51 protein-coding genes (2 of these 51 only partly in view) are annotated in these 56,923 nt (G+C 62.1%); 24 read left to right on the plus strand and 27 right to left on the minus strand.

What is annotated here, in order from left to right:
* The 10 genes from FHK92_RS24680 to FHK92_RS24725 form a co-directional block, all read left to right on the plus strand.
* Positions 1 to 332, plus strand: the 3' end of a protein-coding gene (locus FHK92_RS24680) for a TIM barrel protein (RefSeq protein ID WP_181290421.1). It extends 490 nt beyond the left edge of the window; 332 of the gene's 822 nt are visible here — the last part of the coding sequence; the start codon falls outside the window, past its left edge; it ends in the stop codon at positions 330 to 332.
* A 149-nt stretch (positions 333 to 481) separates the two neighbouring features.
* A complete protein-coding gene (gene iolD / locus FHK92_RS24685) occupies positions 482 to 2,413 on the plus strand; it encodes a 3D-(3,5/4)-trihydroxycyclohexane-1,2-dione acylhydrolase (decyclizing) (protein WP_181290422.1) in 1,932 nt (643 codons plus the stop codon).
* Between the two features lie 31 nt (positions 2,414 to 2,444).
* The gene (locus FHK92_RS24690) at positions 2,445 to 3,455 is read left to right on the plus strand and encodes a Gfo/Idh/MocA family protein (RefSeq protein WP_181290423.1); all 1,011 of its coding nucleotides are present in this window, start codon (positions 2,445 to 2,447) and stop codon (positions 3,453 to 3,455) included.
* A gap of 155 nt (positions 3,456 to 3,610) precedes the next feature.
* Positions 3,611 to 4,663, plus strand: coding sequence for a Gfo/Idh/MocA family protein (locus FHK92_RS24695; RefSeq protein WP_181290424.1), 1,053 nt, complete (start codon positions 3,611 to 3,613; stop codon positions 4,661 to 4,663).
* A 142-nt stretch (positions 4,664 to 4,805) separates the two neighbouring features.
* On the plus strand, positions 4,806 to 4,958 hold the full coding sequence (locus FHK92_RS24700) for a hypothetical protein (protein ID WP_181290425.1): 153 nt from the start codon (positions 4,806 to 4,808) through the stop codon (positions 4,956 to 4,958).
* Positions 4,959 to 5,011: 53 nt separating this feature from the next.
* Entirely contained in the window at positions 5,012 to 5,935 is a 924-nt protein-coding gene (locus tag FHK92_RS24705) for a sugar ABC transporter substrate-binding protein (protein ID WP_181290426.1), read from the plus strand.
* 73 nt (positions 5,936 to 6,008) lie between these two features.
* The gene (locus tag FHK92_RS24710) at positions 6,009 to 7,562 is read left to right on the plus strand and encodes a sugar ABC transporter ATP-binding protein (RefSeq protein ID WP_181290427.1); all 1,554 of its coding nucleotides are present in this window, start codon (positions 6,009 to 6,011) and stop codon (positions 7,560 to 7,562) included.
* Between the two features lie 150 nt (positions 7,563 to 7,712).
* The gene (locus tag FHK92_RS24715; RefSeq protein ID WP_123415655.1) at positions 7,713 to 8,735 is read left to right on the plus strand and encodes an ABC transporter permease; all 1,023 of its coding nucleotides are present in this window, start codon (positions 7,713 to 7,715) and stop codon (positions 8,733 to 8,735) included.
* Between the two features lie 325 nt (positions 8,736 to 9,060).
* Positions 9,061 to 9,465 (plus strand): TraR/DksA family transcriptional regulator, encoded by a 405-nt coding sequence (locus FHK92_RS24720; protein WP_030141286.1) that lies wholly within the window; start codon positions 9,061 to 9,063, stop codon positions 9,463 to 9,465.
* A gap of 172 nt (positions 9,466 to 9,637) precedes the next feature.
* Positions 9,638 to 11,245 carry a methyl-accepting chemotaxis protein gene (locus FHK92_RS24725; protein WP_258232738.1) on the plus strand — a complete coding sequence of 536 codons (1,608 nt, stop codon included), beginning with the start codon at positions 9,638 to 9,640 and terminating at the stop codon, positions 11,243 to 11,245.
* A gap of 207 nt (positions 11,246 to 11,452) precedes the next feature.
* Here FHK92_RS24725 and FHK92_RS24730 read toward each other — a convergent pair whose 3' ends face one another.
* The 3 genes from FHK92_RS24730 to FHK92_RS28220 form a co-directional block, all read right to left on the minus strand.
* Positions 11,453 to 11,689, minus strand: coding sequence for a DUF2789 family protein (locus FHK92_RS24730; protein WP_181290428.1), 237 nt, complete (start codon positions 11,687 to 11,689; stop codon positions 11,453 to 11,455).
* A 90-nt stretch (positions 11,690 to 11,779) separates the two neighbouring features.
* Complete coding sequence (locus tag FHK92_RS24735) at positions 11,780 to 12,010, minus strand: hypothetical protein (RefSeq protein ID WP_181290429.1); 231 nt, start codon at positions 12,008 to 12,010, stop codon at positions 11,780 to 11,782.
* A 122-nt stretch (positions 12,011 to 12,132) separates the two neighbouring features.
* Complete coding sequence (locus FHK92_RS28220; RefSeq protein ID WP_375154630.1) at positions 12,133 to 12,369, minus strand: hypothetical protein; 237 nt, start codon at positions 12,367 to 12,369, stop codon at positions 12,133 to 12,135.
* A gap of 409 nt (positions 12,370 to 12,778) precedes the next feature.
* Between FHK92_RS28220 and FHK92_RS24740 the strand changes: the two genes are divergently transcribed.
* The 3 genes from FHK92_RS24740 to FHK92_RS24750 all read left to right on the plus strand — a co-directional run bounded on the left by FHK92_RS24740 (position 12,779) and on the right by FHK92_RS24750 (position 15,005).
* Complete coding sequence (locus FHK92_RS24740; RefSeq protein ID WP_181290534.1) at positions 12,779 to 13,228, plus strand: hypothetical protein; 450 nt, start codon at positions 12,779 to 12,781, stop codon at positions 13,226 to 13,228.
* A 189-nt stretch (positions 13,229 to 13,417) separates the two neighbouring features.
* On the plus strand, positions 13,418 to 14,428 hold the full coding sequence (locus FHK92_RS24745; protein ID WP_181290430.1) for an ABC transporter substrate-binding protein: 1,011 nt from the start codon (positions 13,418 to 13,420) through the stop codon (positions 14,426 to 14,428).
* Between the two features lie 139 nt (positions 14,429 to 14,567).
* A complete protein-coding gene (locus FHK92_RS24750) occupies positions 14,568 to 15,005 on the plus strand; it encodes a DUF3995 domain-containing protein (protein WP_030141291.1) in 438 nt (145 codons plus the stop codon).
* A 180-nt stretch (positions 15,006 to 15,185) separates the two neighbouring features.
* Here FHK92_RS24750 and FHK92_RS24755 read toward each other — a convergent pair whose 3' ends face one another.
* From FHK92_RS24755 to FHK92_RS24785, 7 genes are all read right to left on the minus strand, one after another.
* Positions 15,186 to 15,548 (minus strand): Na+/H+ antiporter subunit G, encoded by a 363-nt coding sequence (locus FHK92_RS24755; RefSeq protein WP_181290431.1) that lies wholly within the window; start codon positions 15,546 to 15,548, stop codon positions 15,186 to 15,188.
* Positions 15,545 to 15,823: a K+/H+ antiporter subunit F gene (locus tag FHK92_RS24760; RefSeq protein WP_030141293.1), complete on the minus strand. Its 279-nt coding sequence runs from the start codon at positions 15,821 to 15,823 to the stop codon at positions 15,545 to 15,547. The genes FHK92_RS24755 and FHK92_RS24760 overlap by 4 nt, the downstream gene beginning before the upstream one ends.
* A complete protein-coding gene (locus tag FHK92_RS24765; protein ID WP_181290432.1) occupies positions 15,820 to 16,308 on the minus strand; it encodes a Na+/H+ antiporter subunit E in 489 nt (162 codons plus the stop codon). The genes FHK92_RS24760 and FHK92_RS24765 overlap by 4 nt, the downstream gene beginning before the upstream one ends.
* The gene (locus FHK92_RS24770) at positions 16,305 to 17,990 is read right to left on the minus strand and encodes a monovalent cation/H+ antiporter subunit D (protein WP_181290433.1); all 1,686 of its coding nucleotides are present in this window, start codon (positions 17,988 to 17,990) and stop codon (positions 16,305 to 16,307) included. Before FHK92_RS24770 ends, FHK92_RS24765 begins: the two co-directional genes overlap by 4 nt.
* A complete protein-coding gene (locus FHK92_RS24775) occupies positions 17,987 to 18,331 on the minus strand; it encodes a Na+/H+ antiporter subunit C (protein ID WP_030141296.1) in 345 nt (114 codons plus the stop codon). The genes FHK92_RS24770 and FHK92_RS24775 overlap by 4 nt, the downstream gene beginning before the upstream one ends.
* The gene (locus tag FHK92_RS24780; RefSeq protein ID WP_181290434.1) at positions 18,331 to 21,255 is read right to left on the minus strand and encodes a monovalent cation/H+ antiporter subunit A; all 2,925 of its coding nucleotides are present in this window, start codon (positions 21,253 to 21,255) and stop codon (positions 18,331 to 18,333) included. Before FHK92_RS24780 ends, FHK92_RS24775 begins: the two co-directional genes overlap by 1 nt.
* Before the next feature lie 330 nt (positions 21,256 to 21,585).
* Positions 21,586 to 22,608: a DMT family transporter gene (locus tag FHK92_RS24785; RefSeq protein ID WP_181290435.1), complete on the minus strand. Its 1,023-nt coding sequence runs from the start codon at positions 22,606 to 22,608 to the stop codon at positions 21,586 to 21,588.
* On the opposite strand from FHK92_RS24785, the gene FHK92_RS24790 reads away from it, so the two are divergent.
* Both FHK92_RS24790 and FHK92_RS24795 read left to right on the plus strand, forming a co-directional pair.
* Positions 22,603 to 23,166: a helix-turn-helix domain-containing protein gene (locus tag FHK92_RS24790; RefSeq protein ID WP_181290436.1), complete on the plus strand. Its 564-nt coding sequence runs from the start codon at positions 22,603 to 22,605 to the stop codon at positions 23,164 to 23,166. The two genes, FHK92_RS24785 and FHK92_RS24790, sit on opposite strands and share 6 nt — an antisense overlap.
* 151 nt (positions 23,167 to 23,317) lie before the next feature.
* The gene (locus FHK92_RS24795; RefSeq protein WP_181290437.1) at positions 23,318 to 24,748 is read left to right on the plus strand and encodes an FAD/NAD(P)-binding protein; all 1,431 of its coding nucleotides are present in this window, start codon (positions 23,318 to 23,320) and stop codon (positions 24,746 to 24,748) included.
* A 153-nt stretch (positions 24,749 to 24,901) separates the two neighbouring features.
* Here FHK92_RS24795 and FHK92_RS24800 read toward each other — a convergent pair whose 3' ends face one another.
* The 3 genes from FHK92_RS24800 to FHK92_RS24810 form a co-directional block, all read right to left on the minus strand.
* Positions 24,902 to 26,011, minus strand: coding sequence for a Gfo/Idh/MocA family protein (locus FHK92_RS24800; RefSeq protein ID WP_181290438.1), 1,110 nt, complete (start codon positions 26,009 to 26,011; stop codon positions 24,902 to 24,904).
* A gap of 210 nt (positions 26,012 to 26,221) precedes the next feature.
* Positions 26,222 to 26,989, minus strand: coding sequence for an SDR family oxidoreductase (locus FHK92_RS24805; RefSeq protein ID WP_181290439.1), 768 nt, complete (start codon positions 26,987 to 26,989; stop codon positions 26,222 to 26,224).
* 24 nt (positions 26,990 to 27,013) lie between these two features.
* The gene (locus FHK92_RS24810) at positions 27,014 to 28,081 is read right to left on the minus strand and encodes a phosphotransferase family protein (protein WP_181290440.1); all 1,068 of its coding nucleotides are present in this window, start codon (positions 28,079 to 28,081) and stop codon (positions 27,014 to 27,016) included.
* Between the two features lie 197 nt (positions 28,082 to 28,278).
* Between FHK92_RS24810 and FHK92_RS24815 the strand changes: the two genes are divergently transcribed.
* On the plus strand, positions 28,279 to 28,674 hold the full coding sequence (locus tag FHK92_RS24815) for a DUF4280 domain-containing protein (protein WP_109755997.1): 396 nt from the start codon (positions 28,279 to 28,281) through the stop codon (positions 28,672 to 28,674).
* A 147-nt stretch (positions 28,675 to 28,821) separates the two neighbouring features.
* On the opposite strand, the gene FHK92_RS24820 is transcribed toward FHK92_RS24815, so the two are convergent.
* From FHK92_RS24820 to tssB, 10 genes are all read right to left on the minus strand, one after another.
* Complete coding sequence (locus FHK92_RS24820) at positions 28,822 to 29,364, minus strand: toxin-antitoxin system YwqK family antitoxin (protein ID WP_181290441.1); 543 nt, start codon at positions 29,362 to 29,364, stop codon at positions 28,822 to 28,824.
* Between the two features lie 12 nt (positions 29,365 to 29,376).
* Positions 29,377 to 31,386: a type VI secretion system tip protein TssI/VgrG gene (gene tssI, locus FHK92_RS24825; protein ID WP_181290442.1), complete on the minus strand. Its 2,010-nt coding sequence runs from the start codon at positions 31,384 to 31,386 to the stop codon at positions 29,377 to 29,379.
* Between the two features lie 11 nt (positions 31,387 to 31,397).
* Complete coding sequence (locus FHK92_RS24830) at positions 31,398 to 31,964, minus strand: hypothetical protein (RefSeq protein WP_181290443.1); 567 nt, start codon at positions 31,962 to 31,964, stop codon at positions 31,398 to 31,400.
* Positions 31,965 to 32,038: 74 nt separating this feature from the next.
* A complete protein-coding gene (gene tssH / locus FHK92_RS24835) occupies positions 32,039 to 34,582 on the minus strand; it encodes a type VI secretion system ATPase TssH (RefSeq protein ID WP_181290444.1) in 2,544 nt (847 codons plus the stop codon).
* 1 nt (position 34,583) lies between these two features.
* On the minus strand, positions 34,584 to 35,609 hold the full coding sequence (gene tssG, locus FHK92_RS24840) for a type VI secretion system baseplate subunit TssG (RefSeq protein WP_181290445.1): 1,026 nt from the start codon (positions 35,607 to 35,609) through the stop codon (positions 34,584 to 34,586).
* Entirely contained in the window at positions 35,573 to 37,363 is a 1,791-nt protein-coding gene (gene tssF, locus FHK92_RS24845) for a type VI secretion system baseplate subunit TssF (protein WP_181290446.1), read from the minus strand. The genes tssG and tssF overlap by 37 nt, the downstream gene beginning before the upstream one ends.
* A complete protein-coding gene (tssE, locus tag FHK92_RS24850) occupies positions 37,347 to 37,790 on the minus strand; it encodes a type VI secretion system baseplate subunit TssE (protein WP_181290447.1) in 444 nt (147 codons plus the stop codon). Before tssE ends, tssF begins: the two co-directional genes overlap by 17 nt.
* A gap of 12 nt (positions 37,791 to 37,802) precedes the next feature.
* On the minus strand, positions 37,803 to 38,300 hold the full coding sequence (locus FHK92_RS24855; protein ID WP_181290448.1) for an Hcp family type VI secretion system effector: 498 nt from the start codon (positions 38,298 to 38,300) through the stop codon (positions 37,803 to 37,805).
* A gap of 235 nt (positions 38,301 to 38,535) precedes the next feature.
* Positions 38,536 to 40,017: a type VI secretion system contractile sheath large subunit gene (gene tssC, locus FHK92_RS24860; RefSeq protein ID WP_181290449.1), complete on the minus strand. Its 1,482-nt coding sequence runs from the start codon at positions 40,015 to 40,017 to the stop codon at positions 38,536 to 38,538.
* Positions 40,018 to 40,047: 30 nt separating this feature from the next.
* Positions 40,048 to 40,608, minus strand: coding sequence for a type VI secretion system contractile sheath small subunit (tssB, locus tag FHK92_RS24865; RefSeq protein ID WP_181290450.1), 561 nt, complete (start codon positions 40,606 to 40,608; stop codon positions 40,048 to 40,050).
* 224 nt (positions 40,609 to 40,832) lie between these two features.
* Here tssB and FHK92_RS24870 point away from each other — a divergent pair, with 224 nt between their 5' ends.
* From FHK92_RS24870 to tssA, 5 genes are read left to right on the plus strand one after another with little or no spacing between them, the layout of a single operon-like run.
* Positions 40,833 to 41,291: a type VI secretion protein gene (locus tag FHK92_RS24870; protein ID WP_181290451.1), complete on the plus strand. Its 459-nt coding sequence runs from the start codon at positions 40,833 to 40,835 to the stop codon at positions 41,289 to 41,291.
* 50 nt (positions 41,292 to 41,341) lie between these two features.
* Positions 41,342 to 42,673 (plus strand): type VI secretion system baseplate subunit TssK, encoded by a 1,332-nt coding sequence (gene tssK, locus FHK92_RS24875; protein WP_181290452.1) that lies wholly within the window; start codon positions 41,342 to 41,344, stop codon positions 42,671 to 42,673.
* Between the two features lie 18 nt (positions 42,674 to 42,691).
* Complete coding sequence (locus FHK92_RS24880; RefSeq protein WP_181290453.1) at positions 42,692 to 43,453, plus strand: DotU family type IV/VI secretion system protein; 762 nt, start codon at positions 42,692 to 42,694, stop codon at positions 43,451 to 43,453.
* Positions 43,450 to 47,274, plus strand: a complete 3,825-nt coding sequence (locus FHK92_RS24885; protein WP_181290454.1) for a type VI secretion system protein — start codon at positions 43,450 to 43,452, stop codon at positions 47,272 to 47,274. The genes FHK92_RS24880 and FHK92_RS24885 overlap by 4 nt, the downstream gene beginning before the upstream one ends.
* Entirely contained in the window at positions 47,271 to 48,353 is a 1,083-nt protein-coding gene (gene tssA, locus FHK92_RS24890; protein ID WP_181290455.1) for a type VI secretion system protein TssA, read from the plus strand. Before FHK92_RS24885 ends, tssA begins: the two co-directional genes overlap by 4 nt.
* Here tssA and FHK92_RS24895 read toward each other — a convergent pair.
* Entirely contained in the window at positions 48,350 to 49,303 is a 954-nt protein-coding gene (locus FHK92_RS24895; RefSeq protein WP_181290456.1) for a 2-hydroxyacid dehydrogenase, read from the minus strand. The two genes, tssA and FHK92_RS24895, sit on opposite strands and share 4 nt — an antisense overlap.
* A 408-nt stretch (positions 49,304 to 49,711) precedes the next feature.
* Here FHK92_RS24895 and FHK92_RS24900 point away from each other — a divergent pair, with 408 nt between their 5' ends.
* A complete protein-coding gene (locus FHK92_RS24900) occupies positions 49,712 to 50,992 on the plus strand; it encodes a serine/threonine transporter (RefSeq protein WP_181290457.1) in 1,281 nt (426 codons plus the stop codon).
* A 290-nt stretch (positions 50,993 to 51,282) separates the two neighbouring features.
* Here FHK92_RS24900 and acnB read toward each other — a convergent pair whose 3' ends face one another.
* Positions 51,283 to 53,892: a bifunctional aconitate hydratase 2/2-methylisocitrate dehydratase gene (gene acnB / locus FHK92_RS24905; RefSeq protein ID WP_181290535.1), complete on the minus strand. Its 2,610-nt coding sequence runs from the start codon at positions 53,890 to 53,892 to the stop codon at positions 51,283 to 51,285.
* Positions 53,893 to 54,298: 406 nt separating this feature from the next.
* On the opposite strand from acnB, the gene FHK92_RS24910 reads away from it, so the two are divergent.
* Positions 54,299 to 54,769 carry a DUF1289 domain-containing protein gene (locus tag FHK92_RS24910; RefSeq protein ID WP_181290458.1) on the plus strand — a complete coding sequence of 157 codons (471 nt, stop codon included), beginning with the start codon at positions 54,299 to 54,301 and terminating at the stop codon, positions 54,767 to 54,769.
* 207 nt (positions 54,770 to 54,976) lie between these two features.
* On the opposite strand, the gene FHK92_RS24915 is transcribed toward FHK92_RS24910, so the two are convergent.
* Complete coding sequence (locus FHK92_RS24915) at positions 54,977 to 55,840, minus strand: universal stress protein (RefSeq protein ID WP_181290459.1); 864 nt, start codon at positions 55,838 to 55,840, stop codon at positions 54,977 to 54,979.
* Between the two features lie 158 nt (positions 55,841 to 55,998).
* On the opposite strand from FHK92_RS24915, the gene FHK92_RS24920 reads away from it, so the two are divergent.
* Positions 55,999 to 56,604, plus strand: a complete 606-nt coding sequence (locus FHK92_RS24920) for a tRNA-(ms[2]io[6]A)-hydroxylase (RefSeq protein ID WP_181290460.1) — start codon at positions 55,999 to 56,001, stop codon at positions 56,602 to 56,604.
* Positions 56,605 to 56,745: 141 nt separating this feature from the next.
* On the opposite strand, the gene FHK92_RS24925 is transcribed toward FHK92_RS24920, so the two are convergent.
* Positions 56,746 to 56,923, minus strand: partial view of a GFA family protein gene (locus tag FHK92_RS24925; RefSeq protein WP_181290461.1) — the 3' end only. The gene runs 311 nt beyond the window's last position; only the last 178 of its 489 coding nucleotides appear in the window; the start codon falls outside the window, past its right edge — the gene reads right to left on this strand; its stop codon occupies positions 56,746 to 56,748.

Consider the following 56,923-nt stretch of genomic DNA (forward strand, 5'->3'; position numbering starts at 1 on the left):
TCGGCGGGCTGGATGTGTTCCGCCTGGTGCACGACACCTTCCACCATCATCTGGCCGGCGAGCAGGAATTCTTCCCGGAGCTGACTGGGCTGGTGCACATTTCCGGGGTCGAGGATGCCCAGGCGCCGTTGGCGACGATTCGGGACGGTCATCGGGTGCTGGTGGGCGAGGGCGATATTCTCGGCAATGCCGCGCAGATTGAAGCGCTGGTGAATGGAGGTTATGACGGTTACCTGTCCTTCGAACCCTTTGCCGAGAGCGTTCATGAACTGGCCGATATCCGCCAGGCGTTGGGGGCGAGCATGAACCATCTGCAAAGCTCACAGGCCTGACACGATTTCCTGAACGATGGAGAACCCTTGTGGGAGCGAGCTTGCTCGCGATAGCGGTGTGTCAGGCAACGATATATTGATTGGGCCGCCGCCATCGCGAGCAAGCTCGCTCCCACACTTGACCGAGTTGCGTTTGAAAAGGTGCAAGCATGACCACAACACGACTGACCATGGCCCAGGCCCTGGTGAAATTCCTCGATAATCAATACGTCGAGGTCGATGGCGTCCAGAGCAAATTCGTCGCCGGGGTGTTTACCATTTTTGGTCACGGTAACGTGCTGGGCCTGGGCCAGGCGCTGGAGCAGGACTGCGGCGACCTGGTGGTCCATCAGGGCCGCAACGAGCAGGGCATGGCCCATGCCGCCATCGGGTTTGCCAAGCAACATTTGCGGCGCAAGATCTACGCCTGTACTTCGTCGGTCGGTCCCGGCGCGGCGAACATGTTGACCGCTGCCGCCACCGCGACGGCCAATCGCATCCCGCTGCTGCTGTTACCGGGGGATGTCTACGCCAGTCGCCAGCCGGACCCGGTGCTGCAACAGATCGAACAATTCCATGACCTGAGCATCAGCACCAACGATGCGTTCAAGGCCGTGAGCAAGTACTGGGATCGCATCAACCGCCCCGAGCAATTGATGACCGCCGCGATCCATGCCATGCGCGTGCTGACCGACCCGGCCGAAACCGGCGCGGTGACCCTGGCGCTGCCCCAGGACGTGCAGGCCGAGGCCTACGATTACCCGGATTACTTCCTGCAAAAACGCGTGCACCGCATCGACCGTCGTCCGGCGACCGAAGCGATGCTCGGTGACGCTCTGGCGCTGCTCAAAGGCAAGCGCAAGCCGCTGATCATCTGCGGCGGCGGGGTGAAATATTCCGGCGCCAACGCCGCGTTGCAAGCCTTCGCCGAGCGCTTCGACATTCCTTTTGCAGAAACCCAGGCGGGGAAAAGCGCCATTGTCTCCAGCCATCCGCTGAACGTGGGCGGCGTCGGCGAGACCGGTTGCCTGGCGGCGAACCTGTTGGCCAAGGAAGCGGACCTGATCATCGGCATCGGCACCCGCTACAGCGATTTCACCACGGCGTCGAAATGGCTGTTCCAGCACCCCGACGTGCAATTCCTCAACCTCAATATCAGCCCGTGCGATGCGCTAAAACTCGACGGCGTGCAACTGCTGGCCGATGCCCGTTCGGGCCTGGAGGCGCTGGCCGACAAGTTGGCGGATTACCGTGCCGAATGGGGCGGACAGATCGCTGACGCCAAGGCCCAACTCGACGCGGAAGTGGACCGGATCTACCAGGCGGATTTCCACACCCAGGACTTCGTCCCGGAAATCAACGACCACATGGACCCGGCGGTATTTCGTGAATTCATCGAACTCACCGGCTCCTGCCTGACCCAGAGCCGCGTGCTCGGCACGCTCAACCAAACCTTGGCGGACGACGCCATCATCGTCGCCGCCGCCGGCAGCCTGCCCGGTGATCTGCAGCGCAGTTGGCGCAGCAAGGGCGTGAACACCTACCACGTCGAATATGCCTATTCGTGCATGGGCTACGAGGTCAATGCCGCCCTGGGCGTGAAACTCGCCGAGCCGGACAAAGAGGTCTACGCGCTGGTGGGCGACGGCTCCTACATGATGCTCCACTCGGAACTCGCGACCTCGATCCAGGAGCGGCGCAAGATCAATGTGGTGCTGCTGGACAACATGACTTTCGGCTGCATCAACAACCTGCAAATGGAACACGGCATGGACAGCTTCGGCACCGAGTTCCGCTTCCGCAACCCCGAGACGGGCAAGCTCGACGGCGGCTTCGTGCCGGTGGATTTCGCCATGAGCGCGGCGGCCTACGGCTGCAAGACCTACAAGGTCAAGACGCTGGACGAGTTGCACGCGGCATTGGCCGACGCCCGGCGCCAGACGGTCTCGACGCTGATCGACATCAAGGTCCTGCCCAAGACCATGATCCACAAATACCTGTCGTGGTGGCGGGTCGGCGTGGCGCAAGTCTCCACCAGCGCCCGCACCGACGCCGTCGCCAAGACCCTCAACGAACGACTGGCCAAGGCCCGTCAATACTGATTGCGCCAACACCTACATTAAGGAGTTCCACATGTCTTTGAAGCTGGGCGTCATCGGCACCGGGGCCATCGGCCAGGACCATATCCGTCGTTGCAGCCAGACCTTGCTTAACAGCCAGGTGGTGGCGGTGACCGACATCAACCTTGCCCAGGCGGCAAAAGTGGTGGCCGACCTGAAACTGACCGCCGAGGTCTATCCGGACGGCCACGCGTTGATCAAGGCGCCGGACGTCGAGGCGATCCTTGTCACGTCCTGGGGGCCGAGCCACGAAGAGTTCGTGCTGGCGGCCATCGCGGCAGGCAAACCGGTGTTCTGCGAGAAACCCCTGGCGGTCACGGCCGAAGGCTGTCGCAAGATCGTCGAAGCCGAAGTGGCCCAGGGCAAGCGCCTGGTACAGGTCGGCTTCATGCGGCCTTACGATGAAGGTTATCGCGCGCTCAAATCGGTGATCGACAGCGGCCAGATCGGCGAGCCGTTGATGCTGCACTGCGCCCACCGCAACCCGAGCGTGGGCGAAAACTACAAGACCGACATGGCGATCACCGACACGCTGATCCACGAGCTGGACGTGCTGCGCTGGCTGCTGGCCGATGACTACGTGTCGGTGCAGGTGGTGTTCCCGCGCAAGAGCAGCAAGGCCCTGGCGCACTTGCGTGATCCGCAGATCGTCCTGCTGGAAACCGCCAAGGGCACGCGCATCGACGTCGAGGTGTTCGTCAATTGCCAGTACGGTTACGACATCCAATGCGAAGTAGTGGGGGAGACCGGCATTGCCAAGCTGCCGGAACCGTCCCAGGTGCAACTGCGCAGCGGCGCCAAGCTGTCCAATGCGATCCTGATGGATTGGAAGGACCGCTTCATCGCGGCTTATGACGTCGAGTTGCAGGCCTTCATCGACGGTGTACGCGCCGGGCAGGTGGGCGGGCCTTCGGCCTGGGATGGTTTTGCCGCGGCGGTGGCGGCGGATGCGTGTATTCAAGCGCAGCAGAGTGGGCAGATTGTGCGGGTCGAGCTGCCGGAGCGGCCGCGGTTCTACGGCTGACCCTATTTCCCCTGTGGCATGCAGTTCAATTGTGGGAGCGAGCTTGCTCGCGATAGCGGTGGGTCAGTCAACATAATGCAGGCTGATCCACCGCCATCGCGAGCAAGCTCGCTCCCACAGGGGATGGCATGTTCAATGACTGACAAGGAGTTTTCATGCGAATCGGACTAGTCGGCTACGGCAAAGGCGGGCGGTTTTTTCATGCGCCGCTGATCAGCAGCCTGCCGGGGGCTACGTTCGTCGGCGTAGTGACCCGCTCTGCCGAGCGGCGCCAGCAGTTGGCCGGCGATTACCCGGAGGTCCAGGCGTTCGACACCCTCGAACAGTTGGTGGCGGCGGGTGTCGATGCGGTGGTCGTGTCCACCCCTTTGGACGGTCGCCCGGCCATCGTGATGCAGGCGATCGAACTCGGCGCGGCGGTGGTCAGCGACAAGCCTTTTGCCCTCGACGCCGCACAGGCCGAAGCGATGGTGCTGGCCGCCGAGCGACGCAACGTGCCGTTGAGCGTCTACCAGAACCGGCGCTGGGATTCGGATTTCCTTACGGTGCGCAAATTGCTTGCGTCCGGCGCCCTCGGGCAGGTCATTCGCTTTGAATCCAGCGTCGAGCGTTATTCGCCGACTTCGGTGGGAAAAGGCAGTGGCGGGGGATTCCTGCGGGATCTAGGCAGCCATCTGGTGGACCAGGCACTGCAATTGTTCGGGCCGGTGACAAGAGTGTATGCAGAGCTCGATTATCGACAGCCGGGCCAGGCGTTCGATAACGGTTTCTTCATGTCACTGACCCATGTCGGTGGCGTCATTTCCCACTTGAGCGGCAATTGCGTGCAAAACGCTCCACGCCCACGTTTCCGGGTCAGCGGCAGCGAAGGCTGCTATACCGTCGAAGGCCTCGACGGGCAGGAAGCCCAGGCATTGGCGGGCTTGAGCCCGGCTACCGAAGGCGAACGCTGGGGCGCCGAGGAGCACCGGCGCTGGGGTTGGTTCGAACACGGCGCAGAGCGCGAACGGGTCGCCTCGGAGCGGGGATGCTGGCTGGAGTTCTATCAGCGCCTCCAGGCCGCGTTGCAGGGCGACGGCGCTCTGCCGGTGGCGGCCCGCGATGCCTTGGCCACGACGCGTATCCTGGACGCTGCCAGGCAAAGTGCGGAGCAAGGCGTGGTGGTGTGTTTATCTGCGCCCGTAGGGCATGGAACAAAAAACGAATAAAATTCTAAAATTAGTTGATATGGAAAATATTTTCCAATAAAGTCGATTCCAGGTTACCGACAACCCTGTCCGCGTTTATCCAGGCCTGCCCTGAATGGACGAAGGACGAAACAAAAACAAGAAACACAGCCAGGTACCGTCGATGAAAACCTTCAACCGCTCTGCGTTTCACCTGTCACCGTCCTTGCGCCTGTCCGCAATCCTTCCCTTGTTTGAATCCCTGTGCATCCAGCGCAAGGGCGCCGTGGTGTGCTGCATGCCCGGCGCACCGATCGTGCGTTTGCCGCGTTCCTGAAGTCCGTCACGCCTTATCCATAAGACCAACAAAAAAGTGGAGAAAGAACGTTCATGAACACCAAGACCCGCATTGCCTCGCTGGCCCTGTCATTGATGTTTGCCAGTGGCGCAGCCCTGGCGGACCTGAAGATCGGCGTCAGCATGTCTCAGTTCGATGACACCTGGTTGACCTACCTGCGCGAATCCATGGACAAGAAAGCCAAGTCCCTGCCGGACGGCGTCACGCTGCAGTTCGAAGACGCGCGCAGCGACGTGGTCAAGCAACTGAGCCAGGTTGAAAGCTTCATCAGCCAGAAGGTCGACGCGCTCATCGTCAACCCGGTGGACACCGCCGCGACCCAGCGCATCACCAAGGCCGCCGTGGCCGCCGGTATTCCGCTGGTGTACGTCAACCGTCGTCCGGACGATCCGAAGTTGCCGCAAGGCGTGGTCACCGTGGCTTCGGATGACCTGGAAGCCGGGCGCATGCAGATGCAATACCTGGCCGACAAGATGGGCGGCAAGGGCGACATCGTGATCCTACTGGGTGACTTGGCCAACAACTCCACCACCAACCGCACCAAAGGCGTCAAGGAAGTCCTCAAGAAATACCCGGACATCAAGATCGAGCAGGAACAGACCGGCACCTGGTCCCGGGACAAGGGCATGACCCTGGTCAACGACTGGCTGACCCAAGGCCGTGAATTCAACGCGGTGGTGTCCAACAACGACGAGATGGCCATCGGCGCCGCCATGGCCCTCAAGCAAGCGGGCACCAAGAAGGGCAGCGTGTTAATTGCCGGGGTCGACGGCACGCCGGACGGCTTGAACGCCATCAAGAAAGGCGACATGGCAGTCTCGGTGTTCCAGGACGCCAAGGGCCAGGCCGATGGCTCCATCGACACGGCGGTCAAGATGGCCAAGGGCGAGAAAATGGAATCCGTCGTGGTGCCGTATCGCCTGATCACGCCGGAGAACGTCGACCAGTTCAAGTGACGCTGCGCCTGGCCCACCACAACAATAAGCAGGCAAGGTCGCCGCGCCGACCTTGCCGAGGGAGTACCTGACCATGTTCGCATCTGCGACTGCTTCGAGCGCCCCGGCGGCAACGTTCCGACCGGGCGTATTACCCGACGAACCGTACTTGTTGGAGGTCGTCAACGTCAGCAAGGGCTTTCCCGGCGTGGTGGCGTTGTCCGACGTGCAATTGCGGGTGCGCCCCGGCTCGGTGCTGGCCCTGATGGGCGAAAACGGCGCAGGCAAATCCACCTTGATGAAGATCATCGCCGGCATCTACCAGCCGGACGCCGGCGAGCTGCGCCTGCGCGGCAAGCCCGTCACCTTCGACACGCCCTTGGCGGCGTTGCAGGCCGGGATCGCGATGATCCACCAGGAACTGAACCTGATGCCGCACATGAGCATCGCCGAGAACATCTGGATCGGCCGCGAACAGCTCAACGGCCTGCACATGGTCGACCACGGTGAAATGCATCGCTGCACCGCCCGGTTGCTGGAGCGCTTGCGCATCAAGCTCGACCCGGAGGAGCAGGTGGGCAACCTGAGCATCGCCGAGCGCCAGATGGTGGAAATCGCCAAGGCGGTCTCGTACGACTCCGACATCCTGATCATGGACGAACCGACCTCGGCCATCACCGAGACCGAAGTCGCCCACCTGTTTTCGATCATTGCCGACCTCAAGGCCCAGGGTAAGGGCATCATCTACATCACCCACAAAATGAATGAAGTGTTCGCCATCGCCGATGAAGTGGCGGTGTTTCGCGACGGCGCCTACATCGGCCTGCAACGGGCCGACAGCATGGACGGCGACAGTCTGATTTCGATGATGGTCGGACGCGAACTGAGCCAGTTGTTCCCGGTGCGGGACAAGCCCATCGGTGACTTGGTCCTGTCGGTGCGCGACCTGAGCCTGGAAGGCATTTTCAAAGGCGTGTCTTTCGACCTGCATGCCGGGGAAATCCTTGGCATCGCCGGGCTGATGGGCTCGGGCCGGACCAACGTTGCCGAGGCGATCTTTGGCGTGACCCCGAGTACCGGCGGCGAGATCTTGCTGGACGGCCAGCCGGTGCGCATCACCGATCCGCACATGGCGATCGAGAAGGGCTTCGCGCTGTTGACCGAGGATCGCAAGCTCAGTGGCCTCTTCCCGTGCCTGTCGGTGCTGGAAAACATGGAAATGGCCGTGCTGCCTCATTACGTCGGCAACGGCTTCATCCAGCAAAAAGCCCTGCGAGCGCTGTGCGAGGACATGTGCAAGAAGCTGCGGGTCAAGACGCCGTCCCTGGAGCAGTGCATCGACACGTTGTCCGGCGGCAACCAGCAGAAGGCCCTGCTGGCGCGCTGGCTGATGACCAACCCGCGGATCCTGATCCTCGACGAGCCGACCCGCGGCATCGATGTCGGCGCCAAGGCCGAGATCTATCGGCTCATTGCCTACCTCGCCAGCGAAGGCATGGCGGTGATCATGATTTCTTCGGAGCTGCCGGAAGTGCTGGGCATGAGCGACCGCGTCATGGTCATGCACGAAGGTGACCTGATGGGCACCCTCGACCGTGGCGAAGCGACCCAGGAACGCGTCATGCAGCTGGCGTCGGGCCTGTCCTGATGCCCGTCGTACGGATCAATAACGTCGAGCAATAATCCCGTGGCGAGGGAGCTTGCTGCCGCTGGGGCGCGAAGCGTCCCTGTTTTTAGGGCTGCTCCGCAACCCAGCGGGAGCAAGCTCCCTCGCCACAGATAAAAAAGGTAAGTGGCTATGAACGCGATATTGGAAAACAAACCTGCGGCCGCTCCGGCCAGGACGCGTCGGCGGTTGCCGACGGAACTGAGCATTTTCCTGGTGCTGATCGGCATCGGCCTGGTGTTCGAAATGTTCGGCTGGATCATGCGCGACCAGAGTTTCCTGATGAACTCCCAGCGCCTGGTGCTGATGATCCTGCAGGTGTCGATCATCGGCCTGCTGGCCATCGGCGTGACCCAGGTGATCATCACCACGGGTATCGACCTGTCATCGGGCTCGGTGTTGGCGCTGTCGGCGATGATCGCCGCCAGCCTGGCCCAGACCTCGGATTTCGCCCGGGCGGTGTTTCCGTCCCTGACCGACCTGCCCGTGTGGATCCCGGTGGTGGCGGGGCTCGGCGTGGGGCTGCTGGCGGGAGCGATCAACGGCAGCATCATCGCCGTGACCGGTATCCCGCCGTTCATTGCTACCCTCGGCATGATGGTCTCGGCCCGTGGCCTGGCGCGCTACTACACCGAAGGCCAGCCGGTGAGCATGTTGTCCGATTCGTACACGGCCATCGGCCATGGCGCGATGCCGGTGATCATCTTCCTGGTGGTGGCGGTGATCTTCCACATTGCCCTGCGCTACACCAAGTACGGCAAATACACCTACGCCATTGGCGGCAACATGCAGGCCGCGCGGACGTCGGGCATCAACGTCAAGCGTCACCTGGTGATTGTCTACAGCATCGCCGGCCTGCTCGCGGGGTTGGCCGGCGTGGTCGCCTCGGCGCGGGCGGCGACCGGGCAGGCGGGCATGGGCATGTCGTATGAGCTGGACGCGATTGCCGCGGCGGTGATCGGCGGCACCAGCCTGGCCGGCGGAGTAGGGCGCATCACCGGGACGGTGATCGGTGCGTTGATCCTCGGCGTCATGGCCAGCGGCTTCACCTTCGTCGGTGTCGATGCGTACATCCAGGACATCATCAAAGGATTGATCATCGTGGTCGCCGTGGTAATCGATCAATATCGCAACAAGCGCAAGCTCAAGCGTTAACCACCGCTCGATGCGACAAAGCGCCACGCCTGACCCGCGTGGCGCTGCCATTTGTCTTCTTAGTACAGCCATTGCAGCGAATTTCTTGTTATAAACGCACTCCGACGGCTGGCAGAAGCCCGTTAAACGGCATTTGAGGCGCTTGTCGGACATTTTCCCCATGTTTTCGGTTGCTGACGCCCCGACTCGGCCTTAGACTGCCGCCCCTCGTAAATTGAGTGCCGGGTGGCGCTTGGAATAGACGGCGCCTTTCCGATGAGCGTGGCCGCTTGATGCGGGACGCTCCATAATTCGCCTTAATGCACGTTTTTTTATAGAGAAATCAATGACAAAGGAAAAGTTGCTGGCCATGCCGGCGGATGACTACATGAATGCCGAGCAACTGGCTTACTTCACCAAGCTGTTGCAGAACATGAAAGTCGAAACCCACGAGCGCATCGAACAGAACCGAATCGCCATTGAAAGCCTGGACAGCCCGGCCGACCCGGCGGACGCTGCTTCCGTAGAAGAAGAGCGCACCTGGCTGGTCAACGCCATCGATCGCGACCAGCGCATGCTGCCGCAACTGGAGCAGGCCCTGGACCGCATCAACGACGAAAGCTTCGGCTGGTGCGATGACAGCGGCGAGCCCATCGGCCTCAAGCGCCTGCTGATCAGCCCGACCACCAAATATTGCATCGAAGCTCAAGAACGCCACGAGCAGATCGACAAGCACCAACGTCAGGCCTGATTCCCCGTTTCTGGAAAAGATCGCAGCCCTTCATCCGAAGCTGCGATCTTTTTGCTTTCTGATCTTCACGCTTCTTGATCTATAGCCGAAAACACGACTAATGGACCATGGATAATGGCTCGGTAGTGGCGTTTAATGCTGGCATAACAACGAGAAATGTGGGTGACGAAAAATGGCGACAGACGGATCTCTGGCGGCGACAGCGTCGGCCTCGGTGCCTGTGGCGCACGGTGCGGCGCGCTGGCTTGCGCCGACGTTGCAAAGCCTGGCGCTGGTTGTGCTGCTGTGCGGCATGGCCTTGGGCGGATGGCCGTTGTACCTGGGCCTGCCCTTGGCGATGCTCATCGTCTGGTTGCCACGCCTGCGCTCGCGCCTGGCCAATGTGCCCGTACAGGCGGCAAGCGACAGCCTGGCCGAGCTGACCCGCGATCTCTCCTATACCACCAGCCATAACGCGCTGTCCGCCGCCGGCGTGGCCTATTCCGTCAAGCAATTGGCCGGTAAGGTCCAGTCGCAACTGGGTGCCGCCGCGCAGATCGTCAGCAATGCCGAATCGATGATCGCCACCGAACAGGCCACCTCGCAGCTCAGTCAGCAAGCCTTGGGGGCGGCCAGCGAGGCCCATCGCAGCAGCGTGGCCGGGCGCAGCGAACTGTTGGAATCCATCAGTCGCATGCATCAGCTCAGCCAGCGCGCCAATGAAAGTCGTGAGTTGATCGAGGCGCTGAGCGTGCGCAGCGATGAAATCCAGCGCGTGAGCCTGGTCATCCAGTCGATTGCCAGCCAGACCAATCTGCTGGCCCTCAATGCTGCCATCGAGGCGGCGCGGGCCGGTGAACATGGTCGTGGCTTCGCGGTGGTGGCCGATGAGGTGCGCGGCCTGGCCGGGCGCACCGCCGCGGCAACCGGCGAGGTTGGCGTGATGGTGGCGGACATCCAGCAACGCACCGCGCAAGTTGTCGAGCAGATACGCCAGTTGGCCGGCGACCTGGACAGTGGCGTGCAGCAAGTCGAGCACACCGGCCAGCACCTGGAGAATATCGCCCGCCTCGCAGCGGGGGTCGAAACCCAGGTCAGCGCCATCGCCCAAGGCACCGACACCAATCGTGGGCAACTCGACAGCCTGTTCCATGCCATCGAACAGATGCGGGGCGACTTGGCCATCAGCGACCAGCAGACCCAGCGCCTGGCCGAAGCGGCCGTGCAGATGGAAGGCCAGGCCGAAACCATCAGCGAGCGCCTGGCCGAGGTGGGCCTGGACGATTATCACCAGCGGGTCTATGACCTGGCGCGAGAAGGGGCTAGCCGGATCGCCGCGCAATTCGAGGCGGATATCGACCAGGGCCGCATCAGCCTGGACGATCTGTTCGACCGAAACTACCAACCCATCCCCAATACCCACCCCGCCAAGTTCCAGACGCGTTTCGACCGCTACACCGACCAAGTGCTGCCGGCGATCCAGGAGCCGTTACTGGCGCGGCATGAAGGGCTGGTCTTTGCGATTGCCTGCACCCAGCAAGGCTACGTGCCGACCCACAACAACGCGTTCTGCCAGCCGCTGACCGGCGACCCTCAGGTGGACACGCTGAGCAACCGCACCAAACGCAAGTTCTCCGATCGCACCGGGATTCGCTGTGGCAGTCACCAGCAGCCGGTGCTGCTGCAAACCTACACCCGGGACACCGGTGAGCTGATGCATGACCTGTCGGTACCGATCATGCTGAAAGGGCGTCATTGGGGAGGATTGCGGTTGGGCTATAAGCCCGAGAAGGCGCACTGAGCCTGATCACCGGCGATATGACTAACCTGTGGCGAGGGGATTTAGCGAAACGTCGCACCGCCCCGCTGGGGTGCGCAGCGCCCCTAATAGCTATCGCTGCGGTACGTCAGGGGGCTGCATTCCAGTCTTTCGAGGGGCTGCTCTGCAGCCCAGCGGGGATAAATCCCCTCGCCACAAAAACTCAACTGTCATTGCCTCATGTAGGGTTTATTTCCCGTCGTGCAGACGCACGTTCAACTGATCCACCAGGACCGCCTCTTCACCGTCGGCGAGCAGCCATTCGCGTAGCAAGTCTTGTTGTTGATCTGACCAGAAAGGCGCATCAACCAATTTGATATTCGGGTCCAGCGGGTGCGCCATGATGAAATCGTCGATGGCTTTGCCGTCCGAAGGCAGGCCGAGTTGGTCGAACAGGGTTTTGAGCTCGTGGGATGGTTGTTCCATTTTGCAGGACTCCTCAGGACTGCCGCCGTCATGGCGCTTCGGTTGCTTCCTTCTATCTGAGGCAAGCAGTCGTCAGGAGTTCGATCGGTTTCACGCTTTCAGCGCACCTTCGTCGATGGCACGCTTAAGGGCCTTCGCCGCTTCCCTGGCTGCCTGGGCGGCAACTTCCGGAGTCTTGAACCAGCGATCCTTTTCCACCTGGTGACAGGTGATGGCGGTCAACGGCGGTTTGGCGCGCATGACAATCACCGCCTGGAATTCGCCCTCTACCTCTCTGGCCTCGCCCCGAATAAAAAAATCACCGATATCAAGTTCCGTCACGTCGCGCTTCCCTTCTTCTTATGCGAAGACCGCCAATGAGCGGCGGTCTTTTTTGGGCAGCCAGTATGGCAGCAGTTGCCGTTGCACGGCTGAGTTAAGTCATGGACGGTTCATAAATGAGCTCAAGCGCGTTGTTCGAGGCTCCTGGCCAGATGACAGGCTTCGTTGTGATCGGCGCGGAAACCCCTTACACGTCCAGTCGATGTTTCTTCGATGTGAAAAAAACACCTGCCGGCCAGGACAACCCTGTAACGTGGCTGGACCAGCGCAATGGGCAGGTAATTGCAATCGTCAGCGGCCCCACGTGCTTGGGCAATACAGGGGGTGACCGGACGAATCAGCGTAGTGAAAGTTGCCATGCGAATTCCTTTTCTATGGTTTACCGACGAATTGCCGGTCATTTCGAGTAGTCTGCGCGCCCGCGGCTGCTCTAGAATCGACTACACCGTGGGGGCGGCTGTGCTATCTAAAGCAATTTTTTTTGGCCTCGATGTCAGAAAAAAGCTTTTTTAAGTGAGAAATTTCCCTAAAGTTAGTAGTCCCACCTTTTCCGATGGTCAGAGTGGTGTTTTCCTTCAGCCTCTGCAGACCGCCGGGAAAGACAGCGAGAGCGACAATCCTTTAGTCTTCTCTCGCCCCGGGCCTGGGCGCGCCGTTCACTTCGAATTCAACTACCGGTCATTGCGACCGTGCGGGTTCTCGTGGTCCATCCTTCGAGGGTGGCCGTATAAAGATGGGGATGTTTCCTTGGCAGTAAGTAATCTCGACATGCATGCGTTATTTGTACTGGGTGATCTGCGGGCAAAGCTGGTAAAGCTGTTCCAGTCACGTTTTGTCTACATCACCGAACAGAGCGCGGAAGGCATCTATGTTGCCGAAATCGATACCGAGTCGGCCTTGGTGGTTGATGACAAGCCGCGGCTCGAGCTCAAGGTTGGTGATCATTTTCGCGCGGCAGTGTTGCCGAGTCGCGAGGGCGGAAAATTTGAAATCAGGTTTCGTGAAATCAAGTTGACCGTCTATGGCCTTGGCGATTATGCGTTCGTCACGACTGCCGATGGCCAGGCCATCCTCTTCAAGGAAGGGCACAGCGTGGTGACGGTATTTGCCGCCAACGAACAGTTGCAGGAAGGTTTGACCAAGACTTTGAAAGCGGTTACCGCCAAGGCAGCCAAATGGCGCAAAGGTGAACTTGTGACATTCAAGGCCAGTGAGTAACACGCGGCCGGTGATTGAAAGAAATGACGCATCGGGTTGATTGACCTTCGCTCTTTCCCTTTCCGTAACAGTTTTAAAAGGCTCTTGCTGGAACCTTGGCTACAGTCAATTGACTGAACTATTCAGAGGCTTGCGTCCGGTTCGCCAGTCCGTTCGGTTTATTGCTGTGTTCGGCATGAGGTATCAAGCATGAAACGAGTTCGACAGTGGTTGGCTGCCTGGGCCACCCTCGCTGTGTTGGTTTCACCCCTTCCAGCGTCCGCTGCATCGGCGCCAATCCATTTCGCCGACCTGAACTGGGAAAGCGGCAGTCTGATCACCGATATCCTGCGAATCATTGTTGAAAAAGGCTACGGTCTATCGACCGACACGCTACCGGGGACGACCATTACACTGGAAACCGCCTTGGCCAATAACGATATCCAAGTGATCGGCGAAGAATGGGCCGGTCGCAGTCCGGTGTGGGTCAAGGCCGAGGCCGAGGGCAAGGTGGTGGCGCTAGGCGATACCGTCAAGGGCGCGACCGAAGGCTGGTGGGTGCCGGAATACGTCATCAAGGGTGACCCGGCCAAGGGCATCAAGCCGCTGGCGCCGGACTTGCGCAGCGTCGAGGACCTGGCGCGCTACAAACACGTGTTCAAGGACCCGGAAAGTCCCGACAAGGGCCGCTTTCTCAACAGCCCCATCGGTTGGACGTCCGAGGTGGTCAATAAACAGAAGCTCAAGGCCTACGGTCTTGCCGACAGCTACGTGAATTTCCGCAGCGGCTCCGGCGCCGCGCTCGACGCGGAAATCACCTCTTCGATCCGCCGTGGCAAGCCTATTTTGTTTTATTACTGGTCCCCCACGCCATTGCTCGGGCGGTTCAAACTGATGCAACTGCAAGAACCGCCGTTTGATGCCGAGGCCTGGAAAACCCTGACCGACGCCGACAACCCCAATCCGAAGCCGACCCGATCCCTGGCGTCGAAATTGTCGATTGGCGTGTCGGCGCCGTTCCAGCAGCAACACCCGGACATCGCTGAGTTTTTCAGCAAGGTCGACCTGCCCATCGAGCCGCTGAACAAGGCCCTGGCCGACATGAGCGAGAAGCGCACGCCGTCCCGCGAGGCGGCCGAGGCGTTCCTCAAGACTCATCCCCAGGTCTGGCAGGCCTGGGTGCCCAAGGAGATTGCCGACAAGGTTTCCGCCGGCCTGTAGCGAGTTCCTGCGCCAGTCCATTGAACAGTTGATCCTGGGCAAGTCGTCATTCGCTGGAAACTGGCAATCTTTGCCCCGTCCAGCGAAATGCCAAATTCGAGCTAGGATGAATGTTCAACCTTTTTCTGGAGGCTGGCGAATGACGCTTTTATTGGCTCGGTCGCTGGTCGCAGTCTTTGCGACCATCAGCTTGATTCATTTGTATTGGGCGCTGGGGGGCCGCTGGGCTGCTTCAGCGGTCGTGCCGCAGGTTGCGGTGAAGCAGGGTGGCACGCTGCAACCGGCCTTCAACCCGTCGGGGTGGCTGACGTTGTTGGTGGCGCTCGCGCTGCTGATGATCGCGGTCCTGGTGTGCCTGCGTGTCGGCCTGATCGCGCCGCCCGTCACCCACCGGGCGTTGCAGTGGTTGATCAGTGCGATTGCCTTGTTGATGTTTGCCCGCGCCATTGGCGAGTCGAACCTGGTGGGCTTCTTCAAGGAGGTCAAGGACTCGACGTTCGCCCGGCTCGATACCTGGGTGTACTCGCCGTTGTGTGTCGTGTTGGGGGCAGGGTTGTTGGCGGTGGCGTGGGCCTGAGCGCTTGCAGATAAGCGCAAGTCCCGTGGCGAGGGAGCTTGCTCCCGCTGGGTTGCGCAGCAGCCCCAAGACTTTTCACCTCGGTGTGTCAGGCTGATTTGTGTTCTGGCTTTTTGGGGCTGCTGCGCAGCCCAGCGGGGATAAATCCCCTCGCCACAACGGTGCTTGACTCAAGCTTTCTTAGCCATCGCTCCCGGTCCTGGGGCTGCTTATTTCCGCCGGCACATCATCCCCGGCCATGCGCTTGCGAAACAACGCCGCCCGGGCCAGCAGCAAGGTCGTCACCGGCACGGTGATGGACAGCAGGATCGGTATCAGCCAGGCGTGCAGCACCGGCCCGGACTTGAGTGCCGAAAAGTAGATGATCGAGGCCAGCGCCACGCACCAGGCACCCAATGTCGAAGCCAGGGCAGGCGGGTGCATGCGCTGGAAATAATCCTTCAAGCGCACCAGTCCGATGGCACCGACCAGGGCGAACAGGCTGCCGGACACCAGCAGGATCGCCACCGGAATCTGTACCCATAACGATAATTCGCCGGTCATTCGATCACCTCGCCACGCAACAGGAACTTGGCCAGCGCGAAGGAACCGACGAAGCCGAACAGGGCAATCAGCAACGCCGCCTCGAAATAGGTATCGCTGGCATAACGAATCCCCAGTACCAGCATCATCAGCATTGCGATGATGTACAGGTAATCCAGGGCCAGGACCCGGTCCTGTGCCGAAGGGCCCTTGAACAGGCGCACCAGGGTCAGGACCATGGTCAGCGAGAACAGGAACAGGCTCAGCAGGATCGCGTTGGACAGCAGCGGGCTCATTCGAAAATCTCCATCAACGGGCGCTCGTAGGTGGCCTTGAAGTGCGCGATGAACGCTGCCTCGTCCTCCAGATCGAACACATGCATCAGCAGCAGGCTGCGATCGAGCGCCAACTCCGACCAGACCGTCCCGGGAATCACCGTGGCGATCATCGCGAGCGCCGCCAGGCCGTTGGCATCGTGCAGGTCCAGCGGCACCTTGATGAATCGCGAGCGAGGCGGGTGGCGTCCGGCGTTGACTACGCCCCAGGCAACCGCCAGGTTGGAAGTCACTACGTCGCGGCCCACCAACAGGAACAGCCGCAGCATGACCCACGGCCGACGGATACGGATGGGGCGCGGCCGCAGCGGGCGCATCATCAACGGCGCGAGAAAACCCAGTGCCGCGCCCAGCAACAGATGGCCGGCGCTGAGGGACAGGTTCAATAACAGCCAGAGCAACCACAATGCGAGGGACAGCCAAGGTGCGGGAAACAGGCGCTTCATGGCTGCACCGCCTGCAGTTCCGTGCTGGCCTGCGGGCTGGGGGCGGCACGGGTAGCCAGCACCGCCATCACGTAATGTTCCGGCGTGTTCAACGCATCGGCGGCGGATTGGCTGTAGCGCAGCAACGGCTCGGCCTTGAAACTCAACACGATGCCCAGGCCCAGCAGCGCAATGATCGGTACGCATTCGAAAGGTCGCAGCAGCGGCGAAGGTCGCTCTTGCGGCGTCCAGAAGCGCTGGATGCCCAAGCGCGAGAAGGCGATCAGCGATGCAAGCCCGGACAGAATCAACAGCGCCAACAGGCCCCACGCCTGATTCGACACTGGCACATCACCGCTCGCCCCAAGCCCTTCGGGGTTGAGCAGCGCACTGAGCAGGCCCAGTTTGCCGATGAACCCCGACAGCGGCGGCATGCCGATAATCAGCAATGCACAGGCAATGAAGCTCAGGCCCAGGAACGCCACGGTCCAGGGAATCACCTGGCCGACCACGGCTTTCTGCTCGTCGTCGAGGTTGCTGCCCTTGGGTGGCTGCAGCGACTCCAGTGGTCGCGGCAGGCTATCGAGGTCATCCTCCAAAGGCAGTTCGTTGGCCGAGCGCGAGCGCTCGATCAATTCGGCCAGCAAGAACATTGCGCATAACGCCAGGGTCGAGCTCACCAGATAGAACAACGCCGCGCCGACCAGGTTGGGCTGGGCGAAGCCGATGGCTGACAAGAGGATGCCGGCCGAGACCAGGATGCTCAGGCTGGCCATGCGTTCCAGGCGCTGGGCCGCGAGAATCGCAATCGCCGCGCAGGTGATCGTCGCCATGCCGCCGTAGACCAGCCAGTCTGCACCAAAGTACGCCGAGGCGCCGGCCTGCCCGGAGAACAGCAAGGTCCACAGGCGCAGGATCGTGTAGACACCGACCTTGGTCATGATCGCGAACAGCGCCGCCACCGGTGCACTGGCCGCGCTGTAGGCCGGCACCAGCCAGAAATTCAGCGGCCACATGCCGGCCTTGGCCAGGAACGCCACGGCCAGGATCGCCGCGCCGGCGTGCAACAGGCCTCGGTCGGCTTCCGGCACCAGCGGGATTTTCAGCGCCAGGTCAGCCATGTTCAACGTGCCGGTGACGCCGTAGATCAGGGCCGCGCCAATCAGGAACAGCGACGAAGCCAGCAGATTGATGGAGATGTAATGCAGCCCAGACGACACCCGCGCCCGGCCCGAGCCGTGCAGCATCAGGCCATAGGACGCCGCCAGCAGCACCTCGAAGAACACGAACAGGTTGAACAGGTCCGCCGTCAGGAACGCCCCGTACAGGCCCATCAATTGAATCTGGAACAGCGCGTGAAAACTCGCCCCGGCCCGGTCCCAGCGGGCCATGGCGAACAGCAAGGCGCAGGCGCCGATGATGCCGGTCAGCACCAGCATCAGGGCCGACAGGCGATCGACCACTAGCACGATGCCGAACGGGGCTTGCCAGTTCCCCGGCAGGTAGACGCCGATGGAAGCGGGCAAGGGCTGGTCCTGGGTCCAGGCCAGCAACAGCACGGCGATGCCCAGGCCCAGCAGGGTGGAGAACAGATTGATCCGCGCCTTGAGCGGTCGATGTTTCTCGCCGAGCAGCAGCATCAACGCGGCGGTCAGCAGCGGCAGCAGGATGGGCGCGGCGATCAAGTGAGGCGTCAACGTCATTCCCTGGGCTCCCGGCCGTCCACATGGTCGGTGCCGGTCAGGCCCCGGGAAGCGAGCAGGACCACCAGGAACAGCGCGGTCATGGCGAAGCTGATCACGATGGCGGTCAGCACCAGCGCCTGGGGCAGTGGATCGGTGTAGTGCAACAGGTTCTGCGGTACGCCGTCCTTGATGATCGGCTCCTTGCCGATAAACAGGCTGCCCATGCTGAAAATGAACAGGTTGACGCCGTAGGACAGCAGGCACAGGCCCATCACCACTTGGAATGTCCGTGGGCGCAGCACCAGCCAGACACCGGAGGCGGCCAGCACGCCGATTGCAATCGCGATGACTTCTTCCATCAGGCGTTGGCTCCTTTGAGAGGGGCGACGGGTCTGGCATGCAGGCCCGGTTTATGGGCGCGCACCGACTGGTGGGCCAGGGCGGTGAGAATCAACAGGGTCGAACCGACCACGACGGCATAGACGCCGATATCGAAGAACAGCGCACTCGCGACATGGATATCACCCAGCAGCGGTGACTCGAAATGCCAGGTGTGAGTGGTCAGGAATGGATAACCCACCGCCATCGCCCCCAGGCCCGTGGCGGTGGCGAACAACAACCCGGTGCCCATCCAGCGCAGCGGTCGCAGGCTCATCTGCGCCTCGACCCATTGGGTGCCGGCGACCATGTATTGCAGAATGAACGCCACCGACATCACCAGGCCGGCGACGAAGCCGCCACCCGGTTGGTTGTGGCCGCGCATGAACAGGTAGAACGACACCACCAGGGCAATCGGCAACAACAGGCGCACCAGCACCGACGGCACCATCATGAAACCCAGCGCGGTGTCGCTGGCGTGGCGCGGGTTGACCAAGTCGGTGACCACGTCGGGCGCGAGCAGGCGTTGTTGCGCCGGGAGTTGGATGCTTTCCTTGGGCGGTCGGAAACGCCGCAGCAAGGCGAACACCGCCAGGGCCACCGCCACCAGCACGGTGATTTCCCCGAGGGTGTCGAAGCCACGGAAGTCCACCAGCATGACATTGACCACGTTGCTGCCGCCGCCTTCGGGCAGGGCCCGGCTCAGGTAGAACGATGAAATGTCGTTGGGTGTCTGGCGTGTCAGCATCGCGTAGGACAACAGCGCCATGCCGCCACCCACCGCGACGCACAGCAGCAAATCCCGCAGGCGCCGGACGCGTGCCCGGCGTTCGCTGTTGGGCAGGGGGGAGACGTCTTCGATTCGCCGCGGCAGCCAGCGCAGGCCCAAGAGGATCAGTACCGTGGTGACCACTTCCACCACCAACTGAGTCAATGCCAGATCCGGGGCCGAGAACCACACGAACGTCACGCAGGTCATCAGGCCGCAGACACTGACCATCGTCAGTGCCGCGAGACGGTGATACTTGGCCTGCCAAGCGGCACCCAAGGCGCATCCAATGGCGAGCACCCACAGGACGACGAACACCACGGAGCCGGGGATCTTCGGCCGGTCGCCCCAGACCAGCGTGCTGTGCAGCATCGGAATCAGCCCGGCCAATACCGCCGCCAATACCAGCCAGAACAACTGGGCTTGCAGGCGCCGCGTGCTGATCTTGCGTTCCAGCCGCCGACCCTGGCGCATCATCAGCACCAGGCAACGCTCGAACAGCCGCTTGCCGCTGAGACGGCCGATCAACGGCGGACGCTTGATGTGCCCTTGCTTGAATTGTTTGCGCAGCAGCAAGTACAGGACGATGCCCCCGGACATCGCCACCAGGCTCATGATCATCGGTGCGTTCAGGCCATGCCAAATCGCCAGGCTGTGCTCGGGCAGCGGGCCGCCCACCACCGGCAGTGCGGCGGCGGCCAGCAACGAGCCCACCACCTGGGCAGGGAAGATGCCCACCAACAGGCAGGTGAACACCAGCAGTTCCACCGGCGCGCGCATCCAGCGTGGCGGTTCGTGAGGCGTCAGCGGCAGGTCGGTGGCGGTCGGACCGAAGAACACATCCACGGTGAAGCGCAGGGAATAGGCGACGCTGAACGTGCCGGCAATGGTGGCGATGATTGGCAGCGCCAGCTCGACCCAGGCCGTGGCGGAAATGAACACGGTCTCGGCGAAGAACATTTCCTTGGACAGGAAGCCATTGAGCAGCGGCACCCCGGCCATGGCCGCGCTGGCAACCATCGCCAGGGTGGCGGTGAACGGGATCAGCCGCACCAGGCCGCTGAGCTTGCGGATGTCCCGGGTGCCACTTTCGTGGTCGATGATGCCGGCGGCCATGAACAGCGAGGCCTTGAACGTGGCGTGGTTGAGGATATGAAACACCGCCGCCACCGCCGCCAGCGGACTGTTCAGACCGAGCAGCAAGGTGATCAGCCCGAGGTGGCTGATGGTCGAGTAGGCGAGGAGGCCCTTGAGGTCGTTCTGGAACATCGCGCAGTAAGCGCCGAGCAGCAACGTACAGGCCCCGGCGCCGCCGACGATGTAGAACCATTCTTCACTGCCCGACAGCGACGGCCATAACCGCGCCAGCAAGAACACCCCGGCCTTGACCATGGTCGCCGAGTGCAGATACGCCGACACGGGCGTGGGCGCGGCCATGGCGTGGGGCAGCCAGAAATGAAAGGGAAATTGAGCGCTTTTGCTCAGTGCGCCGATCAGGATCAGCGGTAGCAGGATGGGGTAGAGGGCGTGGTTCCGAATCAGGTCGCCGGCGGCCAGGACCTTGTCCAACTCATAGCTGCCCACCACATGGCCGAGCAACATCACCCCGGCCAACAGGCACAGCCCGCCGGCGCCGGTCACCATCAACGCCATATAGGCACCGCGTCGGGCGTCGGCGCGGTGATGCCAATAGCCGATCAGCAAGAACGAAAACAGGCTGGTCAGTTCCCAGAAAAACACTATCTGGATCAGGTTGCCGGAAATCACCAGGCCGAGCATGGCGCCCATGAACGCCAGGAAAAACGCAAAGAAACGCGGAACCGGATCGTCCGGCGACATGTAATAGCGGGCGTACAACGACACCAGCGTGCCGATGCCCAGTACCAACAGCGAAAACAGCCAGGCGAAACCGTCCAGGCGTAGCACGAAGTTCAGGCCCAGGCTGGGCAGCCAATCATAGTGTTCACGAATCACGCCGCCGTCGGCGATCTGCGGGTACCACAAAGCCACCTGTACCGTGCCGACCAGGGCCACGAGGCCGGCCAGCAGTGATTCGGCGTTACGCGCGTTATGCGGCAACAGCGCTGCGACAAAGCTGCCGATAAAGGGTAAAAGCAATAGAACTATCAGTGACATAGGTTTCTATTCGGCAAAGGTTGTCCGGGATCATACGTGGCGTATTCCCGATCACCAACCGCGAGGATGTCGCAGAATCCTACAAGGTAGGTGGAGTTTTCTGACTTTGCGTTCTACATATCACCTGTGGCGAGGGGATTTATCCCCGCTGGGTCGCGTAGCGGCCCCGAAACCTGCCGACGTGGTGTATCAGCTCAATGGAGTCGCCTGCTTTGGGTCTGCTGCGCAGACCAGCGGGGATAAATCCCCTCGCCACAGGAGTCTTTGCTCGCCGATATTTCGCTGGTTGACCGGCATCACTCGCTTGTGACCGGTAAGAGTTACGAGGCTTCACCGCTCCCGCTCAAGCCCCTCATCCGCCTCTACAACACCTTTGTTTCGCGTCTTCAACTCACTGACAATCACCGCCGCCACGATCAACCCGGCGCCCACCAGTGCTATCGCCGGCAGCCGCTCGCCAGCCAGGCGCCCGGCGATGCCGGCCCACACCGGTTCGCCGGCATAGATCAGCGTGGCGCGGGTTGGCGAGACGCTTCTCTGTGCCCAGTTCATCGCCACCTGGATCGCTGCGCTGGCGGCGCCCAGGCCCACGGCGCTGACCAGCAGCAGCCAGGAGAAGCTCGGGATCACTTCCTGGGTTGGCACCACCATCAGGAAGGCCAACACCGCCGTGCTGGCCAGTTGCACGACCGTCACCCGGCGTACGTCGACCTGGCCGGCGTAGGTACTGATCAGGATGATTTCGGCGGCGATCGCGATGGCGCTGATCAGCGTGGCGATTTCACCGGAGCTGAAGTTGAGCGACGCACCGGCCGGGCCCCACAACAACATGAGCCCGGTGAACGCCAGCATGATGCCGATGCTTGGCATCAGTCCGGGCCGTCGGCCCAGCACCAGCCATTGCAGCAAAGGCACGAACGGTACATAGAGCGCGGTGATGAACGCTGACTGGCTGCTGGGAATGGTTTGCAGGCCGACGGTTTGCAGGCCATAGCCGAGCATGATTGCCACGCCGATGAAGCAGCCGGCCTTGAGCTCGAACAGCGTCAGGTCCCGCAAGTGCCGCCAGGAGAACAATGCGACAAACGCGGCCGCCGCGGCGAAGCGCAAGCCTACGAAGAACATCGGTCCGCTGACGGTCATGGCGTGCTGCACCAACAGGAATGTTCCGCCCCAGATCATCGTGATGAGTACCAGCACGCACTCGGCCTTGCTGAACTTTGGGAAACGGGAGGACGCTTGTGGGGAGTTCAACGATGCCATGACCTTGCGCGCTACCTGAGGCGGACGCACAATGCGCCCGAAGTTGGGCAGTATAATGCGCAACCCCGGCAGATGAGCAATATAGTGCACAAAGAAAACAGCCAGCGGGCATCAGTCCTGCAACACGTCAGCCAGAACGTCCGACGTCTGAGGCATGCCGCGCAGCTCAGCCAGACCGCGCTCGCGGAACTGTCCGGAGTCAGTCGACGGATGCTGGTTGCCATCGAAGCCGGCGAAAAAAATGTCAGCCTGACCACCCTGGACCGTGTCGCCGAAGCGTTGGATGTGGCTTTCAGCGATTTGATCCAGGCTCCCGATGCCCGCGACCCGAGCCGTATCAATGAGCTGGCCTGGGCCGGCGTGATTCCAGGCAGCAAAGCCGTATTGTTGGCCAAGGCCACCGCCAATCGCGAAGTGGAACTTTGGGAATGGCGCCTGGAGCCCGGCGAGCATTATGTCTCGGAGCCCGACGCGGACGGCTGGAGCGAGCAGCTTTATGTCTTCGAAGGTTGCCTGACGCTACTGCTGGGCAGCGAGGAGCGTCGAATCGAGGCCGGTGAATTTTTCATGTTTGCCAGCAACCAGCCCCATGCCTATCGCAACAATGATTTGGTGGCGGCGCGGTTTGTGCGCAATGTGGTGATCTGAACTTCCATTGCATCGCGAGTGCTACCAAAGAACGCTTCCGGAGCATCAGGCGATGGCAGTAAGGTAGCGTCTCGTCGTTCCGTTGCTTCGGCGCCCCGTCAGGGCCTTGGGCCGTGAACGATAACCGCTGTTTTCATGACGGAAGCGTTCGATGACTGACGTGCCAACCTCGATTTCCCGTTCCGCCGATGTCCTGATCATCGGCGGTGGCCTGAGCGGTGCCATGCTCGCGGCGCAGCTGCTGCGCCTGCCGGGCCGGCGCGAGGTGTTGATTGTCGAGCCGCGCAGCGAGTTGGGCCGGGGCGAGGCCTACAGCGCGGTGGAGCTGGGCCACACCTTGAACGGCAACGCGGCGCGCATGAGTGTCGATCCGGATAACGCCGACGATTTGACCCAATGGCTCACCGCATTCATCGAGGCCGGCGGCTGGCCCGAGTCGGATCAGCAACACGTGCCCATTAGTGAGTTGTTCCCGCCTCGCGGGATATTCGGCCTTTACGCGCAGCAACGCCTTGCCGAAGCGCGCGAGTTGGGCGCACAACACGGTTCGACCGCCGAGCATGTGCGTGGGGAAGCCGTGGACCTGCGGCTTGCCGACGGTGGCGTGGTGGTGACGCTGGGCGACGGCCAGGTCTTGCATGGCCGTTTTGCGGTGCTGGCCACCGGCATGTTCCCAGCAGCGCGGACCCCGCAGACTGAATCGAGCGGCTTGAATGCCGCGGCGCTGGATCCTTGGGACGTGGCCGCGATGCGCCAGCTCGATCCGCAGTCCACGGTGCTGATCATCGGCTCGGGGCTGACCATGGTCGATGCCGTGGTGTCTTTGGAACAGGCCGGGCACCGTGGGCCGATCGAAGTGTTTTCCCGCCATGGCCTGCTGCCTCATGTGCGCCGCCAGCCACCCGCCTGGGTGGATTTTCTCGCTGAAGACCACAACTTGCGTTCGCCCCGCCAGTTGATGCGTGCGCTGCGCGAGCAATGCCGTAAAGCCCAGGCCCAGGGGATCGATTGGCAGGCGCCGCTGGATACGGTGCGCGCACACATCGGGCGTTTGTGGAACCAGGCCAGCGACGTGCAGCGCCGACAGTTCGTGCGGCATGTGCGGCCGTGGTGGGAAAGCCATCACCATCGCTCGCCGCCGTTGAGCGGGGAACTGGTGGCGCGTCTGCATGGGGAAGGGCGGTTGCGAATTCAGGCGGCGTCGTACAAGGGGCTGGTATCGGCTGGCGAGGGATCAGTGGCAATCAACATTCGCCGACGGGGCGAGGCTGGACTGGAGGTGGTGGCGGGCGCTGCGTTGATCAACTCCAGTGGTATCGAATACGACTGGCGCCGGGTTGCGCGACCGTTGCCGCAGCAGTTGTTGGCACGAGGTTTGGTCCAGCCCGGCCCCTTGGCACTGGGCATCGCCGCGCGTGCAGATGGCGCGGTGTTGGACGCCCAAGGCAACCCCGCCGAGCGCCTGTTCGCCATGGGCCCGCCACTTCGGGGGATGTGGTGGGAGAGCACGGCGGTGACTGATGTGGCGAGCCAGGCCAAGGCGCTGGCGGGGCGGTTGGCTGAACTAAAAGCTCAAAACTGAGCACCGTGGCGAGGGAGCTTGCTCCCGCTGGGCTACGAAGTAGCCCCAAAACCATTCACCTCGGTGTGTCAGGTCAACTACCTCCCAATTCTCTGGGGTTGCTGCGCAACCCAGCGGGAGCAAGCTCCCTCGCCACAGAAGCGAGTTGCATTGCTACCGCACTTGTACCCAACGCTCCTCCCGCGCCGCCACGCGAATCGCCGCCGCCAGTCGCTCCACTTCCCAGGCTTCTTCGAAATCCGTCCCGCTGCCACCTTCGCCTGCCAGCGCCATGATCAATTCCTGCACCTCCAACGTCTTCAATTCGTTGTACCCCAACTGGTGCCCAGCGGCTGGGCTGAAGGCGGCATAGCCGGGTAAGTCCGGGCCGGCCAGCAAACGCTGGAAACCCGGCTGGCCGGCGCGGCAGACGCGCAGTTCGTTCAGCCGTTCCTGATCGAACGCCAGCGTGCCGAGGGTGCCGCTGATCTCGAAACTCAGGTGATTCTTGTAACCATGCTTGAGCCAACTGCTGCTCACCGTGCCCCGGGCGCCGTTGGCGAAGCGCAACAGTGCGTGGACTTGATCATCCACCGCGATCGCACGTTGTTCGGTATTGCCGAGGCTGGCCGGGCGTTGGCTGTGCACGGTCTGGCTGTCAGCACACACGGCCTCGACATCACCCAACAAATGCCGAGCCATCGCCAGCAAATGGCTGCCCAGGTCTGCCAGCGCGCCACCGGCATGCTCGGCTTCGCAACGCCATGACCACGGCGAGGTTGGGTCGGCCATGAAATCTTCGCTGAATTCGCCCTGGAAACTGATGATCCGCCCCAACTCGCCGCGTTGGATCATTTCCCGGGCGAGCTGGATGATCGGGTTGTGCTGGTAGTTGTAACCGACCCGTGTCACCACGCCAGCAGCCTTGGCTGCCTGGCGCATCTGCTCGGCCTGTTCCAGGGACACCGCAAGGGGCTTTTCGCAATACACCGGTTTGCCCGCCGCCAGCGCGGCCATGGCCATCGGGAAATGCAGGTGGTTGGGGGTGGTGATGGCGACCAGATGAACCTTTGGGTCATCGATCAGCCGTTGCCAGTCGCTGTGGGCCGTTTCGAATCCCCAGCTCCGGGCGCACTGGCGGGCACGCTGCGGATCGGCGTCGGCCAGGGCGGCCAATGTCAGGTTCAGGGGAAGGTCGAACACCGCCTTGGCATTGTGGAACGCCAAGGCATGGGCACGGCCCATGAAGCCGGTGCCAATCAGACCGATGCCGAGTTCACGCATGAGAAGAGCCCTTTGAGTTTTTATTTTCAGAAGGGCTCTTTATGGAATAAATATTCGCTAAATGCAAATATCGGAATAAATATTCATTTCGTTGTCGATGCAGATTCCTGTGGGAGCGAGCCTGCTCGCGAAGACGATAGTTCAGTCAACATTGAGATCGACTGACCTGACGCCTTCGCGAGCAGGCTCGCTCCCACAAGGGAAATAACCTCAGGAAAGGAACCCACCATCCACATTCAACGCCACACCCGTGGTGTAGCTCGACGCATCGCTCGCCAGGTACAGCACCGCGCCGGCCATTTCGCTCGGGTCGGCCACGCGCTTGAGGGGGATCTGCGCCAGGGCGGTCTTCAGGATGGCGTCGTTCTTCACCAGCGCAGAGGCGAACTTGGTGTCGGTCAGGCCCGGCAACAGGGCGTTGCAACGGATGCCGAACTGCGCGCACTCCTTGGCGAAGACCTTCGTCATGTTGATCACCGCGGCCTTGGTCACCGAGTAGATGCCCTGGAAGATCCCCGGCGAGATGCCGTTGATCGACGCTACGTTGATGATGCTGCCGCCGCCGTTGTCACGCATCAGCTTGCCGGCTTCCACCGACATGAAGAAGTAGCCGCGGATGTTCACGTCGACGGTTTTCTGGAACGCACCCAGATCGGTGTCCAGCACATTGCAGAATTGCGGGTTGGTGGCGGCGTTGTTCACCAGGATGTCCAGGCGCCCGAACTGCTCGCGGATGCCGGCGAACACTTGGCTGATCTGCTCCATTTCGCCAATGTGGCAGGCAATGGCGGTGGCCTTGCCGCCAGCGGCGATGATCGCATCGGCAACGTGCTGGCAACCGTCGAGCTTGCGGCTCGAAACGATCACATGGGCGCCTTGCTGGGCCAGCAGTTTGGCGATGGCTTCGCCGATGCCACGGCTGGCGCCGGAAACGAAAGCGATTTTACCGTCGAGGTCGAACAACTGGGTCTTGGACATGCTGTTTCCTTGTTATAGGTGCGCTCAGAGTGTGGATTTGCTGATGACCTGCAGGCTCATCTGCTCCAGCAGTTTGTTCATCTGAACGAACTGCGCGAAGCGTTTGTCCTGGGTCTGGCCATGGAAGAAGCGGTAGTAGATCTGCTGGACGATCCCGGCCAGGCGGAACAGCCCGTAGGTGTAGTAGAAGTCGAAGTTGTCGATGCGGATTCCGGCGCGCTCGGCGTAGTAATCGACGAATTCGCGGCGAGTCAGCATGCCTGGCGCGTGGCTTGGCTGACGGCGCATCAATTGCACCGGTGCCGGATCGCCGGCCTCGATCCAGTAGGCGAGGCTGTTGCCCAAGTCCATCAAAGGGTCGCCGAGAGTGGTCAGCTCCCAATCCAGTACCCCGATGATCTGCATCGGGTTGTCCGGGTCGAGGATCACGTTGTCGAAGCGGTAGTCGTTGTGGACGATGCTCGACGTTGGATGGTCGGCAGGCATCTTGTCGTTGAGCCAGGCCTTGACCGTCTCCCACTTGGGCGCATCCGGGGTCAGGGCTTTTTGGTAGCGCTCGCTCCAGCCACGGATCTGCCGCGCCACGTAGCCTTCGGGTTTGCCCAGGTCGGCCAGGCCGCAAGCGTTGTAGTCGACGCGGTGCAGCTCGACGAGCCGGTCGATGAAGCTCTTGCACAGTGCTTCGGTGCGGGCGGCGTCGAAGCCCAGTTCCGGTGGCAGCTCGGCGCGCAGGATGATGCCCTTGACCCGTTCCATCACGTAGAACTCGGCACCCATCACCGACTCGTCGGTGCAGTGCACGTAGGCTTTCGGGCAGTACGGAAAACCTTCGCGCAACTGATTGAGGATCCGGAACTCACGGCCCATGTCGTGGGCCGACTTGGCCTTGTGGCCGAACGGCGGACGCCGCAGGACGAACTCCTGCTCGGGATATTCCAGCAGGTACGTCAGGTTCGACGCGCCACCGGGAAACTGGCTGATCACCGGCGTGCCGGTCAAGCCAGGAATGTGGGCCTTGAGGTACGGGTCGATCAGGTTGGCATCGAGTTCTTCACCGTCGCGCACGCGGGTGGACTGATCAGTCACTGCCATGCTTATCCCTTCTGCTTATTTTGGAGGCCATCAATCATTGGCTAATCTAATGGCGCGTGGAAGGCGTCACAAGCACGCCGGGGTCTTATAGGTTAGCGTGTTGCAGGATAATCAGCGGCCTTGATGCATGGCGTCCGTGCGCAGCGGGCGCTTGCGAGCTAAGGTTTGGAGACTGTCGCCTCCAAGGAGCAACCGCGATGGGATGTCCGCAAGTCTGTGGCACCGCGACCCTGCAATGCAGCTTCGGCGTGGCGCCGGCGGTGCTCAATGTGCTGCCGGTCAATCGCCTGCTGACCGGCGGGATGCCGGCGGCCAATATCATGGATCATATTCCCTTGGTGAACATCACCACGTTTGGCATGTGCCAGAGCCTGGCGAATCCGACGGTGGCCGCGGCCACCGCGGCGGCGTTGGGCGTGCTGACGCCCATGCCATGCATTCCGGCCACCGCGACCCCGTGGATCCCCGGCGGCGCACCGACCCTGTTGCTCGGCAACATGCCGGCCATCGATGCCAACAGCACGTTGATGTGTACCTGGGCCGGGGTGATCAAGATCGTCGTGCCAGGGCAGGTGCAGATGTTGATTCCTTGATTGGCAATTTTGTCGCCACTGCACGGACCCGGTGGGAGCGAGCTTGCTCGCGATAGCGGTGGGGCAGTTGGCGATGATATTGACTATGAGATCGTCATCGCGAGCGAGCTCGCTCCCACATGCACTGAGGTGATTGGGGGATTGATGTCACGCCTGCGCCGGATCATTCCAGCGCCTGAACCACCAGCGCACCCGGGAGATCGGCTTGCCCCCGGCATCCAATGGCCGGCCGTCTTCGGCATAGGCCTGGGCCGGTTCCAGCAGTTGGCCGTTGAGGTAGCGGGCTTCGACTGCCGGGCTGCCGTTGGGGTGCAGGCGTCGATAATGACCGTCACGCACGCCGTCGCGATAGAACTCGGCTTCGGCCAGTTGCCCATCGGGGAAATAGTTGTTTGCCTCACCGTGCAATAGCCCGCGGCGGTACGTAGCCTGGCGTTGCAAGCCGCCCTCGGCCGCATGGAAGCTCGCCACGCCGTGCAGTTTGCCCTTCACGAACGGCAACACCGCCGAGACCTTGCCATTGGGGTGATACAACGTGCTGGTGCCTTCCAGTTCACCCTGGCTGTAGTTGAGTGTCGCTTGCGGGCGCTGTGCTTCTTCAATCTGCAACGGACCGTCGAGCTTGCCATCGATCAGTTGCCCCTTCAGTTGGCTGTCGTCACGTTCCACGTCCAGTTTCTTCGAGGCCATGGCCGCGCTCCCTCAGTTGACCTTCACCAGGCCGCCCTTGATGGTCAGCATGCCGCCACCGTCAACGGTCTGTTCGGCGGCGGCCTTGTTCACCAGGCTGATGCCGGCGTCGTTGGTCAGGGTGGTGCCAGCCTTGTTTTCCAAGGATGTCCCCGCCTGATTGCTCAGGGCCGTGCCGGCTTTCTGGCTGATGGACGTGCTGGCCTGGACGGCCAGGTCCGTACCGCTCTTGACTGTGAAGCTGTCGCCGCTTTGCAGGGTAAGGGTGCCGCTGACCTTGATGGTCAGGTTACCGTCTACCGTCAGGCTGTAATTGCCGGTGACCTTGTGATCGTAGTTGCCGCCAGTGCTGTGGGTCTGGTCCGAGCCCACGGTCACGGTGCGGGTGTCCTTCACGTCGAGGCTGTCGCTGCCGGTCTGGATGGTCACGCTGCGCTTGCCTTTCTCCAGGGTGACGGTTTCGTCGCCGTCCTTCACCGTGCGAGTTCGGGCGTTCTGCACCGTGAGTGTTTCGTCGTGGCCGACCATGGCGGTGGTGTCGTTGAGCACGTTGATGTTGAAGTCTTTCTGAGCCTGGAGAAACACCTCTTCGGCATCTTTCTTGTCTTCGAAGCGCAACTCGTTGAAACCGCCGCCGCCCTTGGACGAGTTGGTCTTGATCCCGGACTGGGTCTGGTTCGCTGGCAGCGCATAAGGCAGGGCGTTGTCGCCGTTGTAGACGCAACCGGTGACCAAGGGCCGATCCGGGTCGCCGTCGATGAAGGTGACGATGACTTCCTGGCCGATGCGCGGCACGAACTGCATGCCAAAGCCCTTGCCGCTCCAGGGCAAGACCACGCGCACCCAGCAGGAGGAGGTCTCGTCGTTCTTGCCGGTGCGGTCCCAGGGGAACTGCAACTTGATCCGGCCGTATTCATCGGTCCAGATTTCTTCGCCGGCCTTGCCCACCACCAGCGCCGTCTGGGTGTGCATGCGTGGTTTGGGCGTGATGCGGGCCGGTCGATAAACCGTGGCCTTGGGGATCGCTTCGAAGCGATTGCGGTAGCTGTCGTGGCTGGCCTCATGGCTGACCGACGTTACTACCCAATCGATATTCAGCGTCGTGTCTTCATGACCGGCGAGGGTGAACCAATAGCCCGGCACCAGCCAGCGACAATCGCTTTCGCCGACGAAGCGTTTCTCTTGGCTGCGCAGGCCGTCCACCCGCTGTTTGGTCAACGCGTCGCCCTGGGCCTTGGCGGTGTAGCCGCCCGGATGCTCGTACATCGAACTCGGCCCGGCCACGGCTTCAGCCTGGCTGAAAAGCGATGTTGTCGGCGTGGTGAATTCATAATCAGTGGCCTGGTAGACCCCGGCCACCGCTTGCAGGCACACCTGTCCGGAACGGATGCCGTGCAGCTCGCGTTCCCCGAGTTTCTGCCCGAGATAATTCACCGTTGGCCCATTGGGGATGGGCGCGAAGGCGTCGTTGCTGTCGGCCAGGACCAGGGTGTGCTTGCCGTCTTCATGGCTGAAGAACCAGAAAATCCCATCCTCCTCCAGCAGGCGCGACACGAAGGCCAGGTCGGTTTCGCCGTATTGCACACAGTATTCGCGCGGGATGTAGCTGCCGCTGAGCTTGAGTTGAAAATCGCTGAAGCCATGGGCGTTGAAAATCGTGGTGACGATGTCCGACGTGGCGAGGTTCTGGAACACGCGGTTGTTGCTGGCCAGGCTCAGCCACCAAAGCCATGGCCGGAGCAGAAGTTGATAGCGCTCGGCGGTGGCGTCGGCCGGCAGTTGGCGGATCTCGGCCACCAACCAATCCTGCGGGCGCAGCAAGGCGTCCTTGTGCAGCGTGGTGGTTACGTGACTGGCGACGGCCGTGGTGAGGTCCAGGGAGGCGCCGTCGTTGATACCGTTGAGGGTGTGCGAGCCCAAGGCGTTGAGGCGTTCTTCGCCGGACAGTGAGTCAGGGTACAGCGCCGACAGCGAGGTGGCGGTTAGGGAGAGGGTGGTGTTGCTGTCGGTGGCGCGGGACATTGAATGGCCCGCTACTGGTAATTCAATTCATGGATAACTTTATTGGCGTTTCCATTCTGGTAGTAGAAGTGCCATTTCGAAGTGAACGGCCAATAGGTGGCGACATACTCACCCCACAGGACAGCTTCGGCCCATGGCCCTCCATGGGTATACGGGACCGCCCGTTGGATGGCAGGAACATTGTATTTGTCCGACGGCAGCAGCCAGGAAACGTTTGTGCCATAGCGGAAAAGGTCATCCTGGGAAAAGATCGGATTCTGATTGCCCGTGGTGTACAGGTTGTAGTGACGAACCCTGATGAACCCGCCAAAGTTCTGGATCCCCACACAACATCCTGTCAGGTTCGCGGTGAGGAACAGCAGAGGGTCGTTGCCCGTCGGGGTCGTCGGCAGGTCTACATAAAGTCCCGAATCCATATCCCACGGCAGGTAGTAGGCACGATGGGTGTTGCCGTCGACCAGCGCCAGCAGGTCTCGATCTACATCAAGGCTCAGTGCAAAGTTGACGATGCCCGCGTGAGTATTGGCAAAGGTGGGGCGAAGATGACGTTTTTCCAGTTCAAGTCTTGCCTTCAGCATGGCACCGTCCTTCCATTGGTCATGAATAAATATACGGTGAAGAGTGACACTTCACCGCCGAGGCCCAGGGCAAGTCATTCCAACACCCACTCCGCCAACTTCCCCGTCACCTGCGTCATCAACACATTCTCGACATCCCGTGCCCCGGCCGCGCTGCACTTGGCTAGCACGGCCTTGACGATTCCCGCATCGAATTCGAATTGCTTGCCAGTCGCTGCCTTATAGCGCCCGCGCAATTTCTCCAACTTCGCCAACACGATCCCTTCCAGCGTCGCTTCATCCAGCGGCCGGTACGCCACCACCGTCATGCGCGCCAGGAACGCCGGGCGGAACGCTTGCAGCAACACCTTGTGCAAGGCTTCGTTGAAGGCATCGGTGCCCAGTTGCGCCACCGGCGTGTCCAGCAGCAGTTCGGCGCCGACATTGCTGGTGGCGAGCATCACCGTGTTCTTGAAGTCCACCACCAGGCCGGTGCCGTCTTCCATCAGGCCTTTGTCGAAGACGTTGTAGAAGGCTTCGAGCACGTCCGGGTGGGCCTTTTCGATTTCATCCAACAGCACCACCGAATAGGGTTTGCGCCGCACCGCTTCGGTGAGCACGCCGCCGCTGCCGTAACCGACGTAGCCGGGCGGGGCGCCTTTGAGTTGACTGACGGTGTGCGCTTCCTGGTATTCCGAGAGGTTGATGCTGATCAGGTTGCGTTCGCCGCCGTACAAGGCGTCGGCCAAGGCGTAGGCGGTTTCGGTCTTGCCCACGCCCGTGGGGCCCACCAACAAAAACACGCCGACCGGTTTCTGCGGGTCGGTGAGACCGGCGCGGTAGGCTTGCAGGCGTTGGGCGATGGTATTCAGCGCGGTGCCCTGGCCCATGACTCGCTGGCCCATGCGTTGGCCGAGGGTGCGCACGGCGTGGGCTTCATCGGCGAGCATCTTGCCAACCGGGATGCCAGTCCAACCGGCGATCACCGCGGCGACGGTCTTGCTGTCCACCTGTTCGGGCACCAGCGGATCGTCCTGGCGAATGGCATCGAGGCCGGCTTCCAGGCGCAGCAGTTCGGCGGCCAGGTGATCGATGCGGTTATCGATCTCGGTGTCGGCTTTTTCGCTGTCGGCGCGTTCGCTCAAGGCGAGCAGTTCGCGGCGGGTGTCGAGCAATTCGCGCACGGCTTCGCGCTCTTCGCCCCAGCGGGTTTCCAGTTCGCGGATGGCCTGCACGTTGCTGCTCGATTCGCTTTCGAGCAGGGTGATGCGCTCGCGATGATCCAGGCCGGTTGCCTGTTCGCGACGCAGGCGTTCGACTTCATCATTGAGGCTGTTCTGCCGATGGCGCAGGCTTTCCAGCGGCGGCGGTACGTCGTGCTGGCCGAGGGCGACCCGGGCGCAGGCGGTGTCGAGCACGCTGATGGCTTTGTCCGGCAACTGTCGCCCGGAGATGTAGCGGTGGGACAGCTTCACCGCCTCGTGGATGGCCGCGTCCAACACTTGTACGCCGTGGTGCTGCTCCAGTTTGCTCGCCACCCCGCGAAGCATTTCCACGGCGGTGAGCTCGTCCGGCTCCTCGACCTGCACCAACTGGAAGCGCCGAGCCAGGGCCGGGTCTTTCTCGAAGTATTTCTTGTACTCCAGCCAAGTGGTGGCGGCCAGGGTGCGCAATTCGCCCCGGGCCAGGGCTGGCTTGAGCAGGTTGGCCGCGTCGCTGCCGCCTTCCGCACCACCGGCGCCGATCAACGTATGGGCTTCGTCGATGAACAGGATGATCGGTTTTTCCGCGCTGCGTACCGCGTCGATCACGCCCTTGAGGCGTTGCTCAAACTCGCCCTTGACCCCCGCGCCGGCCTGCAACAGGCCCAGGTCAAGCACGCGCAGGGTGACTTCCTGCAAGGACGGCGGCACATCCCCGGCGGCGATGCGCAGGGCCAGGCCTTCCACCACGGCGGTCTTGCCGACACCTGGCGCGCCCACCAGGATCGGGTTGTTCTGCCGGCGTCGGAGCAGGATATCGATGCACTGGCGGATCTCGCCGTCACGGCCGACGATAGGGTCGATGCGGCCGGCCCGGGCATCGGCGGTCAGGTCCTGGGTGTACTGGTCCAGCACCGGGTCCTGTTTCTGTGGTGCTTCGCCGGGTTTGGCCGGGCGCACGCCGCCGACATGCTCGCGGGAGCTTTCGGTCCATTCCAACAGATGAGCGCGCAGGGCATCGCGGGGAATGCGCAGCAGTGACGAGGCGCTGTTGAGCAACAGGCTGCGACGTTCGTCACGGTCCAACAACGCCAGCAACAACAGCCCCGAGCGGATGCTGTCCAGGCCCAACACGCTGGCCTGGACCACGGCGTCCTCCAGCAGGCCGATGGTTTGTGCCGACAGGGCGGGCGTGCGGGTGCTGCCGGATTTGAACAGGTCCAGGGCCTTGTTGGTTTCCGTTGCCACCGCGTCACGTTCCAGGCCGAAACGCGGCAGCAGGCAGGCGAAGTCACCGCCCTCTATGTCCAGCAGTTCCAATAGCAGGTGTTCGATTTCGACGTAGTGGTGGCTGCGTTGCAGGCAGCGTTGCGCGGCCCGTTCCAAGGCTCGGCGGTTGTCCGGATTGAGGCGTCCGATCAGGCTGGCCAGTTCCATTTCAGGCGATCTCCGGCTGGCGAAGGCGGGTTTCGATGCGTTGCACGGCCAGGCTCGGCTGGCGTTGCAGGCCACCGTTCCAATTCAGCCGTGGCGCGGTCTGGCGACTCAACTGCAACGGGCCGGCGCCACGAACCAGCAGGACCAATGTGCAATCCAGGTCCGGGCCGAAATACAGCGCATAAAGGCTGGCGAGTAGCGGATGGACTTCGCCGGTGGGCAGCAGATCGTTGGCCTGGGTCGTGCTCAACGGCCCCAGCGTCAGGCGCACGCCGGCGTGTTCGTCCCAGACCCGAGTGCCGGCAACTGCGTCGCGACCCAGGCGCAGGTTGCGTCCGCCCGGCTGCAAGCGACTGCGGCTGGCGGGCGGGATTTCACGCCAGCCACCTTCATAGGCGTTCAGCTCGACGGGCAAGCCGAACTGTTCGCGGACGATCGCCGCGAAACCGGCCAGGGAACGGCGGCCATCGGCATACAGCGCAGTGCAGGCCAGCACCGCCGAGTCGGGGGCGGCCTGGCGTTCCTGCAAGGCCTTGGGCAGCAGGCCGGTCAATGCGCGCAATTGTGCGTGTACAGCGGACGCGCCAGGGGGAGTGAAACCGAGGGCGATGCGATGCTTGCGCATCACCTTGTACAGCAGGCTGAGCAGGCGGTGCTGGAACAGGTCGAGGAATTCCGCCGGGGCATGATCCTTCGCCCGCGCCCGTTGTTGCAGCCATTCCTGGTAGGCGTAAGGCAGCGGGCCGTCGGGCCCGCCGAGGCCAAAGATTGGCGTGGTCAGGGTCGGCGGCAGGCCGGGTTCCTGGCCCAGGCTTTCGACCTCACTGGCGGCAAACAGTGGCGTCAGCGGTCCACGTAGACGCACGGCCTCGGCCTGTGGCGCGGTGCCGCTGCCCAGGGGCTCGGCCTGGGGATGTTCGCGTTCGAGCAGCAACAGGGCCTGGAGCCATTCGAAGCGTTGCGGGTCGCGCCGCAGTCGCTCGCCCAGGTTCAGAGCGCGAGGGGTTTGCCGGCTTGGGGTTGCCATGTCTTCACCTCCTTGTCGGACTGGACCAGCACGGTGCGCACAAATCGATTGGCGGTGGCATACAAAGACAAGAATTGCGCCAGCACGCCGGAGAACAGCACGGCGCTGCTGCCGACGAAGTGATGCGGATCCAGTTGCATGCGCACCTCCAGGCCATTGCGCCAGCCGCGCCAGGCATCCTCGCCAACATGGGCGATGACCCGCTCACAGGTCAGTCCGGATACGCCTTCGATCTGGCGGCGCACGCTGGCCTCGTCCCGCAGGTTGTGCAATTCGAGAATCTCGCGCAGTGCGTCCAGCGCCTGGGGACCTTCCACCAGTGACAGATGATTGAGGGTCAGTTGCGACACCAGTCGCCAGCGCGACTCACCGTCCAGGCGCGGCAGGCTCTGCGGGCTGGGAGGATTGCGCAGGCGCGCCCAGGCCACCGGTCCCGGGCGTTCGAAACCCAATGGCGTGCCGGCCGGCAGGCTCTGGGCCAGGTGGCGGTTGGTGCACAGCAGTTCGGCGGTGAGGCTGTAATCCCGGGATTCGGCCAGTGGGTCGAAGCGGGTGTCCACCAGGCTGACCATCACGTCGGTGCCCAGTCGGTTCGGGCTCATGCCGCTGACCCGTCGCGCATGCCAATAACAGGGCTCGTCGCTGCCATGTTGGCTGCCGTAATAGGCCGGCACTTTGCGCACTCCTTGGCCGGTCATGGCGCGCATGCCTCGGATGCTGTGGATCTCGACGCTGTTTTCGCGGTGACTGTCGGCCACCAGCCGATATTCGCTGCGGGTGCCGTCCGGGCGCAGCGGCTCGGAGGTCCGAGGGAACAGATTGATCACCGGCGCGCAACCCAGGGCGATGTCGCTGGCCTGGAGCGGCAAGCGGCTGGTTGGCGCCCGGTCGAATGCGATGTACAGGTATAAAGAAGCGTTGTCGCTGTGGGCGCCGGCCAGCGGCAGGTCGAAAAAGCCGAATTTGTCCGGAAAGGCGAAATACTCCGCCAACAGGCGCATGCCTGGATGCACGCCGTCCTCGTCCGGCAGCAAGGCTTGGTCGCTGGCGAAACCGACGATGCGTGGCAAACCCGCCAACGGTTCCGGCACGCTGCCCGGCGCGCCAGCCAGGACCTTGATGGCGTGAGCGCCAAGCAAATCGTACAGCCCGGCGTTGATCATCGGTGACGCCGCCAGGTGTACCCGCAGCGAGTCGATGCCCAGGGTCGACCATTGGCTTTTTCCCAGGCAGCGCAGCTCCAGGCGCAAGGCCGAGCGGGCCTGGACCACTCCGGTCAACGCCTGGGCCTCGTCACTGCCCAGTAGCAACGCTTCGCTCACTTGCAGTGGCCATAAATGCACGGCGGCCGTGGTCCTGAAATGAATGCTCTGGCCCTTGTCCGTGGTGACGAACAACGGTGTGTCGCGGGGCAGGGGATAGCCCGCGTTCAAGTTGCCTTTGCTCGGATCGGGCTCGAACTGCACGATGGCGCACGACGGCAAGGGCCGCATGGCCAACGGGTAAAGTTGTTCGAGCAGGGCATCACTGAATTCGGCGTAGTCGTCATCCAGCCGGCGCTGCAAGCGCGCGGCCAGCAGTGCGAAGCCTTCCAATAATCGTTCGACGTGGGGATCGGGACATTCACCGGGGGACAGTTCCAGGCGCCGGGCAACCTTGGGGTAACGCCCGGCGAAAAGGCTTCCGGCATGGCGCAGCCAAGTCAATTCGCGTTGGTAGTAATCCAACAGTTGCGGGTCAATCGAGTCGCTCATGGCGCACCTCAAGGCCGTCGCCGGCGTGCTCGATTACAAACGCCACGGGCCATGGGTGCGGGTCGCCACGCAGTTCGCCCGACAGCCGTATGCACAGTTGCTGCGGATGGCCCGGCACCGGGCAGACTTCTACCTCGCCCAGCCGCAGGCGCGGTTCGAAGTGGGTGATGGCCTGGCGAATTTCCCGGGTCAGTTGGCGGCGGTCATCGCTGCGCTGCTGTTGCAGCGCGGTCCAGTCGGCGATGCCGTAGTCCAGGATGCTCGGTGGTTCGGTCAGCGCCCTAGGGCCGCGCCGGGTATTGAACAGGCGTGACAGTTCGGCATGTACCGAGTCCTGCAATGCCTGTCGATCGAACACCCGCCCGGCATCGTCCGCCGGGCTTGCCAAACGTTCAAACAGGGGCGGGCGCAACCCGAAGCCAGCCATGGCGCGGCGTCCCTATTTGGTCATTTTGTTGGCGGCCAAATCCCAGGTCGTGCCGGCCGTGCCTTCCTTGGTGCCGTCGTCTTTCTGCGCGGTGAGCTCCCATTTGATCTTGGTGAAATTGAGCGACAGGGTTTCCACCGGTTTGCCACCAGTACCGCCGCTGACACTGACATTCGACAGTACGACGCTGGTCAGGGTGTAGACGATGAATGGCATGATCTGGCCGCTGCCTTCGGCGGCGTTGCGGCCGATGGTGACGACGGCTTGCGGGATCGGCTTGCCGGCGCAGCAATACTCGTTCAGCGAAGGGGTGGAACTGTCGATGAATTTGGTCAGGGTGAATTCGCCGATGTGCGGGCGACCGGAGGTGCGCTCCGAGTTGCTGACGTCGTTGGTGACCTGCATCGCCACGTTGTGGCTGTAGGACATGACTTCGATCTTGTCCGTGAAACCCTCCAGCAGGCTGTCGCCCTTGATGTCGCCGCCGAGGTCGAGAATGATTGCGTCCATTGTTTGGAACTCCTGAAGAAGACGAATGAGGCAGTGCCCGATACCGATGAATTAACCTGTGGCCAATACCCTTGCTGTGGCTGGAGACTTTATGTGGCAACGGAGCTCTTGTGGCGAGGGAGCTTGCTCCCGCTGGGTCGCGCAGCGGCCCCTCTCTTTTGGGACTGCTACGCAGTCCAGCGGGAGCAAGCTCCCTCGCCACAAAAAGCTCTTTAACCAAACAGCCACGCCGTGGTCAGGCAGCCACCGGTGGCGGCAACGTCGCCACCAGGCGGATCGAGGCGGTCAGTTCCTCCAATTGGAAGTGCGGCCGCAGGAACACAGTGGCCTTGTAGGCGCCTGGCTTGCCCGCCACTTCCGTCACGTCCACCCGGGCCTCGCGCAACGGGTATTGCGCCTTGATCTCCTGCGGCGCGTTGTCGTTGATCAGCACGTAGTCGGCGATCCAGTTGTTGAGGTAGGTCTGCACGTTGTCGCGGGTCATGAAACTGCCGACCTTGTCGCGCATGATCACCTTCAGGTAGTGGGCGAAACGTGACGCCGCCAGCACGTACGGCAACATCGCCGAGATCCGCGCGTTGGCGTTGGCCTCGTTGGTGTTGTAGACCTTGGCCTTGTTGGTGGTCTGGCCACCGAAGAACACCGCCACGTCGCTGTTTTTCTTGTGGCACAACGCGATGAAGCCCAGGTCGTTGAGTTCTTTCTCGCGACGGTCGGTGATCGCCACCTCGGTCGGGCACTTGAGCGACAGGTCCCCGGAGCTGGTGCGGAAGGTATGGGCCGGCAGGCCTTCGACCGCACCACCGCCCTCGGCCCCGCGAATCGCCGCGCACCAACCGTATTTGGCAAAGGCCTCGGTGATGCGTTGCGACAGTGCCCAGGCGGCATTACCCCACAGGTATTTGCTGTGGTCGGTGCCGTTGACATCCTCGACGTAATTGATGCCTTCCACCGGCAGCGTGTCCGGGCCGTACGGCAGGCGCAGCAGGAACTGCGGCAGCACCAGGGACACATAACGCGAGTCTTCGCTTTCGCGGAAGGCGCGCCACTTGATCAGCTCCTGGCTTTCGAAAATTTTCGACAGGTCCCGGGGGATCGCCAGTTCGGTGAAGCTGGTCATGTCGAACAGCCGCGGGCTGGCGGCGGCGATGAACGGCGCGTGCGCGGCGGCGGCGACGTTCGAGAGTTTTTCCAGCAGGCCGATGTCCTGAGGATGCCGGCCAAAGGTGTAGTCACCCACCAGCAGGCTGAACGGGTGCCCGCCGAAGGTGCCGTATTCTTCCTCGTAGATTTTCTTGAACAACGCGCTCTGGTCGAATTCGACGGCTTTCTCCAGGTCGTTCTGCAGCTCTTTCTGGGTGACGTTGAGCAGGCGCAACTTGAGCCGGGTACTGGTTTCGGTGTTCTGCACCAGCAGGTGCAGGCCGCGCCAGGAGGCCTCGAGTTTTTGCAGGTCGGGATGATGCAGGACTTCGTTGAGCTGGGCGCTGATCAGTTCGTCGATCTGGCTGATGCGGTCGTTGATCATGGCCACGGTGTCCTTGTCGATGGCCATGCCTTCGTCGAGGACCTGGGTGGCGAACTCCGCCAGCATGTCGCGGGCGTAGTCTTGCTGGCTGTCGTCGTGGGCCATGCGGCCTTCGGCGATGATCTTGTCCAGCAGGGACAGGGTCTGGGTCGTGCTCTCGCTGGTTTGAGCGCTGGATGAAGCAGGCATGGCTTTATCTCCCTTGAATGAGGCGCGCGATCAGGCCTGTGGTTCGGCCGGGGCAGGGTCATCGTTGGCGGCTACGGTCGGCAGCTCTGGCGGCGCGTCCTGGGGCCGGGCCGATTTGATCTCCTGCAAGCCTTCGGTGTTGGCGATGACGTCACGCAGCAGCTTGTCCAGGTCATCGTTGCCGTCGAGCTTGGTCAATAGGTCCCGCAGGCGCTGCCGGGCTTCGAACAAGCGGCGCAGCGGCGTGACCTGCTCGACGACCTTTACCGGGTCGAAATCGTCGATGTGCCGGAAGTTGAGTTCGATATTGAGCTTGCTGTCGTCGCCGCTGAGGGTGTTGTTCACCTGCAGCGTGGCGCGGGGGGAGATGGAGGCGAGCACCTCGTTGAAATTATCCCGATCGATCTCGGTGAAGCGCCGCTCGTTGAGCTTGGGCAGCGGCTCCAGTGGCTTGCCCGAGAGGTCGGCCAGAATGCCGACGACCAATGGCAGTTCTTTTTTCTCGATGGCGTTGCCGATTTCCACGTCGTAGGTGATCTGGACGCGGGGAGGACGGACTCTATCGAGCTTGTGCTGGGTACTTTCTGCCATGGCGGCCGACTCCGATGCAGGTGTGGAAGCAATGCATCGGGAGTCCCGCTCATCGCATTCCCTTGCTGATCCGCAGGTTGCAAATGGACGGCAGAAAACCTGTCATTCCCTTGACGAACCTGGTCCATTCGACCGTGTGGGTCGAACTATCCAAGACGCTAGAACAGGTCTATAAAAATGCAAGCAAAAACAATTTTTGACCGCTGAGAAAAGGAAGATTCATTTTGCGTGCGTTTTTTCATGGATTTTTTTTCAGCCTGGCGCTCAGCGGGTGCTCGTTGTTTGCCCCCAGCGTCGACCTCGACAGCCTGACCCTGGACGTCGCGCCTCGGGCCAATGACGACACGCCGATCGCCGTGGATTTCATCGCGGTAAACGACCCGGACCTGCTCAAGCAACTGTCGGGCATTACCGCCAGCCAGTGGTTTGCCGAGCGCGAACAGTTCCAGCGCGACTATCGTCAGCTCATGTCGGTGTGGGGGCTGGAGCTGGTCCCGGGGCAATTCATCGACCGCCAACCCTTCCCGCTGGAGGGCCGGCGCGCCGCTGGACTTTTGGTCTTCGCCAGCTATAACACTCCGGGAGCCCACCGGCTTCGGCTGGACGATCAGCACGAGGCCTGGCTGAAGTTCGACAGTCGCGAGATGACCCTCGTGAATGACGATCGGCACAAACAGCCTTGAGTGACCGTGGGCCGCCTCGCGCGGCGATTTGGGATGTCGAAGGGAGTCGTATGAGCCTGTTACCTGACGCGGTGTGCTGGCACGAGGGCATGCAACTGTTGCCCCAGCATTTTCAGTTGCAAGGACTGCGCGCCGAGGCCCTCGCCGCGCATTTTGCCGGGGCTTGCAACCCTTGGTTCTGGGGCGTCAGCCAGTTGGAAGTCGATCCTTCGGCCCTGAGTGCCGGCCAGGTACGCCTGCTGCAATTGCAAGTCACCTTGCCGGACGGCTTGCCGGTCAATCTGCAGGCTGGTGTCGGGCCAACCCTGGAACTGGACGTCAGCGAGGCGATCGACAAGACCGACGACGCCACCGTGACCGTGTACCTGGCGGTCAGCCCGCTGTGGCGCGCCGGGCAGTTACTACCGCTCAAGGGCCGCTTGCAATCAGTGGTCGGCGAGGCGTTGCCAGACCTCACCAGCGGCGAGTTTCCGGAGTCGATCACCGTCTGGCGGCCCAACCCGAGGTTGTGCACGCAATTGAGCAAAGCTGATTCGATCTGCTTGCCATTGCTGCGCATCCGCAAGGAAGGCGGCGGTTTCTGGCGCGTGCCGTATACGCCGCCAACGCCGATCTTGCTGCCGGAGTCGGCCCTTGGCCGGCGGGTGGCCGGGGTGTGCGCGAGGGCCAGGGAAAAGTGCATGTTTCTCGCCGGTCGCTTGCGTCAGGCCCAGGCGGCAGGCAACCAGGACGATGCCATGGAGATCCGTCGGCAATTGACGGCCCTGTGGGCGCGCTTTCCGGAGGTCGAAGGGGCGTTGAATACCCGGGTGGCGACGCCCCAGGCGCTCTACGGTTTGCTGCTGGGGCTGGCCGGGAGCTGGTCGGCGCTGGACCCGTTGGCGGGCGTCCCGGCTTTTGCGCCGTTGGATTTTCTCGAGTTGCAGCGCGGCTATGAGCCGCTGCTCGACTGGCTGGAAACCACCCTGGAATTGGTCCGCGCCGGCTACCGCAGCCTGGCGTTCGAGCGCAACGAGCAGGTCTTCTCGATCCAGTTGCCTGACGATCAGCCCAATCAACGCCTGGTGATCGGTTTGCGCATGCCCAACGGCGCCGGCGAACAAGCGGCGGCCGAATGGTTGCGCGGCGCGATCATCGCGTCGGCGCCCCACATTGCGCTGCTGAGCCGCCAACGCATGAGTGGTTTGCCGCACCAGGCCATGAGCCGCAACGAGCAGGTGGCCTACAGCGTCGGTGACGACACGCGTTTGTTTGTGGTGGCCGCGAGCGGGCAATGGTTCGACGGGCAACTGCCGCTGCACATCGTGGCGCCGGCTTCGGCCCAGGCGAGCAGCCCGTGGCAAGTGGTGTTGTTCGTGGCGCAAGCCAGTGAAAGTGCCTGATCGCAAAAGGGGTGTTGTATGCCTGACGGAAGTGGCGGGGTGGTTCGGAGTCTGCACGAGGCGCCGCTGAGCAGCGCGTTTCGTCAAGCCTGGTTGAAGTGGTCCCAGGAATGGCAAGACTTGCCCAAGGACAGCGACCCTGCGGTGCTCGTCAATCGGGTCGTGGAGTTTTCCGGTCGCGGCGCCCAGCGGCTCTGGCGGGTGGCCTACGCCACCGTCGGCGATGCCGCTTCCGAGCAGGTCAAGGCGCTGGTCTATGCCTTCGTCGCGCTGGTGGACGAGACCTTGCTGTTCAGCACCTGGCCCGGCCAGCTGGCTTGGCAGCAGCATCCCCTCGAGTCACGCATGTACGCCAGCCGCCAGGCCGGCGAGCGCTTGCCCGCAGCGATCAAGAAACTGCTGGATGAGCAGATGCCGGGCACTCGGGACCTGGCGAATGTCTACCTGCAATGCCTGATCCTGGGATTCCAAGGGCGCTTGCGCGGCGAGCCTGGCCAGGTCCAGCACGAAAAATGGCGCGTGGCGTTGTTCACCTTTGCCTGGCAGCACGAACCCGATTACGTCGACGTCAGCCAGCGCCTGGCGATGTCTGCGGCGGCGACGCCTGCGCGTATGCCCACGCAGCAATCCTTGCCGGACGGCTTTCGCCTGGGGTTGGCGATCGTGGCGATGGTGCTGTTGTTGACTGGCTTGGGGCAGGTCTTCTGGCGTGACATCCGCCTGGAGCTCGAACCGGTGTTGCAATTGAACGAGTCGTCAGTCCAGGAGCAGGATTCATGAACACCCTGAGCATCGTCACCTTGGTGCTTCTCGCCATTGTCGTGGTGCTGGTAATCGCGGCAGCGGTCTGGTGGTTGCGAACCCAGGGCGGCGCGGCGATTCGCAATTTCTACGGGGCGGTGCGCCAAATGGAGCAGGAGCAGGGCACCCGCGACCGCTATCAGACGCCTTGGTTGATGATGCTTGGCAACGAAACCGACGGTGCCCAGCTGTGCAGTCAATGGCGTTTGCAACCCACAGACAAGGCGGGATGGTTCGGGCGCTGGTTCTGCGATGCCGAAGGCGCCGTACTGGTGGTGCCCCAGGCGTTGTTCCTGCCCGATGAAGGCATGAACCGGCAACGGGGCAACTGGTGGCGACTGCTGGGCCTGCTGTTGCGGCTGCGCAGCAAGCGGCCATTGGACGGAGTGATCTGGACAGTACCGTTCAGCAAGTTCGATGACATCGAGCACACCACTGAGCTGAGCCTCAAGGTCCGGCGGGTTTTTATCGATTTACTGCAACGGTTTGGCCTCAGCCTGCCGGTTTACGTGGTGATCACCGGGATGGAAGAGTTGCCCGGGTTCCAGGAGTTGGTCAGCGCGCTGCCTGCCAAGGCGCGCGAGTCGATGCTGGGCTGGTCGTCGCCTTACTTGCCGGATGCGGCGTGGCAGTCGCATTGGAGCGACCAGGCGCTGGATGAGATCAACGCCGCGCTGGCGCAATCGATCATAGAGATCGGTGCGCTGTCGGGACAGCTGAGCACCGATCTCTATGGCCTGCCGGAACGCTTCGAAGGCTTGCGACGAGCCTTGCAGATCTTGTTGGAGCCGGTATTCCAGGGCAACGCCCAAGGCGAAGCGCCGCGATTTCGCGGCGTGTACTTCACCGCCAGTCAGGCACCGGCCATCAGCGGCGACAGTTTGACCGTCCATCACAATGGCCAGCGGCAAACGGTATTTGCCCGGCAATTGTGGTCGCGACGTCTGATAGCCGAACGCGGCCTGGCCCAGCCGGTGCCTCGTTTGCTGCGCGTGCGCCAACGCGGTCATCGGCTGGCCGGCGCGGTGGCGTTGGTGGTGGGCCTGGTCTGGTTGGGAGGCATGGTCTGGGTCTGGCGCGATTCGGTGGAAAACGCCGAGGGACTGTCGCGGTTGGTCCTCAGTGCCCACAAAAACCACATCGTCGTTGACCCGGACCAGCCGCAACTGGAGCCGACCCGGCATAACGTGCAGAACTACTGGAACGTCTTGGAGAAAGCCCCGCGCTGGCGTTATGTCTCGGTCGTCTTCCCCACATCCTGGTTTTCCTCCGTGGACACGCAGTTGGAGGATGGCTTGCGCCTGACCGCCCGGCACCACTGGATACTACCGCTGCGAGACTTGCTCAATTCCGACCTGGAACAGCTCAAGTCCATCCGCAACACCGAGCGGCGGGGCAACGTCGAAAACGATGACCCGGCGCAGTGGCAGAGCTACCTGAAGGCCAAGGCGCTGGTGGATCTGGCGGCACGCCTCGAGCAGCACAACCAGATGTTCAGCCAAGTAGTGAATGACCCCAAGGCGCCGCTGGACGAACTGGTGCAGTTGAGCAACGCCGCGTTGTCCTTGGGCCTAAACACCGGAACTTTGAGCCGCCCACAGTTTTACAACCGGGTCCTGTTCGATGCGCGAAACAGTGATTTGCAAGGGCTGGACCTGAACGCCGCGCGCCCGGTTATCGCCGATAATTTCACCGGCCTGATGCAACGTTGGCTGGACCATTACTTCCTGGCGGACAACTTCGTTCGCCAGGCCGGTTATCTCAAGTTGCACCTGCAACGACTGGAGGCCGGCAGCGGCAACTCCTTGAGTGAGCTGGAAGACCTGACGGCGCTGATCGATGACCTGCAGACGCTGGTCAGCCTGACCAACTCCGCCTGGGGCCGGGGCAAGGGCCAGGACCTGGTGCCGGGCTACACCCAGATGCTGGACAAGGTCAGCCACAGCACTTTGCTTGGCCCGGACATCACACAGGACCTGGAGAGCCAGGCGGTGAAGTTGCAGCAGAATTTTCGCGACCAGTGGATCGTCCAGAGTGGTTCCCGGGACAATCTGCTGGTGCAGCAGGGCAGCGGCTTGCTGGTGCTGCAGGACCATGTCACGGCGCTGGACGGTGCGGTGCAAGCGCTGTTCAAACGGGATTTCGTGGCGTTGGCGATGCAGAAGGATCCGTCGACCGGCAATCCGGATTCAATCGGCCAGGGCGATGGCAGTGATGATTTCAGCGTCGCCCTGAATTATTTCGCCAGCTACAAGAGCTATGCCAGCGAAGAGCTGTCGCGGATTCCGCCGGATTACCGTGACGCGCTGATGCAGGCCGCCGAAAACGCCGCGGCACGGGCCATGTGGTTGAGCCTGGATGAAAGCGACGAGCCGTCGCCGGGCCTGGGCTTCAACGTACAGACCGCCCAAGCCGTGGCGTTGCAGAAAGCCTTCATGGACGTGCACCGGGGCGACCTGGCGATACGTTTCCAGCGCCTGCTCAATCGCCGGGCATTGGCGCAGATCAACAATGGCCTGGCCGAAATCGATGCCCAGCCGTTATTCAGCCAGCGCGCCGATATCGAGCGTTGGGACGGTTCGAAGAACTTCGGCTTGCAGCTATATGGCGCCAACGATCCACAGGAACTGAAGCTGAACCTGAACCAGCAATTCAGTGCCATGCTGCAGATCGCCGAACAGCGCATGCCTGCCCTGGAATGGCTGATCGTCCAGCAGGACGATCTGTCCGCCCTGGAGCATGACCAGGTGGCGCGGTTCATGGCCCTCAACGACGAACTGCTCAAGTACAAGAATCAGAACCCGGCCAGCTCGGCTGCCCAGTTGGAGCAATTGGTAAGTCGGGATTTCAATGCGATGGACACCGCGTCCTGCGCGCAGATCTTGCAGACCTCCAGCCTGTCCGGTGGGCGCGGCGACCTGGCTCGGCGCACCGTCGCATTGCAGCAGGGGGCGCTGCAGCGTTGCCTGTACCTGCAACAGAACCAGGCGGCGATGGCCTGGAATGACCTGTCCAATTATTTCAACCAATACCTGGCGGGCCGCTTCCCGTTTTCCCAGGACGTGCGGGCCAGTGATGCCGACCCGGCACGGGTCCAGCACCTGTTGGAATTGATCGAGACACGCGTGCCCCTGGCCCAGGCCGGGCTGACGCTGAGCCAGACGCCGGAGCGGTTGGCGGCCGCGGATTTCCTCAACCGCTTGAAGCAGGCCGGTGTCTGGCTCGGGCCGCTGTTCGTGCGGGACAAGAGCGGCATCCTGGGCGTGGAAATGGACGTGCGCTGGCGTACCGATCGCGATGAGGAGCGCGGCGCCGACCAGGTCATCGCCTGGAGCCTGGACGCCGGCAACCAGCAGATCAACTACCCCGGTGAAGGCCAGCAGAACCTGCGCTGGATGGTCGGCCAACCCGTGCGCCTGACCTTGCGTTGGGCCCGCAACGGCTACCAGCGCCCGGCCAACGACCCGTTGCAACCGAACCTGGTGGTGCGCGACCTCGAAGCCGGGTGGGAATACCAAGGGCCATGGTCATTGCTGCGCCTGATGCGTTCGCTGGGCTCGGCCCAACGCCAGCCGAATGTCGACTACACCGATTTCCCCCTGGCCCTGCAACTGCCGGTGACCGCCCAGACCCAAGCCCGCACGGCGCAACAGACCTTGATGTTCGTGCGCCTGTCGTTGATGAGCCAGGGTTCCAAATTGCCGCTGTCGATCCCGCCGCTGCCGACACAGGCGCCGCGGTCACCTTTCCTCGCGCCTGCGTCGAGGCCTGCCATTGCCACCCGTGAGGAGGGCCTGTGAGTTTGCCGATAACCCCGTTGCCCGAGTTGGTCAGCCAACTGCTCGAACCAATCAGCGCCGAGTCGCCCTGTGGCCAGGATCTGCGTTACGAAACGGAGTACGACCAGCTACGCGAATTGCGTCGGGAAGACGACACCAGCCTGCCCACCGGCGTGTGGCAGTCTTCGATCAAGCGCGCGCTCTGGCCGGACCTGGAGCGGCTCGCGACCACGTTGCTGCTGGAGCGTAGCAAGGACCTGATGGTCAGCGCCTGGCTGGGGGAGGCCTGGCTGCACCTGGCCGGGCTGGAGGGCTTGCCGGGCAGCCTGGCACTGGTGGCGGGGCTGTGCGAGCGCTATCCGGAACACCTGCATCCCCTTGCCGAGGATGGCGATCAATCGTGGCGGGTGATTCCGCTGGAATGGCTGGCCCGCCGCTACAGCGAAGTGCTGCTGACGCGGGTGCCGTTGCTTGATGGCCGTGACCCAGCCTTCGCGGGTTTCAGCCTGGACGATTGGCAGCGCCTGCAGCGCCAGCAAGTGCTTGGCAACGACAGCAAGAACGCCAAGGCCTCGGCGGAGGCGGCGCGCAACGAACAAAAGAAACTCAGCGAACTGATTCGCAGCACCCCGTTGTCGTTTTGGTTGCATCGCCAGGGCAGCCTGATGTTGAGCCTGCAACATCTGCAACGGCTCGAAGCCTGGAGCGACGCCTACCTGGGTAATCTGGCGCCGGGCTACAGATCCTTGCAGGACGTGATGCAAGCCATGTTGGCATTGGTAGAGGAGTTCATCGCGATGCATCCACAGCAACCCGCCGTCGTGCCCGCGCAAACGCCCACGGTGGCAACGACGCCGACCTCCCAGCCGACGGCGGCACCTGCCCAGGTCTTCCAGGAACCGGCCAATCGTGAAGAGGCGTATCGACAATTGCTGGTCATCGCTGGTTACCTGGCGCGTACCGAACCTCACAGTCCCGTGCCTTATCTGATCCGGCGCGGTGTTGAGTGGGGCAACAAGCCGCTGAGCGAGCTGCTGGGAGAACTGATCAGTGCCGATGCCGAGTCCCGACGGCTGTGGACGTTACTCGGGGTGCTTTAATGCTGCGCGTCGGGTAGCTCCACTGGGGTCAGCACCGGTTTGCCGGAAAAAAACGCGTTAAGGTTATCGCCGACCAACTCCACCATGGCGCGTGTCGCTTCCGGCGACAGGCCGGCCACGTGAGGTGTCAGCACGACGTTGGACAAATGCTTCAGGGCGTCGGGTACTTCGGGTTCATGGTCGAATACATCCAGCGCAGCCCCGGCAATTCGCCGATGTTCGAGGGCGTAGATGAGTTCGGTCGTGGCGACCACGCTGCCGCGGGCAATGTTGACCAGGAATCCGTTGGGACCCAGGGCGTCGAGGGCTTGCTTGTTGATTAACTGGCGGGTGTCCAGCCCTCCGGGCGTGGCGATAATCAGAAAATCCGAGACCCGGGCCAGTTCGGTGGGCGTTGCGCAGAAGGCGTAGGGTACGTCGCTGCGTACGCGGCGATTGTGGTAGCTGACGTTCATGTCGAAGCCGAGGGCGGCCCGCTTGGCAATCGCCATGCCCACGGCGCCGAGTCCCAGCACGCCCAGGTGCTTGCCGGCGAGGGAAGGGCGCGTGCTTCGCGGCCATTCGCCCCGGCGCAGGGCTGCGTCGGATCGAGGCACATCGCGCACCAACGCCAATAACAGCGCCATGGCATGGTCGGCCACCGACGAGGCGTTGACCCCGGCACCGTTGGTGACGACGATGCCTCGGTCGCTGGCGGCTTGCAGGTCCACTTGTTCATAACCGGCGCCGATCACGCAGATGATCTTCAGGTTGGGCAGGGCGGCCATTTCCTCGGCGGTCAAGCCCAAGGGGCCGCGGGTCAACACCGCGCTGAACCGTTCACCGTGTTCGAAAACCGCTGCCTTGCGTTCGGCGGGCGTGGGCGCGAGTTCCAAGTGATAGCCTTGGCGCTCCAGGATCGGCAGGTATTCGTTAACGGTTTCAACCAGTACCAGAACGGTTGCAGTCATGCTGGGCTCCTGTGGGCGCTTTTTCGATCATCAGGTATTCAACCTGATTGTAGGAGCCGAAGGGAGAGGTAGCTTGGGCTTTTTAGGAGCATTTTTGGATCCGGGCGCTGTCCGTGTGGGAGCGAGCCTGCTCGCGAAGCAGTGGTTCAGCTTGCAACGATGCTGAATGTGCCGCCGCCTTCGTCGGATCGCCGCCCGGAGCAAGCTCGCTCCCACAGGGAATGGAGATTAACGGGACAACGTCTGCCGCAGCGATCTGCTCCGCAAAACCACTCCTCAGCTAAGTCTTTGCTTCTGCTCGCTAATCCCGGACAATCGCGCCCCTGTTTCGGCCAGGGCGCTGCCTGTCGGGGTTTTCCGACTCGTCCTGGCCGGGTGCATGTGACCGGAAAGCGGAGATCCGACCGGATGAATGATCAGGCCAACAGCGTCGAAGAGCGCTTTGAAACGATAGCCCCAGCCACCCTCAGCCAATGGAGTCGCCAAGACACGACGTGGATGCTGGGCCTGTTTGGCACCGCCATCGGTGCGGGCACGCTGTTTTTACCGATCAATGCTGGCCTTGGCGGTTTCTGGCCGCTCCTGGTCCTGGCGGTGCTGGCGTTCCCCATGACGTTCTATGCGCACCGGGGCCTGACTCGTTTTGTGCTGTCCGGTCGCGACGGGGCAGACATCACCGAGGTGGTGGAAGAGCATTTCGGTATCAAGGCCGGCGCGTTGATCACCCTGTTGTACTTCTTTGCGATCTTCCCGATCCTGCTGATCTATAGCGTGGCGCTGACCAACACCGTGGGCAGCTTTCTGGAACATCAGTTGCACCTGCAACCGCCTCCTCGGGTTGTGTTGTCGTTGATGCTAATCCTCGGCTTGTTGGCCGTGGTCCGTTGCGGCGAGCAGGCGATCGTCAAGGCCATGAGCCTGATGGTCTATCCGTTTATCGTGGCGCTGCTGTTCCTCGCGGTATTCCTCGTGCCCCACTGGAACGGCGGAATCCTGACCACCGCGTCGACGCTGCCGGAGCCTTCCGCATTGCTGCATACCTTGTGGCTGGCGATTCCGGTGATGGTGTTTTCCTTCAACCATTCGCCGATCATTTCGGCATTTGCGGTGGATCAGAAACGTCGCTACGGCCATAACGCTGAAGAGCGCAGCTCACAGATCCTGTCCCGCGCCCATGTGCTGATGGTGGTGATGGTGCTGTTCTTCGTGTTCAGTTGCGTGCTGACCTTGTCCCCGACACAACTGGCCGAGGCCAAGGCGCAGAACCTGTCGATCCTGTCGTATCTGGCCAATCATTTCAGCAACCCGACCATCGCCTTTGCGGCGCCGTTGATCGCGTTTGTCGCCATTTCCAAGTCGTTCCTGGGGCACTACATCGGCGCCAGCGAAGGCCTCAAGGGCCTGATCGTCAAGAGCGGCCGGCGCCCGGCGCCGAAAACCCTCGATCGGCTGACGGCGGCGTTCATGCTGGTGGTTTGCTGGATCGTTGCGACCCTTAACCCGAGCATCCTGGGCATGATCGAAACCCTGGGCGGCCCGGTGATCGCGGCCATCCTGTTCCTGATGCCGATGTACGCCATCCGCAAAGTCCCGGCAATGGCCCGCTACCGTGGCCAGGCTTCGAATGTCTTTGTGGTCGCGGTGGGCTTGGTGGCGATTACGGCGTTGGTTTACTCCCTCTTGGCCTGACCTGCGTTTTTGTGGGTGTTTATGGCATTGCGTCCGGCATAAATCCGTGTGGGAGCGAGCTTGCTCGCGAAAGCGGTGGGTCAGTCGGCAGGGATGTTGGCTGTGCCGCCGCCATCGCGAGCAAGCTCGCTCCCACATTGGTTTTGGGGTGTTCTCAAAATTTGTGTTCATGCTCAATCCCTGTGGGAGCAAGCCCGCTCCCACAGTTTCATCCGACAGTGAAATCCCAGGCATAAAAAAACGCCGCCCCTCGCAAGAAGGGCGGCGTTTTTAGTTGGGCGTCTTGAGCGTTAGGCTTGGACGACCGGGATGTTGGCGTTTGCAGCGGCTTCACGGAACTCGGCGATCTGGTCGAAGCTCAGGTAGCGGTATACGTCCGCTGCCATGCTGTCGATCTTGCCGGCGTATTCCATGTACTCCTCGACGGTCGGCAGGCGACCCAGGATCGATGCTACGGATGCCAGTTCGGCCGAAGCCAGGTAGACATTCGCGCCGTCACCCAGACGGTTCGGGAAGTTACGGGTCGAGGTCGAGACCACGGTGGAGTTCGGCTCGACGCGTGCCTGGTTACCCATGCACAGCGAGCAGCCTGGCATTTCCATCCGTGCACCGGCCTTGCCGTAGATGCCGTAGTAGCCTTCTTCGGTCAGCTGGTGAGCGTCCATCTTGGTCGGCGGCGACAGCCACAGACGGGTTGGCAGTTGACCCTTGACCTGATCCAGCAGTTTACCGGCAGCGCGGAAGTGACCGATGTTGGTCATGCACGAACCGATGAACACTTCGTCGATCTTCTCGCCAGCAACGCTGGACAGCAGACGGGCATCGTCCGGATCGTTCGGCGCGCAGAGCACAGGCTCGCTGATGTCGGCCAGGTCGATCTCGATGACTTCGGCGTATTCGGCGTCGGCATCGGCTTCCATCAGTTGCGGATCGGCGATCCAGGCTTCCATCGCTTGGGCGCGACGCTCCAGGGTACGTGCATCGCCGTAGCCTTCGCCGATCATCCAGCGCAGCAGGGTGATGTTGGACTGCAGGTACTCGGTGATCGACTCTTTCGACAGCTTGATGGTGCAACCGGCAGCCGAACGTTCGGCCGAGGCGTCGGACAATTCGAAAGCCTGTTCCAGGGTCAAGCCTTCCAGGCCTTCGATTTCCAGGATGCGGCCGGAGAAGGCGTTTTTCTTGCCTTTCTTCTCGACGGTCAACAGACCGTTCTGGATAGCGAAGTACGGAATGGCATGAACCAGGTCACGCAGGGTGATGCCAGGTTTCATTTTGCCTTTGAAGCGCACCAGGATCGATTCCGGCATGTCCAGCGGCATGACGCCGGTGGCAGCGGCGAACGCGACCAGGCCAGAACCGGCCGGGAACGAGATGCCCATCGGGAAACGGGTGTGCGAGTCACCACCGGTGCCCACGGTGTCTGGCAGCAGCATGCGGTTCAGCCACGAGTGGATGATGCCGTCGCCCGGACGCAGGGAAACGCCGCCGCGGGTCATGATGAAGTCTGGCAGGGTGTGGTGGGTGGTCACGTCGATCGGCTTCGGATAGGCCGCGGTGTGGCAGAAGGACTGCATCACCAGGTCAGCCGAGAAGCCCAGGCACGCCAGGTCTTTCAGTTCGTCACGGGTCATTGGACCAGTGGTGTCCTGGGAACCCACGGTGGTCATTTTCGGTTCGCAGTAGGTACCAGGGCGTACGCCTTGGCCTTCTGCCAGGCCGCAAGCCTTGCCGACCATCTTCTGCGCCAGGGTGAAACCCTTGGTGCTTTCGGCTGGCGCTTCAGGCTTCTTGAACAGGTCGAACGGTGGCAGACCCAGTTCGGCGCGAGCCTTCTCGGTCAGGCCACGGCCGATGATCAGCGGGATACGGCCGCCAGCGCGGACTTCGTCCAACAGCACCGGGGTCTTCATTTCGAAGGTGGTGATGACTTCGTCGGTACCGTGCTTGCAGACCTTGCCAGCGTGCGGGTACAGGTCGATCACGTCGCCCATGTTCATGTTCGACACGTCGAACTCGATAGGCAGTGCGCCGGCATCTTCCATGGTGTTGTAGAAGATCGGGGCGATCTTGCTGCCGAAGCAGAAGCCGCCAGCGCGCTTGTTCGGCACATAAGGGATGTCGTCGCCGAAGAACCACAGCACCGAGTTGGTCGCCGATTTACGCGAGGAACCGGTACCGACCACGTCACCGACGTAGGCGATCGGGAAGCCTTGGCCGCGCATTTCTTCGATCTGCTTCATCGGGCCGGTCTTGCCTTGCTCGTCCGGAACGATGCCGTCACGGGCCATTTTCAGCATGGCCAGGGCGTGCAGCGGGATGTCAGGGCGGGACCAGGCGTCCGGGGCAGGGGACAGGTCGTCGGTGTTGGTTTCGCCGGTGACCTTGAACACCCGCAGGCTGATCTTGTCGGCCAGCACCGGGCGCTTCTTGAACCACTCGCCGTCAGCCCAGGATTGCAATACGGCTTTGGCGTGGACGTTACCGTTCTTGGCTTTTTCAGCCACGTCGTGGAAGGCATCGAACATCAGCAGGGTGTGCTTGAGTTCTTCGGCAGCGACTGGCGCCAGCTCGGCGTCGTCCAGCAGTTCCACCAGGGTCACGATGTTGTAGCCGCCCTGCATGGTGCCGAGCAGTTCGACGGCGCGCTTCTTGTCCAGCAGAGGGGATTGGGCCTGGCCCTTGGCCAGGGCGGACAGGAAACCGGCCTTGACGTAGGCGGCTTCGTCGACTCCAGGCGGAACGCGATTGGTGATCAGGTCAACGAGGAAAGCTTCTTCGCCAGCCGGAGGATTCTTCAGCAGCTCGATCAGGCCTGCGGTTTGTTCGGCGTTAAGCGGCTGGGGAACGATACCCAGTGCTGCGCGCTCTTCGATATGTTTGCGGTAGGCTTCAAGCACAGTTATTACCCTCATCAGTGGTCCCAAATGGGTGTCCGGGACGCTCATCCAGAAACTCACGGCATTCATGCGCGCATGGGGCTTTTTGAGCCGCCGCGCCAGGATGGCCGGAGTTCCTCACAGAAGCTGCTTTCAAAGTTTTACGCCTGCAGAACGGGAGCTGATGAGGGTTGGCGTTGGGCTTTCCCCGCTGGAAAGACCCTTCGCCAACACCGCTCTGAAGGAACGACTGTGCTCGTGACGCTTTGAAAACAGCTTCTAACGGACATTGGCGCCTTAAAAGGCTGGCTGATTCTACGGGAAAAAAAAATTAAAGGTAAGTTGGGCTTCCAGGTTTGAGGGGTGATCAATCTTAGACAAAGGGCTAACATGCCCGCCTGTCCTGTTTTTGCGTGTGCGTTGCCTTATGCCCAACCAGCTCATCAAGACGCCCTGCGTCGGCCTCTGTTCCACTGTCTACGGTGACTTGGTGTGCCGTGGCTGCAAGCGGTTCCACCATGAAGTGATTCACTGGAACGGCTACAACGAGGACGAAAAACGCGCGGTGTGGATGCGCCTCGAGCAACTGCTGGTGCAGGTGATGGTGGCGAAGCTTGAGGTTTTCGATTCGGCGTTGCTGCGCCAGCAACTGGAGTCGCGCAAGATCCGTTTTGTGCCGCACCAGTCGGAATACTGCTGGGCCTATCAACTGATCGCCCGAGGCGCGCGGGTAATCAACAACCTCGAAGCCTACGGCATGGTGCTGCTGCCCGAATTCCGCGATTGGGAGCTGCCGGACCTGCGCGATGCCATTGATCGGGAATTTTTCCTGCTGTCCGAAGCGCATTACCAGCGCTACATCGCGCCGGGGTTCCTGAAGGATGCGATCGGCGGCTGACAGGCCCTCATGTGTGGCAAGGTGCTTTCAGTTTCTGGATTAAGTAGCTCTTGTGGCGAGGGAGCTTGCTCCCGCTCGGCTGCGTAGCAGACGCCTGGATTTGTCAGGACCAGAATTTTCCAGGTCAAGAGCGAGGGCCGCTTCGCAACCCAGCGGGAGCAAGCTCCCTCGCCACAAAAGCAGGCTTGATCAGTCGCGGTGTTCGCCTCACTCCTTGACCGCCAACTCCACCAGGTGATCCTCGACCTCCTGCGGCTTGAGCACCAGCACGTCGCTTTCCAGCGCGTCGAGCACGGCTTCGGCGGTGTTGCCGATCAGCACCCCTGACAAACCGGAGCGCGCCACGGTGCCGATCACCGTGACGGCTGCCTGGAGTTTGTGGGCCATATAGGGAATCAGCACGTCCGCCGGGCCTTCCTGGATATGCAAATGTTCGTCGTCGATGTCGAATTCGGCCTGGAACGCCCGGCATTGTTCACGATAACGGGCCTCGATGGTTTCTTTGAGCTGGAAGGTCGGGTCGGCCGACGAGAGCATCGGTGACGGGTGGGCGCTGATGACATGCAGGTGCGCCTTGGCCAGCAGGGCGATGTCATAGCCATGGTCGATGATGGTCGAGTGCAGATGGCGGTGCTCGCCATCGGCGTTGCCGACATCGACCGCAGCGAGGATGACCCGGTCCTTCCAGGAGCCGGTGGTCTTGACCAGCAGCACCGGGGTCGGGCAATGGCGCAGCAGTTTCCAGTCTGCCGGGGTCAGCAGGGCTTTTTTCAATGGGCTGTCGGGAAAATGCTGCTTGATGACCAGGCCACAGCCTTCGGCCTGCTGCACGTCGATGATGGTTTCGTGGAGGCTATCGTTCCAGGCCTGCTCGGTGGTCACGCTGTAGCCGTCGGACAGCAACGCGCTCTTGAGCACACTGAGCAGGCCCGCATGGTCGTGGTGTTTGTCGCACACCAGCAAATGCAGGTGGGCTTGGGTCACCCCAGCGATCAATTTGGCGCGCTTGAGCGCCAGGCTTTCCGAATGTTCGGGTTCGATGACCACCAGGATGCTGCGAATGGCTTGCATGTTCGGCGTCTCCAGCAATAAAGAGGCATGGCGTTGCTCAACTATAGTTGCTGTGGATGGCCCGTCGACTTGATGCATATCAACGGCGGTGGCTGGTGGTCTGGAGGCAGGCCGGTATAATCGGCGCCCTTTGCTCGATTACTTTTTCCGTGAGCCCCATGATCCTTCCCGAAATCCACGAATTCCTTGGCTGCCGCACGCCTGACGCCTGGGTCCAGGCTGCGCTGGCCGATCAGGAAACGCTGCTGATCGACCACAAGAACTGCGAGTTCAAGGCCGCCAGCACGGCCCTGAGCCTGATCGCCAAGTACCATTCCCACGTTGACTTGATCAATATGATGTCGCGCCTGGCCCGGGAAGAGCTGGTGCATCACGAGCAAGTCATGCGCCTGATGAAAAAGCGCAAGGTCGGCCTGCGCCAGCTTTCCGCCGGACGCTACGCCTCGGGCCTGCGCAAAGTGGTGCGCAGCCACGAGCCGGTGAAACTGGTGGATACCCTGGTGGTCGGTGCCTTCATCGAAGCCCGTAGCTGCGAGCGTTTCGAAGCGTTGGTGCCACATCTGGACGAGGAACTGGGCAAGTTCTATTTCGGCCTGCTGAAAAGCGAGGCCCGGCATTTCCAGGGCTACTTGAAGCTGGCCTACCAGTACGGCGACGCCAAGGACATCACCCAGGTGATCGACAAGGTCCGCGCCGCCGAGCGGGAGCTGATCGAGTCGCCGGATGTGGAATTCCGCTTCCACAGCGGTGTGCCTGCGTTTTAATGCGCGGGGTTTCTACTGGCCCCATCGCGAGCAAGCTCGCTCCCACATTTGATCTGCAGTGAACACAACATAGCGTTTACACAGCAAACCTCCTGTGGGAGCGAGCTTGCTCGCGATGAGGCCTTACGCAGCGTTGATTTCTCAAACGGCCAGCCCCAGGCGTTCATGCCATTGGGCAATCGATTCCTCGGGATACACCTCGAACTGCTGATCGCCCGGATGCGCTTCGACCTCGACCCACGGGGCCTTGGAGCCCAGCATCAGGTGGGTGTGTTCCGGTGGTACCGGCAACGGCGTGTCGATGGCCGAGGCAAACGGA

The organism is Pseudomonas brassicacearum subsp. neoaurantiaca (genome assembly GCF_013608025.1).
GTDB lineage: Bacteria > Pseudomonadota > Gammaproteobacteria > Pseudomonadales > Pseudomonadaceae > Aquipseudomonas.

Excerpts from the sequence above, each read along its gene's own strand:
- FHK92_RS24805 (WP_181290439.1), bottom strand. The coding sequence starts at position 26,989 with ATGTCCAAGACCCAGTTGTTCGACCTCGACGGTAAAATCGCTTTCGTT.
- FHK92_RS24740 (WP_181290534.1), top strand. The coding sequence starts at position 12,779 with ATGCATGCGTTATTTGTACTGGGTGATCTGCGGGCAAAGCTGGTAAAG.
- FHK92_RS24770 (WP_181290433.1), bottom strand. The coding sequence starts at position 17,990 with ATGACGTTGACGCCTCACTTGATCGCCGCGCCCATCCTGCTGCCGCTG.
- FHK92_RS24715 (WP_123415655.1), top strand. The coding sequence starts at position 7,713 with ATGAACGCGATATTGGAAAACAAACCTGCGGCCGCTCCGGCCAGGACG.
- FHK92_RS24900 (WP_181290457.1), top strand. The coding sequence starts at position 49,712 with ATGAATGATCAGGCCAACAGCGTCGAAGAGCGCTTTGAAACGATAGCC.
- FHK92_RS24810 (WP_181290440.1), bottom strand. The coding sequence starts at position 28,081 with ATGGCAGTGACTGATCAGTCCACCCGCGTGCGCGACGGTGAAGAACTC.
- FHK92_RS24775 (WP_030141296.1), bottom strand. The coding sequence starts at position 18,331 with ATGGAAGAAGTCATCGCGATTGCAATCGGCGTGCTGGCCGCCTCCGGT.
- FHK92_RS24705 (WP_181290426.1), top strand. The coding sequence starts at position 5,012 with ATGAACACCAAGACCCGCATTGCCTCGCTGGCCCTGTCATTGATGTTT.
- FHK92_RS28220 (WP_375154630.1), bottom strand. The coding sequence starts at position 12,369 with ATGGCAACTTTCACTACGCTGATTCGTCCGGTCACCCCCTGTATTGCC.
- FHK92_RS24690 (WP_181290423.1), top strand. The coding sequence starts at position 2,445 with ATGTCTTTGAAGCTGGGCGTCATCGGCACCGGGGCCATCGGCCAGGAC.
- tssC (WP_181290449.1), bottom strand. The coding sequence starts at position 40,017 with ATGCCTGCTTCATCCAGCGCTCAAACCAGCGAGAGCACGACCCAGACC.
- tssK (WP_181290452.1), top strand. The coding sequence starts at position 41,342 with ATGAGCCTGTTACCTGACGCGGTGTGCTGGCACGAGGGCATGCAACTG.
- FHK92_RS24780 (WP_181290434.1), bottom strand. The coding sequence starts at position 21,255 with ATGTCACTGATAGTTCTATTGCTTTTACCCTTTATCGGCAGCTTTGTC.
- FHK92_RS24710 (WP_181290427.1), top strand. The coding sequence starts at position 6,009 with ATGTTCGCATCTGCGACTGCTTCGAGCGCCCCGGCGGCAACGTTCCGA.
- FHK92_RS24915 (WP_181290459.1), bottom strand. The coding sequence starts at position 55,840 with ATGCAAGCCATTCGCAGCATCCTGGTGGTCATCGAACCCGAACATTCG.
- FHK92_RS24815 (WP_109755997.1), top strand. The coding sequence starts at position 28,279 with ATGGGATGTCCGCAAGTCTGTGGCACCGCGACCCTGCAATGCAGCTTC.
- FHK92_RS24920 (WP_181290460.1), top strand. The coding sequence starts at position 55,999 with ATGATCCTTCCCGAAATCCACGAATTCCTTGGCTGCCGCACGCCTGAC.
- FHK92_RS24700 (WP_181290425.1), top strand. The coding sequence starts at position 4,806 with ATGAAAACCTTCAACCGCTCTGCGTTTCACCTGTCACCGTCCTTGCGC.
- tssI (WP_181290442.1), bottom strand. The coding sequence starts at position 31,386 with ATGTCCCGCGCCACCGACAGCAACACCACCCTCTCCCTAACCGCCACC.
- FHK92_RS24910 (WP_181290458.1), top strand. The coding sequence starts at position 54,299 with ATGCCCAACCAGCTCATCAAGACGCCCTGCGTCGGCCTCTGTTCCACT.
- FHK92_RS24745 (WP_181290430.1), top strand. The coding sequence starts at position 13,418 with ATGAAACGAGTTCGACAGTGGTTGGCTGCCTGGGCCACCCTCGCTGTG.
- FHK92_RS24885 (WP_181290454.1), top strand. The coding sequence starts at position 43,450 with ATGAACACCCTGAGCATCGTCACCTTGGTGCTTCTCGCCATTGTCGTG.
- FHK92_RS24725 (WP_258232738.1), top strand. The coding sequence starts at position 9,638 with ATGGCGACAGACGGATCTCTGGCGGCGACAGCGTCGGCCTCGGTGCCT.
- FHK92_RS24730 (WP_181290428.1), bottom strand. The coding sequence starts at position 11,689 with ATGGAACAACCATCCCACGAGCTCAAAACCCTGTTCGACCAACTCGGC.
- tssG (WP_181290445.1), bottom strand. The coding sequence starts at position 35,609 with ATGGCAACCCCAAGCCGGCAAACCCCTCGCGCTCTGAACCTGGGCGAG.
- FHK92_RS24820 (WP_181290441.1), bottom strand. The coding sequence starts at position 29,364 with ATGGCCTCGAAGAAACTGGACGTGGAACGTGACGACAGCCAACTGAAG.
- FHK92_RS24795 (WP_181290437.1), top strand. The coding sequence starts at position 23,318 with ATGACTGACGTGCCAACCTCGATTTCCCGTTCCGCCGATGTCCTGATC.
- FHK92_RS24755 (WP_181290431.1), bottom strand. The coding sequence starts at position 15,548 with ATGACCGGCGAATTATCGTTATGGGTACAGATTCCGGTGGCGATCCTG.
- tssH (WP_181290444.1), bottom strand. The coding sequence starts at position 34,582 with ATGGAACTGGCCAGCCTGATCGGACGCCTCAATCCGGACAACCGCCGA.
- tssE (WP_181290447.1), bottom strand. The coding sequence starts at position 37,790 with ATGGCTGGCTTCGGGTTGCGCCCGCCCCTGTTTGAACGTTTGGCAAGC.
- FHK92_RS24720 (WP_030141286.1), top strand. The coding sequence starts at position 9,061 with ATGACAAAGGAAAAGTTGCTGGCCATGCCGGCGGATGACTACATGAAT.
- FHK92_RS24895 (WP_181290456.1), bottom strand. The coding sequence starts at position 49,303 with ATGACTGCAACCGTTCTGGTACTGGTTGAAACCGTTAACGAATACCTG.
- FHK92_RS24765 (WP_181290432.1), bottom strand. The coding sequence starts at position 16,308 with ATGAAGCGCCTGTTTCCCGCACCTTGGCTGTCCCTCGCATTGTGGTTG.
- tssB (WP_181290450.1), bottom strand. The coding sequence starts at position 40,608 with ATGGCAGAAAGTACCCAGCACAAGCTCGATAGAGTCCGTCCTCCCCGC.
- FHK92_RS24855 (WP_181290448.1), bottom strand. The coding sequence starts at position 38,300 with ATGGACGCAATCATTCTCGACCTCGGCGGCGACATCAAGGGCGACAGC.
- FHK92_RS24880 (WP_181290453.1), top strand. The coding sequence starts at position 42,692 with ATGCCTGACGGAAGTGGCGGGGTGGTTCGGAGTCTGCACGAGGCGCCG.
- FHK92_RS24695 (WP_181290424.1), top strand. The coding sequence starts at position 3,611 with ATGCGAATCGGACTAGTCGGCTACGGCAAAGGCGGGCGGTTTTTTCAT.
- FHK92_RS24750 (WP_030141291.1), top strand. The coding sequence starts at position 14,568 with ATGACGCTTTTATTGGCTCGGTCGCTGGTCGCAGTCTTTGCGACCATC.
- iolD (WP_181290422.1), top strand. The coding sequence starts at position 482 with ATGACCACAACACGACTGACCATGGCCCAGGCCCTGGTGAAATTCCTC.
- FHK92_RS24760 (WP_030141293.1), bottom strand. The coding sequence starts at position 15,823 with ATGAGCCCGCTGCTGTCCAACGCGATCCTGCTGAGCCTGTTCCTGTTC.
- FHK92_RS24830 (WP_181290443.1), bottom strand. The coding sequence starts at position 31,964 with ATGCTGAAGGCAAGACTTGAACTGGAAAAACGTCATCTTCGCCCCACC.
- tssF (WP_181290446.1), bottom strand. The coding sequence starts at position 37,363 with ATGAGCGACTCGATTGACCCGCAACTGTTGGATTACTACCAACGCGAA.
- FHK92_RS24800 (WP_181290438.1), bottom strand. The coding sequence starts at position 26,011 with ATGCGTGAACTCGGCATCGGTCTGATTGGCACCGGCTTCATGGGCCGT.